This window comes from Helicobacter pylori (assembly GCF_030323545.1).
GTDB lineage: Bacteria > Campylobacterota > Campylobacteria > Campylobacterales > Helicobacteraceae > Helicobacter > Helicobacter pylori_CO.
Window position 1 is genome coordinate 1323060 of the sequence record NZ_CP122954.1, and the last position, 57671, is coordinate 1380730.

Here is a 57671-nt window from a genome sequence, read left to right on the forward strand (position 1 = left end):
TTAGCCTTATTAGAAGCCACCAAAAACACCCCTTTCATGGCGACTTGCGCTAAAGTCATTGATGAAGAGCGAGCCAAAAGCCCCAATTTAGTCAAAGTGGTTTTAGACAATCAAAATAACGCCTTGTATTTTTCGCGCTCCCTTATCCCTTTTTTACGAGATGCTAGTGCGAAACGCCAAACCCCCCTTTTAGGGCATATCGGTATTTATGGCTTCCACAATAAAGAAATATTAGAGGAATTGTGCGCTTTAAAACCTTGCGTTTTAGAGGAACTGGAAAAATTAGAGCAATTAAGGGCTTTGTATTATCAAAAAAAGATTGCAGTGAAAATCGTTCAAAGCCAAAGCGTAGGCATTGACACCAAAGAGGATTTAGAAAACGCTTTGAAAATTTTTAGCCCCAATCTCCTTGAGCGATAAATTTTAAAAAGCGCTCAAAGCATTTTCCACCATCAAAAACCTCTTTTTAAATCCAAAAAAAAGCAAAATTTCTTAATTTTTGCTCAATTTTATTAAAAATTCAATAAATTTATGGCACAATTTAAACGCATTGTAAATAAAGTTTCAATTTGATACGATTTTACAAATAAAACATTGCTTTAAGGAACATTTTATGAAAAAAACGATTTTACTTTCTCTTATGGCGTCATCGCTCCTTGCTGAAGATGACGGCGTTTTTATGAGCGTGGGCTATCAAATCGGCGAAGCCGCTCAAATGGTGAAAAACACCGGTGAAATCCAAAAAGTCTCCAACGCTTACGAAAATTTAAACAATCTTTTAACCCGCTATAACGAACTCAAACAAACGGCCTCTAGCACTGATTCAAGCACCACTCAAGCGATTGATAATCTAAAAGAGAGTGCTAGCCGATTAAAAACGACCCCTAATAGCGCTAATCAAGCCGTGTCCTCAGCGCTCAGCTCTGCGGTGGGTATGTGGCAAGTGATAGCCTCTAATTTAGCCAGTGGCACGCTACCCACTGATAAATACAACCAAATCAATGCGATTTCTCAATTGCTCCAAAACACCTTAAATAAAAACAATAAACTCACGATTGGAAATGACTACGAATATCTTTAACTCAAGCTAGCACCATTATTAGCACCCTTCAAAGCCAATGCCCAGGGATAGACGGAGGCAATGGCAAACCATGGGGCATTAATGCAAGCGGGAACGCATGCAATATTTTTGGCAACACCTTTAGCGCCATAAACAACATGATTGCTAGCGCTAAAGAAGCCGCCGCTCAATCCCGAAGAACTAATCCAGAAAATCCAAACCAGCAAAACGCATTCAACAACGCTGATTTCACTAAAAACCTTAATCAAGTATCAAGCGTTATTAATGACACTATCTCTTACCTCAAAGGGGACAATTTAGAAACCATCTATAACACCCTTCAAAAAACGCCCGGTTCTAAAGGGTTTCAAGGTTTGGTGAGCCGGTCTAGCTATAGTTATTCCCTCAACGAAACTAAATATTCCCAATTCCAAACCACCACCAAAGAGTTTGGCCATAACCCCTTTAGAAGCGTGGGTTTAATCAATTCTCAAAGCAATAACGGAGCGATGAATGGCGTGGGCGTGCAATTAGGCTATAAGCAATTCTTTGGGAAAAATAAATTTTTTGGGATCCGGTATTACGCCTTTTTTGATTACAACCATGCCTATATCAAATCCAACTTTTTCAACTCCGCTTCTAATGTTTTCACTTATGGTGCAGGCAGCGATCTTTTATTGAATTTCATCAATGGCGGATCCGATAAAAACCGCAAAATTTCTTTTGGCATTTTTGGAGGCATCGCTCTGGCAGGCACGACATGGCTTAATTCGCAATTTGTGAATTTAAAAACCACCACTAGCATCTACAACGCTAAAATCAACAACACCAATTTCCAATTCTTATTCAATACCGGTTTAAGGCTTCAAGGGATTCACCATGGCGTTGAATTAGGAGTGAAAATCCCCACCATCAACACGAATTACTATTCTTTCATGGGCGCTAAATTAGCATACCGAAGACTTTATAGCGTGTATTTCAATTATGTTTTGGCTTATTGATATTGAATCGGTTCTCATTACTGAGGACAAAGCCAATTTTTTGGCTCTCTTTTTGGCTTTCAATGAATAACGGCACCATTTTACTTGACTTTTTACAAAAAACACACTAAAATTTCTCTGTATTTTTTGAGCGAAATTCCAGATTAGCTCAGCGGTAGAGTAGGCGGCTGTTAACCGCTTGGTCGTAGGTTCGAATCCTACATCTGGAGCCATACTTTTAACTCATCTTTTTTTATAGCAAAATTCACGCAATCCCTTCAGATTTGATCCATAACACATTGACTAAAACCCCCACCACAACCCCTATCGCTAAATTATGCGTGTATAAAACCACCGCCACGACTAAGAGCATGTTGAGCGTGTCATAGAGCTTGATTTTTTTAATGTTAATAATGGATTGGAAATTAAAAGTGGTGAAAGAAATCATCACCATCACCGCCACAACCGCCACAATGGGGATCTTAACCACATATTCATTAAACACTAATATCAGCACCATTAAAGAAAAGCCGGCAAAAAAAGTAGAAAGCCTTGTTTTAGCCCCGGATTTTGCGTTGATGATAGACTGCCCCACCAAAGCGCACCCTGTCATTCCCCCCAAAAGCCCTGAGATGATATTCCCCAAGCCTTGCGCTTTAGTTTCTTTATTTTTATCGCTCACGCCGTCTTTTAAAATCACATCTAAAGTTTTAGCGGTCAATAAACTTTCTATCGCGCCTACTAGCGCTAAAGAAAGAGCGTAAGGCAACAACTCTATCAAAATTTTAAAATCCAAATTTTTTGGGATAATGATGAAATGAAAGCCTGAAACCCCTTGCTCAATGCTCCCCAAATTCGGCGCATGCATATCAAAAATTAAAGCGATCGCGCTCACTGCAAGGATACAAATCAGATTAGAGGGGATTTTTTTAGTGATTAAGGGGAAGAGGTAAATGATCAATATCCCAATAGCGAGTAAGACAAACACCCCTAAATTTTGGTTTTGAAGGAATTTGAATTGCTCCATTAAAAGCAAAATGCCTAGCGCGTTCACAAAGCCATACATCACTGATTGGGGGATAAACCTCAAAAGATTCCCTACTTTCAAATAACCTAAAAGAATTTGCAACACCCCTGCCATAAGAGTCGCCACGCCCGCGTATTCAAGCCCATAATTTTTAACCACACCCACTAAAATGAGCGCCACTGAGCCGGCCGCTGCGCTAATCATCGCCTTTCTAGCCCCAAAAAGAGACAACACAAAAGCCATGTAAAAGGTCGTATAAAACGCCACGCCCACATCTAAACCCACCATGATCGCAAAGCCGGCCGTCTCTGGGATCACAGAAAGCCCCACCACAAAACCAGACAACAAATCTTTTTGAATGTTGCTCAACCATTCTTTTTGTATCTTTTCAAACATGCCTTTCTTTCTCATTAGAATGGCTTGATTATAAGATTTAAAAACCAATTTCAAACCAGATAAAATCCCTTTTCTTAAATCAAGCTCTATGATATTTTATTGTAAAAAATACTTAAAATTGTTTTTTTTTTTTTCAAAATATAAATTTTAAGCTAAAAATAAGCATTTTATGGTAAAATGGCGAAATTTCATAAACATGGCTATCATGGGAATGTGAAACTAACAAAAATCTATCAAAAGGAGTAAAACATGAAAAAATCCCTCTTTCTCTCTCTTTCTCTCATGGCTTCACTATCAATGGCTGAAGATGACGGATTTTACATGAGCGTGGGCTATCAGATCGGTGAAGCGGTTCAAAAAGTGAAAAACACAGGAGCACTACAAAATCTTGCGGACAGATACGATAACTTAAACAACCTTTTAAACCAATACAATTACTTAAATTCCTTAGTCAATCTAGCCAGCACACCGAGTGCGATTACCGGTGCGATTGACAATCTAAGCTCAAGCGCAATCAATCTCACTAGCGCTACCACCACTTCTCCGGCCTATCAAGCTGTGGCTTTAGCGCTCAATGCCGCTGTGGGCATGTGGCAAGTCATAGCCCTTTTTATTGGCTGTGGCCCTGGCCCTACCAACAATCAAAGCTACCAATCGTTTGGTAACACACCAGCCCTTAAGGGGACAACCACCACTTGTAATCAAGCGTATGGGACAGGTCCCAATGGCATTCTATCCATTGACGAATACCAAAAACTCAACCAAGCTTATCAAATTATCCAAACCGCTTTAAACCAAAACCAAGGAGGCGGAATGCCTGCCTTGAATGACACCACCAAAACAGGGGTAGTCAACATACAACAAACCAATTATAGGACCACTACACAAAACAATATCATAGAGCATTATTATACAGAGAATGGGAAAGAGATCCCAACCTCTTATTCAGGCGGATCAGCATTCTCGCCTACGATACAATTGAAATACAACAATGACGCTGAAACCTTATTGCAACAAGCCGCTACTATCATGCAAGTCCTCACCACTCAAAACCCGCATGTGCAAACGAGCAATGGCGGTAAAGCATGGGGGTTGAGTTCTACGCCTGGGAATGTGATGGATATTTTTGGCCCTTCTTTTAACGCTATTAACGAGATGATTAAAAACGCTCAAGCCGTTTTAGAAAAAACCAAACAGCTTAACGCTAATGAAAATACCCAAATCACACAACCAGACAATTTCAACCCCTACACTTCCAAAGACAAAATCTTCGCTCAAGAAATGCTCAACAGAGCGAACGCTCAAGCAGAGATTTTAAATTTAGCCCAACAAGTTGCGAATAATTTCCACAGCATCCAAGGGCCTATCCAAGGGGATTTGGAAGAATGTAAAGCAGGATCGGCTGGTGTGATCACCAATAACACTTGGGGTTCAGGCTGCGCGTTTGTGAAGGAAACTTTAAACTCTTTGGAGCAACACACCGCTTATTATGGCAATCAGGTCAATCAAGAGAAAGCTTTGGCTCAAACCATTTTGAATTTTAAAGAAGCCCTTAACACCCTGAATAAAGACTCTACAGCGATTAATAATGGTATCTCTCACTTGCCTAATGCTAAGTCTCTTCAAAACATGACGCATTCCACTCAAAACCCTAATTCCCCAGAAGGTCTGCTCACTTATTCTTTGGATACCAACAAATACAACCAGCTCCAAACCATCACGCAAGAATTAGGCAAAAACCCCTTTAGGCGCATCGGCGTGATTGACTATCAAAACAATAACGGCGCAATGAACGGGATCGGCGTGCAAGTGGGCTATAAGCAATTCTTTGGCAAAAAAAGGAATTGGGGGTTAAGGTATTATGGTTTCTTTGATTATAACCATGCTTATATCAAATCTAATTTTTTTAACTCGGCTTCTGATGTGTGGACTTATGGGGTGGGTATGGACGCTCTTTATAACTTCATTAACGATAAAAACACCAACTTTTTAGGCAAAAATAACAAACTCTCTGTGGGGCTTTTTGGTGGCTTTGCGCTAGCCGGGACTTCGTGGCTTAATTCTGAATTCGTGAATTTGAACATGGTGGGCAATATCTATAGCGCTAAGATGAATGTGGCTAATTTCCAATTTTTATTCAATCTAGGCTTGAGAATGAACCTCGCTAGGCCTAAGAAAAAAGACAGCGATCATGCCGCTCAGCATGGCATTGAACTAGGTTTTAAAATCCCTACGATCAACACCAACTATTATTCTTTCATGGGCGCCAAACTAGAATACAGAAGGATGTATAGCCTTTTTCTCAATTATGTGTTTGCTTATTAAAAACCCTCTTTAAAAAAGGGGTTTGTTTAAAAACGCTTGAAAGCCTTTTTAAATTAAGCAGTAAAGAGCCTAGATAATCTCTTGCAACCGCTCTCAAGCGATAAAATTAAAGTAATCAAAACCCTATTTTTGCAATCATTAAAGAAAATTTTTTAAAGATTGTCACTCTTTTTTGATAAAGTAATCATTTAAAATTTAGGGAGTTTTTTATGGAAGAATCAACAGCGTTTATTTTGGCTCTTGTGGGGCTATTCACTGGCATTACCGCCGGGTTTTTTGGTATTGGTGGGGGGGAGATTGTCGTCCCTAGTGCGATTTTTGCCCATTTTAGCTATAGCCAAGCGGTGGGTATTTCGCTCATGCAAATGCTTTTTTCTTCAGTGGTCGGCTCTATCATCAATTACAAAAAGGGCTTATTGGATTTGAGAGAAGGCTCATTTGCCGCGCTTGGAGGGCTAATGGGGGCGATTTTAGGGAGCTTTATTTTAAAGATCATTAACGATAAAATTTTAATGACTATATTTGTGGTGGTGGTGTGCTACACCTTTATCAAATACGCTTTTTCTAGCAACAAGAAACCAGAGCATTTTGAAGAAATGCATTTTGATTTGCATGCGAATAACAAAACGCCCGAAAAAAAGCGCCCAATCCCCTTTGTGTCTATGGATAGAACGCATGGGGTTTTGATGCTCGCCGGTTTTGTTACCGGCATTTTTTCTATCCCGCTAGGCATGGGTGGAGGGATTTTAATGGTGCCGTTTTTGGGCTATTTTTTGAAATACGATTCTAAAAAAATCGTGCCTTTGGGGCTATTTTTTGTGGTGTTCGCTTCTTTATCCGGGGTCATTTCTCTTTATAACGGGAAGGTTCTTGATGATATAAGCGTTCAAGCGGGGGTGATTACCGGTATTGGAGCGTTTTTAGGGGTGGGCATTGGCATCAAGCTCATTGCTTTGGCTAATGAAAAGGTGCATAAAATCCTGTTGCTCCTCATTTATGCTTTAAGCATTTTAGCGACTTTACACAAGCTCATTATGGGTTAAAAATTTAAAAATAAATCAAGGGCATTTTTAAAATTAATATCAAAAAGCTTTCTAAGAGCAAGCGATAACCTCTAAAAAAGCGCTTCTTTAGGGTTAGGGGGGTTTAGTTTGGGGGTTGTAATGGGATAACCCCCTACCCCCTTAAAAAATAAGTTTGAAACAAAAAATAAAATTAAAAATCCCATTTTTAAAAAAATAAAAAGTTTTAGTTATCTTTATTTGATGAGAACAGAGTCAAAAAATACATTTTTTAAATGACTTCTTTTAAGAAATAAAATATTTTATAGGGGTTGTTTTTTTTGAATAAGAATAGTTAAAAAACAATCAGTTAAGGTGATTTTTAGCGTTTTTAAGATAACCCATAAGAACAACCCAAACGCTTAAACCCCCTATTTTAACCCCCCCTTAAGAGAGCTTAGTCATTACCCCTTAATGCGTTTTTTTATCCTGGATGTATTTTTTCAATTCACCCCTTTTGATATAAGGGATAAACTCGCCATAACCCTCTTTTTCCATGTCTTTTAAGGGGATAAACCTTAAAGCCGCGCTGTTGATGCAATACCTTAAGCCCCCTAATTCTTTGGGCCCATCGTTAAACACATGCCCTAAATGCGCCTTACCAATACGGCTCAACACTTCAATGCGTTTCCTATTAAGGCTCTCATCGTCTTCGTATTTCACCACATCTTTATTGATAGGCTTAGAAAAGCTTGGCCACCCGCAACCAGAGTCGTATTTATCCGCTGAAGAAAATAACGGCTCGCCTGTGGTAATATCCACATAAATGCCCTCTTCTTCTTTGTTGTAATACTCATTTTCAAAGGGTTTCTCAGTGTGTTTGTTTTGAGTCACCTCATACTGGAGTTTGGTGAGTTTTTTCTTTAAAACTTCATCGCTTGGTTTGGTGTATTTATCATCATCCACAATCACTTCATCCGCCTTTTTCAAATCAATATGGCAATAACCACCGGGGTGTTTTTTCAAATAATCCTGGTGGTATTCTTCAGCCCTCACATAATTTTTTAAAGGCTCCACCTCAATAGCGATTTTGCCTTTCACTTCTTTTTGTAACGCTTTTAAGGCGTGGTCTATCACTTCTTTATCCGCACTATTGACATAATAAATCCCTGTGCGATACTGCCTGCCCACATCATTACCTTGCTTATTCACGCTCACCGGATCAATCACCTTAAAATAGTAACGCAACAATTTGTCCAAACTGATTTTTTTAGGATCATAAACCACTTTCACGCTTTCAGCATGATCGCTCTCATGCAACTTTTCATAATTCGTGCTTGAAGTCTTGCCGTTAGCGTAACCAGAGCTTGCATCTATGACGCCATAAATCCTCTCCATATACGCCTCTAGCCCCCAAAAGCACCCCCCAGCCAAGTAAATCACTCTTTCATCGGTTTTTTGGTGTTTAGCCCCCATGTTTTCATTCGCTTGCATAAACGCTCCTATTAGTAGAAAAAGATAAAAATGTTTCAAGTAAGATAATACTTTCATTGAATAACCTTTGTTTTAATTTTAATGGTGTCTGCCATTATAACTAAAAAAGATGGTAATTGCTCTTTAAATTGAGTTTAAATTTCAATAAGGCTTTGTTCTACTAGGTAACAAAAGTTCATCACATCCATTCAACAATCTTACCCACCACATTGGCTTCATAGCATTTGATAGAGGTTTTTTGATTGGGTTTTTTGGGCAAAATGGCTTTTAAAAAGCCGTAATTTTCCATTTCTTTCAATCTAGCGTTCAAATTAGGGGCTTCTAAAATCCTGCCATTCAAACTCACTTCGCCCAAAAACGCCGTTTTATTGTCAATTTTTCTGTTTTTAAAGCTTGAAAGGATACTGGCAATGACCGCTAAATCGCAAGCCGGCTCGCTAATCTTAATGCCTCCGCTCACATTAATGAACACATCATGGCGGTTTAAGGGGATTTCTAGCTTTTTTTCCAATAAAGCAATAAGCATGTTAAGGCGGTTAGTGTCAAACCCGTTCGCTAATCGTTTGGGCGCTCCAAAACTGCACTCGCTCACCAACGCCTGAATCTCTAAAATCAACGCCCTTGAGCCTTCTAAAGTGATGGTAATCGCGCTCCCCTCCATAGGCTCTTCTTTAGAAAAAAACAAGCTTGAAGCTTCTTTAGCGCCCACCAAACCCTGCTCTTTCATCTCAAACAAGCCGATTTCACTCGTAGGGCCAAAGCGGTTTTTAAAACTCCTTAAAATCCTTAATTCCCTACTGGGATCGCCCTCAAAATACAGCACGCTATCTACCATATGCTCTAGCACTCTAGGCCCTGCGATGCTCCCTTCTTTAGTGATATGGCCGATGATAAAAATAGCAATATCTCTTGTTTTGGCTAAACGCATGAGTTCAAAAGTGATCTCTCGCACTTGCGAAATAGAGCCGGGTGCTGAAGAAATCTCTGGCGAATAAAGCGTTTGGATAGAATCAATCACGCAAGCAAAATAATTTTCGCTCTCCATATTAGCCTTAATCACAGGCCAATTGATTTCATTGAGCAGATACAATTCTTTTTCTATGCAATCTAATCTAGTGGCGCGCATTTTAATCTGGCTCAAGCTCTCTTCTCCGCTCACATACAAAACCTTTTGCTGGTTTTTGGCTAAGCCAGAAGCCACTTTTAAAAGCAGAGTGGATTTCCCCACCCCAGGACTCCCCCCCACTAAATACAACCCTCCTTTAGCGATCCCCCCACCCAAAACAATATCCAATTCGCTTTGAGTAGAAGAAAACTTAATGACTTCTTCATGCTCAATTGCAGCGATAGAAACGCTTTTTTGCGCTTTTGAGATCGGGTTTTTAAGCGTGTTTAAAACTTCCTTTTGGGTTTGATTCAATTCTATAAAACTCTCCCATGCGTTGCATTGAACGCACTTGCCCAGCCACTTAAGGCTTGTAAAACCGCAATGCTGACATTCAAATAAAGAAGTTTTTTTAGCCAAAATACCACTCTTTTTTAAAATCACACAGCTAAAGACCAGATAAAAACGGAGTTTTGGTTTTGTTTTCTAGCAAAACTCGTAAAGCTACACTAAAAACAAGTTAAAAAATTATCAAGCGCCATTTTGCTCTATTTTTCTTAAAGCCTTCAAAATATAGCGTTTGATATAAGATCCCACGCTTTCTTCTTCTTCGTTAGCCATTTTCTCTAGTTTTTGGTATTGCTCATCAGAAAAATACAAGCTTACAGCACGAGTTTTTTTATTAGCGTCTGCTTTTGGTTTGCGCCCTAGTTTATTTTTAGTGCCCCTTAAGCGAGTTTCATCTGTGTTTTCTGTCTTTTCCATCAAGTTCCTTCAATCATCATCGCAAATCGCTTCAAAATAGCATGCTAGCATAAAAGTAGCGTATAATGAATAATGTTGCAAGCGCTAATCATTCCTTATCTTAAGTTTATTAGCACTCGCTCAAAAAAGGCCTTCACCCCCTAAAAATATCAAATCAAATCGGTAACACCCTAATACTGCGATCCAATAATTCCTGTAAGGCGTTTTCAATGGCAAATAAAGTCCCGGTAGTCGCGCTCATGCACCCATCGCATGCCCCCATGTAGCGGATATACACATCAATGTAATCATCGCTTTCTTTAATGTCTAAAATCTCTAAATCCCCCCCATCCATCATAAGCATCGGGCGGATATTTTCTTCAATGACTTTATCCACGGCTTTAATCTTTTGAACCATCGTCATTTCCCTGAAAGCCAATTCCCCATTTTGAGATTTATTAGCGGCGGCTTTAAGTTTTTCAGCTTCCATTTCTTCGCGCACTTCTTTAAGAATATCCACCAGGTAATAATCCCTTTTTTCATGCCCTCCAGGCCTCACACAGCTTTTACAAAAAGCGCCGGCTTTGGTGTAGTTAGTGATTTCTTCAACGCTTTTTAAATCATTAAGCCTAATCACTTCTTTAATCGTGCCTAAACTCACCCTAGCGCACTCGCACACGATGATTTCTTCTTCAAAATCTTCAGCGTTTTTCCCTAAATACATGCCGGCAGCTTTTTTGATCACATCATACGCCATCACCGAGCAGTGCATTTTTTGCCCAGGGACAGCCGGCGTGTCCGGATCGTCTCTTAAGCCTCTTTCCACATCTAAATTCGTGATTTTTACCGCATCTTGGACTCTTTTATTCAAACACAATTCCACCATCATGTCTGAGCTTGCGATCGCTGTTCCGCAACCAAAGCTTTTAAACTTCGCATCAACAATCTTATCCGTGCTTTCATCTACAAGCCAATACAATCTCACCGCATCACCGCATGCTTCTGCACCATAATCCGCTACAATGAGCTTAGCGTTTTTAGCTTTAGCCTGCTCTTCGGTGATGACCCCTAAATGCGTAGGGTTATCCATGCGCCTTTGAACTTCTTTAGAATACGCATCCCAGAGAACCGAACCCACTAAATCATGTTTTGCCATTTTGATTCCTTTATATTCTTTTTAATAAGAGCTTGAAATATTTCTCAATCTTACAGCCGCTTGAGAGAAAACTTCAATCGTTTTATCAATTTCAGCTTCCGTGTTAAAACGGCTCAATGAAAGCCTGATAGCGGTATGAGCTAATTCCTTACTCGCTCCAATCGCTACCATGACAGGATTAGCCTCTAAATCCTCACTCGCGCACGCGCTCCCTGTGGAAGCGGCGATATTGGAGCGATTCAAATCCCACAGCATGGCCTCTCCTTCAATCCCTCTCACGCTGACTAAAGTCGTGTTAGGCACACGATGGATTCGATCCCCTACCACCATCACATCAGGGATTTTCAAAAGCGCTTCTTCTAATTTGTCGCGCAATTTCCCCACCACTTCTTTTTCATAGTCTAAATGCTCTACGGCTAATCTCATCGCTTCGCCCATACCCACAATATAAGGCACATTCAAAGTCCCGCTGCGCCTACCATTCATATGCTCCCCTCCATGAAAAAGAGGGGTCAATCCCACCCCACTTCTAATATACAACCCCCCAATGCCTTTAGGCCCATGAAACTTGTGTGCGCTAAAAGAAAGAAAATCCGCATTCGCTTTCAACACATCTACAGGGATTTTACCAATCGCTTGCACCGCATCGGTATGGAACAACACGCCCTTTTCTTTACAGATAGCCCCAATTTCTTCAATAGGGAAAATGAGACCGGTTTCATTATTCGCCCACATCACGCTCACTAAAGCGGTTTTTTCTGTGATCGCTTCTTTGACTTGCTCTGCGGTGATACTCCCATGCTCATTAATGGGCAAGTAAGTAACCTCCACCCCCAAGCTTTCTAAAAAATTACAAGTGGATCGCACCGCCGGATGCTCTGCAACCGTGGTTATAATATGGTTTTTGCCTTTTTTCAAGCATTCATCAAAATACACGCCCTTTAAAACCCAATTATTGCTTTCTGTCGCGCAAGAAGTGATGATCACATCATCTATATCCCTAGCGTTAATGCCCTTATAAAGCTTGTCTAGCGCTTCTGCAATGGCTGGGTGGGTTTCTGTGCCAAACTGGTGCAACGAGCTAGGATTCCCATAATGATCCCTTAAAAAAGGATCCATGATCTCTTTGACTTTAGGGTCAATTCTCGTTGTAGCGTTATTGTCTAAATAAATTCGTTGTAACAAGGTTAATATTCTCCTTAAAATTTTACATAGATTTTCTTATCTAAGTCTAAATTATGATTAAATACAAGATATTTTCTTAATTTTAACTTAAAATAAGATGAATTTTTGAAAACATTTTGAGAAATGCGAACATCCTCCTATCAAAAACCAACAACAGCTGCTACCAAGTCGCTTAAGGTTTTTTAGGGGGTCTCCCACGCCTGTCTTTTAAAGCGTCTATCCCCCCTTGTTGGTAACGCTTCTCCCACACATAGAGTTTTTGCAATTGTTTCGCTACTTCTTTTTTAGTGGGCTTAATGCCCCTAAGGTTATAAAGAGCGGTAACTATAATGGGTTTTGGGACATTAAACCTTTGGATAAATTCCAAACAATCTTTTTTGATCTGGGAGTCTTGTTTGTTTTTGGTAATATCCACATGGCTTAAATATTGCAACACGTAAAGGCGTTTTTCTTCAGCTTCTTGCACGATTTCTGGGGCTAACTCCATCCCTTGACTAACGCCTTTAAAAAACTTATTTGAAGCCTCTTGGGCGGGATAAACGCTCAAATAAGTTTCTAGTAAAGAAATCACTCTTTTTTGCTGTTCCAATAGTGCGTCTATCTTGGTGCTCAAACGATTTATTTTACTTTCCATGCGTTCAATACTAACCACCAAAAATAAATAACTATTTAATCATTAAAAATGATTATTCTAATACCATGCTCCAAATTAAGATGTATTTTTAGGATCATGCTACAATAAAAAACGCAAAACGATTTCAAAGAAAAAGGGCTTAAAATGAAAACTTTTGAAGTAATGATTCAAACCGATTCAGAAGGGTATTTGGACGCTAAATTTGGCGGTAACGCTCCTAAAGCGTTTCTCAATCCAAACGGCTTACCCACTTATTCGCCTAAAATCTCATGGCAAAAAGTGGAAGGCGCTCAAAGCTATGCGTTAGAACTCATCGATCATGACGCTCAAAAAGTGTGCGGCATGCCGTTTGTCCATTGGGTCGTAGGCAATATCTCTCATAATGTTTTAGAAGAAAACGCTTCCATGATGGATAAAAGGATTACTCAAGGGGTCAATTCGCTCACTCAAGGCTTTATCCGTTCTTCTCTTAATGAAAGCGAAAAACAACGCTCCAATCTCAATAACAGCGTTTATATCGGCCCCATGCCCCCTAATAGCGATCACCATTACTTAATCCAAGTGTATGCCCTAGACATTCCTAAACTCGCCTTAAAAGCCCCTTTTTTCTTAGGCGATTTGCATGACAAAATGCGTGGGCATATCATCGCCATAGGGAGAAAGGAATTTCTATACAAGCGGTTTGTGAGGAAATAGGCTATAAGCTTGTAGGTTTAGCTCAATGAACTTGTTTAACCTTAATATTCTTTCATTTTTTTAAAAAGTGGGGTTTTATGCAACCCTAACGAGATGGATTATAACGCTAGAAATTAGAGCTAAAAGCACCAAAAGCTGATTTAAACACGCATCAACTCCTTATCAAACTATTCATTCAACGCTACCTATAATTTTTAAAACGCTCCCTAACTTCCCTATCTAACGCCAGCACTTCATCTAAACTAGAGAGCTTGAAAGGCATTTTAGCGTATGATTCTAAGGCTTGAGAAATGGTTTTAATCAGGCCACCAAAAGCGATTTCTTGATTTAAAAACTTCTCCATCGCCACTTCATTGCTCGCATTCAGCACCACGCCAAGCTTTGGATTTTCCAACAACAAGTCTTTATAACGCCACAAAGTGTAGCGCTCCATGCTAATGGGTTCAAATTTAATCGTGCTTAAAGCGTATAGATCTAGTGGCTTGATAGACGCATTTAAAGAGGCTAACTTCGGATCGATCGCATAGCTTATGGGTAATTGCATGTCCGCGCTCGCTAAATGTGCGATGACAGAGTTGTCTTCAAACTCCACCAAAGCATGCACGATAGAGCTTCTTTCAATCAGCGCATCAATCTTTAAAGACGCGCCAAAAAGCCAATAAGTTTCTAGGATTTCAAAAAGCTTATTGACCATGCTCGCTGAATCAATGGTGATTTTAGATCCCATGCTCCAATTAGGGTGTTTGAGCGCGTTTTGCGCGTTTTGCATAGGAATAAATTCTAAAGGCGTGTCCCTGAAAGCCCCCCCACTCGCGCTAATGATTAAAGACTTAGGCTTTAAAGCCTTGTTTTGCAACAACGCCCACAAACCAAAATGCTCGCTATCAATGGGCGTGATTTGTGAAATGTCTAATAAATGCCCCGCACTCACTAAACTCTCTTTATTCGCTAGGGCTAGTTTTTTGTTAGTTTGCAAGCTTTTAAAGCTCGCCTTTAATCCTGCCACGCCCACAATGGCGTTAATGACTAAATGTGAAACGCACTCTTCTATCATCGCATCAATGCCGTCTAGCCCTACAAACACTTCCGCGCCCAAAGGCTCTAAAGCATTCAAATCATTAGGATCTAAAACCGCCACTTTCTTGGGTTTGAAAACTTTGATTTGCTCATTGATTAAAGCGATATTTTTCCCACAGCTCAAGGCTTCTATTTCTACCTTGAATTTTTTGGCGATTTTTAGGGCGTTTTTCCCAATAGAGCCAGTGCTTCCTAAAACAACCATTCAATCCCCCAAAAACACCGCCGTCTCTTTCCAAATTTCTAAAAAATACAACAACGCATGCAAGCCTAAAGCCCCAAAAAGCATGGAATCCAATCGGTCTAAAACGCCCCCATGCCCGGGTAAAATCTTACCGCTATCTTTGATCCCGACCTTTCTTTTCAAATAACTTTCATACAAATCCCCAAACACCGCCACAAGAGCGATTAAAAAGCTGAATAAAAGCGCCATAAAAAAGCCCCCGCTCAATTTCCCCATGCCCACAAACGATCCTAAAACGCTCGCCAAAGCCACGCCAATCAATGCGCCCTCTAAGGTTTTATTTGGTGAAGTGGGCGTGAAAGGGGTTTTGCCTAAAAGCTTGCCTCCAAAAAACGCCCCCACATCGCTTGCAACCACCACGACTAAAAGCCAAATGATCGCTACTGCACCAAAATCCTTATAAACCCCAAAAAGTGCAAAAAACCCAACGCCCGGGTATAAAAAGGGTAAAATGGCTTCGCTATGGTGCGCTTTTCGATAAGCGATAATACTAGCCATGACCATCGCGCTAATAAGAGCGCATTCTATAGGGTGCCCGTTAAAATACGCCGCTACCCATGACAACACTAAAATGAGATACAAACTAAAGCTCGCTTTAACTTGAAATAGTCTTAACGCTTCAGAAAACCCTACCACATAAACCCCCCCTAAAACCGCCCAAAACAACAACAAATTGTCCGCATACAAAATCAAGCCTGCCACAATGATTAAAACAAACCCTGTAATGTAACGAGATTTTTCTTTAAATAACTCTTCTTTCACTTTTTTCCTTAATCAATTAAATACCAGCGGAACTAAAAAATAGCTGAACGCGCTAATCAAAACAACTCCCACTAAATTAAGCCACAAACCGGCTTTAATCATATCCGTTATTTTAACATACCCAGAGCCATAAGCTATCGCATTGGGTGGGGTGGCTACAGGGAGCATGAACGCGCAAGTCGCGCTCAAGGCTACAGGAATGGTCAATAACAAGCTTTCGCTATTCCCATAACCCATGCCTACTGCAACCCCTCCAATCACCGGTAAAAACGCCGCAGCAGTGGCGGTGTTAGAAGTGATTTCGGTTAAGAAAATGACCATTAAAGTTACCATGACAATGATGAATAAAATCGGTAAATGCGAAAATCCAGAGACTAAATGCCCGATCCACAAACTCAACCCGGTTTTAGAAAATTGCACGCTCAAGGCTAACCCACCGCCAAACAAAAGCAACACATCCCAAGGGAGTTTTTTGGTGGTGTCCCAATCAATGAGCCTATCGCCCTGATGGTTAGCGGGCAAAATGAATAAAAGTGCAGAAACCCCTATTGCGATCACCGAATCAATCCTGTCTATTTTAACGCCCCAAGCTTTTAACATCACGCCTAAAAAAATCCACCCTAAAGATGCCAGGATAAAAATAATCCCCACAGAGATTTCCGCCTGACTCAAACGGCCTAGTTTGTTTAACTCTAACCTAACGACTTCCTTACCCCCTGGGATTTCTTTAATCTTTAAAGGGAAAATCACATAAGTGAGCAAGAGCCACGCTAAAATGAGCATGATAAAGGCTAACGGCGTCCCAAACACCATCCACTGAGCGAAATCAATTTCAATATTGAAAGCGGTTTTCATATAGCCGGCCAATAAAGCGTTAGGCGGCGTGCCAATAAGAGTGCCTAAAGAGCCAATAGAAGCCGCATAAGCGATGCCAAGCATCAAGCAAATACTGAAATTCGTGCGATAGATAGTAGTCTTTTCTTGAATGACTTGGGTAATGTCTTTGCCCTTATGCACGATATTACTCATAATACCCCCATGCGCTTTGGTGATTTCTTCTTTTTGATACCATGAATTAGAGGCGTTTTCTTTGCCAACCAGTTTAGCGACTAATTGCAAAACGCTCATGCCAACAGGGAGCATCATCACCGCCGTTGCGGTATTGCTCACCCACATAGACAGAAAGCCCGTAGCTATCATGAAACCTAAAATCAACCTCCTAGGGCTTGTGCCTACTAATAAAATAATGCTTAAAGCGATGCGCGTGTGCAAGTTCCATTTTTGCATGCTTAAAGCTAAAATAAACCCTCCCATAAAAAGAAAGATAATCGGCGATGCGTAAGAAGAGCTGACGCTAGAGAATTGATCCACGCTAAAGACGCTAAAAAGCACCAAAGGTAAAAGCGCGGTTGCGGGCAAGTCAATGGCTTCAGTCATCCACCATATCCCCATTAAAACAGCCACCCCAGCCACAACAGGCATCGCCTTATAATTTAAGGAACTGAGCTTGGGGATTTCTTCTGCAATATGAGGCAGTTGAGAATTGAGTGCATAATAGATAATAAGCGCGATTAACGCTCCCCCTATGAGACCCAACAAGCGCACGATCTTAGTGCTTTTATCATCGGCGCGCGTATCGGTATGCGTATTGGCATGCGAATGATTTTCCATTTTATTTTACCCTTTAAAATTACTAACCTACATGCTACAATAAAACTTTTTCAAAACTAAGATTTTAGAAAAATCATATCAAAATAGGAAAAAGAGTGGTAAAAGAAAGTGATATTTTAGTGGTTGGTGGGGGGCATGCAGGCATTGAAGCAAGCTTGATTGCAGCCAAAATGGGGGCTAGAGTGCATTTAATCACCATGCTCATAGACACGATCGGTTTAGCGAGCTGTAATCCGGCGATTGGAGGCTTGGGTAAAGGGCATTTGACTAAAGAAGTGGATGTTTTAGGGGGGGCTATGGGGATTATTACGGATAATAGCGGTTTGCAATATCGTGTGTTAAACGCTTCTAAAGGGCCGGCAGTTAGAGGGACTAGAGCGCAAATTGATATGGATACTTACCGCATTTTTGCAAGAAATCTTGTTTTAAACACCCCTAATTTGAGCGTCTCTCAAGAAATGACCGAAAGTTTAATCCTTGAAAACGATGAGGTAGTGGGCGTAACCACGAACATTAATAACACTTATAAAGCTAAAAAAGTGATCATCACCACAGGCACTTTTTTAAAAGGGGTGGTGCATATTGGCGAGCACCAAAACCAAAACGGGCGCTTTGGGGAAAACGCTTCCAATTCTTTAGCCTTGAATTTAAGGGAGCTTGGCTTTAAGGTGGAGAGGTTAAAAACCGGCACTTGCCCAAGAGTGGCGGGCAATAGCATTGATTTTGAAGGATTAGAAGAGCATTTTGGGGATACAAACCCTCCCTATTTCAGCTATAAAACCAAAGATTTTAACCCCACCCAACTCTCATGCTTTATCACTTACACTAACCCCATTACCCACCAAATCATTAGGGATAATTTCCACCGAGCCCCCCTTTTTAGCGGTCAAATTGAAGGCATAGGCCCAAGGTATTGCCCTAGCATTGAAGATAAAATCAACCGCTTTAGCGAGAAAGAACGCCACCAGCTGTTTTTAGAGCCTCAAACCATTCACAAAAGCGAATATTATATCAACGGCTTAAGCACCTCTTTACCCCTAGATGTGCAAGAAAAGGTCATTCATTCTATCAAAGGTTTAGAAAACGCCCTCATCACGCGCTATGGCTATGCGATAGAGTATGATTTTATCCAACCCACAGAATTGACCCACACTTTAGAAACCAAAAAAATCAAAGGGCTTTATTTGGCCGGGCAAATCAATGGGACTACCGGCTATGAAGAAGCGGCGGCTCAAGGGCTTATGGCTGGGATTAATGCGGTATTAGCCTTAAAGAATCAAGCCCCCTTTATTTTAAAGCGCAATGAAGCCTATATCGGCGTTTTGATTGATGATTTGGTCACTAAAGGCACGAATGAGCCTTACAGGATGTTTACTAGCCGAGCCGAATACCGCTTGCTTTTAAGAGAAGACAACACGCTTTTTAGGTTGGGCGAACATGCCTATCGTTTAGGGCTTATGGAAGAGGATTTTTATAAGGAATTGAAAAAAGACCAACAAGCAATACAAGAAAACTTGAAACGCCTTAAAGAATGCGTCCTTACCCCTAGCAAAGAAGTGTTAAAACGCCTAAACGAATTAGATGAAAACCCTATCAATGACAAGGTTGATGGCGTTAGTTTGTTAGCGCGCGATAGTTTTAATATAGAAAAAATGCGCTCCTTTTTCAGCTTTTTAACGCCCTTGAACGATCGGGTTTTAGAGCAGATTAAAATTGAATGCAAATATAATATTTATATTGAAAAGCAACACGAAAATATCGCTAAAATGGATAGCATGCTCAAAGTTTCTATCCCTAAAAATTTTGTGTTTAAAGGCATTCCAGGCTTAAGCTTAGAAGCGGTAGAAAAATTAGAAAAATTCCGCCCCAAAAGCCTTTTTGAAGCCTCAGAAATCAGCGGGATCACCCCAGCGAATTTAGACGTTTTGCATTTATACATCCATTTGCGGAAAAACTCTTAAAGGATTTTTAATGAACGCTTTAGAAATCACCCAAAAGCTCATCAGCTACCCCACCATTACGCCTAAAGAATGCGGTATTTTTGAATACATTAAATCGCTTTTTCCTGCTTTTAAAACACTAGAGTGTGGAGAAAATGGCGTGAAAAACCTTTTTTTATACCGCATTTTTAACCCCCCCAAAGAGCATGCAAAAAAAGAACATGCAAAAGAAAAGCATATAAAAGAAAATGTTAAGCCCTTGCATTTTTCTTTTGCAGGGCATATTGATGTCGTACCTCCTGGAGATAATTGGCAAAGCGATCCCTTTAAACCCGTTATTAAAGAGGGGTTTTTATACGGCCGTGGGGCGCAAGACATGAAAGGGGGCGTGGGGGCGTTTTTGAGCGCGAGTTTAAATTTTAACCCTAAAACCCCTTTTTTGCTTTCTATTTTACTCACGAGCGATGAAGAAGGGCCAGGGATTTTTGGCACAAAACTCATGCTAGAAAAACTCAAAGAAAAAGATTTATTGCCCCATATGGCGATTGTGGCTGAACCCACTTGCGAAAAAGTCTTAGGCGATAGCATCAAAATTGGCCGAAGAGGTTCCATTAATGGCAAACTCATTTTAAAAGGCGTTCAAGGGCATGTGGCTTACCCGCAAAAATGCCAAAACCCTATTGATGCGCTCGCTTCTGTTTTGCCCTTGATTTCAGGAGTCCATTTAGACAATGGCGATGAATATTTTGACCCTTCAAAATTGGTTGTCACCAACTTGCATGCAGGGTTAGGGGCGAATAATGTTACCCCAGCAAGCGTAGAAATGATCTTTAATGCGCGCCATTCTTTAAAAACCACCAAAGAGAGCTTGAAAGAATATTTAGAAAAAGTTTTAAAAGATTTGTCTCACACTTTAGAATTAGAGTCAAGCAGTTCGCCTTTCATCACGGCTTCTCATTCAAAGCTTACCAGCGTTTTAAAAGAAAATATTTTAAAGACATGCCGCACCACCCCCCTTTTAAACACCAAAGGTGGCACGAGCGATGCGCGATTTTTTAGCACTTATGGTATAGAAGTGGTGGAGTTTGGCGTTATTAATGACAGGATCCATGCCATTGATGAAAGGGTGAGCTTGAAAGAATTAGAGCTTTTAGAAAAAGTGTTTTTAGGGGTTTTAGAGGATTTGAGCGAGGCATAAAATAAACAAACATTAAGTAAGGCTTATCAATATTTGATTACAATTATAAAGGATTACATTTTTTTATAGGAGGTATATCATGCTAGGAAGCGTTAAAAAAACCCTTTTTGGGGTCTTGTGTTTGGGTGCGTTGTGTTTGAGAGGGTTAATGGCAGAACCAGACGCTAAAGAGCTTGTTCATTTAGGTATAGAGAGCGCAAATAAGCAAGATTTCGCTCAAGCTAAAACGCATTTTGAAAAAGCTTGTGAGTTAAAAAATGGCTTTGGGTGTGTTTTTTTAGGGGCGTTCTATGAAGAAGGGAAAGGAGTGGGAAAAGACTTGAAAAAAGCCATCCAATTTTACACTAAAGGTTGCGAATTGAATGATGGTTATGGGTGCCGCCTGCTAGGCAATTTATACTATAACGGACAAGGCGTGTCTAAAGACGTTAAAAAAGCCTCACAATACTACTCTAAAGCTTGCGATCTAAACCATGCTGAAGGGTGTATGGTATTAGGAAGCTTACACCATCATGGCGTAGGCACGCCTAAGGACTTAAGAAAGGCTCTTGATTTGTATGAAAAAGCTTGCGATTTAAAAGATAGCCCAGGGTGTATTAATGCAGGATACATATATAGTATAACAAAGAATTTTAAGGAAACTATCGCTCGTTATTCTAAAGCATGCGAGTTGAACGATGGTAGGGGGTGTTATAATTTAGGGGTTATGCAATATAATGGACAAGGCACAGCAAAGGACGAGAAGCAAGCGGTAGAAAACTTTAAAAAAGGTTGCAAATCAGGCGTTAAAGAAGCATGCGACGCTCTTAAGGAATTGAAAATAGAACCTTAATGAAGTTAGGCTAAACACAGCGTTTAGCTGGCTTTTACGCTTTTTAATATCTTAATGAAAGCATAAACCATGCAAACTAATCTCTTAATCACAATATAAGGCTTTTATCGCACCCATTCATTGCCGTTTTTAGATTGGCGTTTGAAGGGTTTAAAGCAAATTTATTCAAACCCTTAAAAAGGGTTTTACCCCCTTACAGTGCTTTCAACAGCACGCTATTTAAGCGCTCATTAAAGCTTTTAGCGTCTTTTAAAGCCCCTTTTTCTAAAAGCTTCGCCCCATCATAAAGCAACCAGATAAAAGCGCTCAACTGCTCTTTATCTTCGCATTTTAAGAGTTTTTGCAAAATCGCATGGTTAGGGTTTAATTCTAAAGTTTTCTTGCTTTCAGGCACGCTTTGACCCATTTGACGCATCCAATTAGCCATCATCGCATTTTGTTCATCGCCTATTAAAGCCACCGCTGAAGTGAGATGACTGGAAAGCTCTACGCCTTTAATCTCATCTTTAAGATTTTCTTCAAACGCTTTCATCAAATCTTTAAACTGATCTTTTACCTCATCATGGATTTCTTCCAAACCAAGCTCTTTCAAACTCTCGCTATGGCTAGCGTCTCTAAAGGGCGTTTTATCGTATTCATTCACGCCTGGCATCACAAACGCATCAATTTCATCGCTCAATAACAAAACATCATAGCCTTTTTGAGCGTATTTTTCCAAAATGGGGGACGCTTTTAATAAGTCTAAATTTTCGCCTAAAAGGTAATAAATGCTTTTTTGATTTTCTTTTAAATTTTCTTTGTATTCTTTTAAAGAAATCAATTTTTCTTTGTCTTTAGAATAGAATCTTAACAATTCTAAAAGTTTTTCTTTGTTTTCAAAATCCCCATACAAGCCTTCTTTTAACACTTTCCCGAAAGGCTCATAGAATTTATGGTAATTTTTTTCATCCTTGCTCAAGCGTTCAATCTCGCTTAAAATCTTTTTCACTGAAGCCGAACGGATATTGGCTAAAATCTTATTCTGCTGTAAGATTTCACGGCTCACGTTCAAGGGTAAATCTTCGCTGTCAATCACGCCTTTAACAAACCTCAAATAAGACGGCAACAATTCTTTGTCATCATCAGTGATAAACACTCTTTTAACATAAAGTTTAACCCCGCTTTTATAATCCACCCTAAACATGTCAAAGGGCGCTTTGCTAGGAATATAAAAAAGCGTGGTGTATTCTAAAGAGCCTTCCACTTTATTATGGATATAGCTCAAAGGCTCGCTGTTATCATGCGCAAACGATTGGTAAAAGTCTTTGTAATCCTTTTCTTTCAATTCGCTCTTATTCATTTTCCATAAAGCACTCGCTTGATTGATTTGCTCGCATTTTTCTTCTTTAACTTCTTTTTTATTATCCCCTTCGCCCTCAAATTTCGTATCGGTGTAAGTTAGAAAAATAGGGAAAGGGATATGCTCAGAATACTTTTTAACAACGCTATCAATCTCCCAACGGCTCGCAAAATGAGAATCTTCATCTTTTAAAAAGAGGGTGATTTCTGTGCCTTGCTCCTCTTTAACGCATTCACTGATTTCAAACTTGCCCTTACCATCGCTCACCCATGCATAAGCTTGATGATTAGTAACCTTCTTGGTTTGAACGACAATTTTACTCGCTACCATAAACGCTGAATAAAAGCCCACGCCAAATTGGCCAATCAAGGCGCTGTCTTTTTTCTTATCCCCACTCAAAGCGCTTAAAAAACTCTTCGTGCCTGATTTAGCGATCGTGCCTAGATGCTCAATGAGATCGTTTTTATCCATGCCTATACCATTATCTTTAATCGTTAAGGTTTTTTTCTGGCTATCAAAACTCAAATGAACGCTAGGCGTAATATTCAGCCCTTTTAATTTTTCATCGGTCAGCATTAAATAATTCAGCTTATCCAAAGCGTCGCTCGCATTAGAAACCAACTCTCTTAAAAAAATCTCTTTATTGGAATACAAAGAGTGGATCATCAAATCCAAAAGCTGGTTGATTTCAGTTTGAAAGGTGTATTCTTGATTAGACATTGATCTTTTCCTTTAATAAAATTTTTAAGATTATACAATAAAAGCGCGCTTAAAAGGGGTATGCTACGGCTTAAAAAATAACATGAAAGAATGTTTAATTTTTTAAAAACGATAACTCATAGAACTCATCAAATAGCTTCTGTTTTGAATGGTTTGAGCGAAATTGGGGTTGTAACCGCTTGTAAAAAACCCTACCTTATAACCTTTATGCATCGTGATTTGATAGCCATTAACCATTAGCATGAAATAGATATGTTTTTTAAAGTTATATTTAAAAGTAACCCCTAAGCTTTGCGCATCAGCCCTTGGGGAATAGGTCAATTTCCCATACAATTGCACCAAAAGATTCTTAATGCTCTTCCCTACAAAAGCGTTAATCGTTATGGAATTAGCGTTGTAAAAATTGGAATAAGCGTCTTCATAAGGGGTGTTATCTTTCGTGTCATAAAAAGGATCAATGGGTGAGCCGTTCCAGCCTAATTGAACGCTCGCGTTCCCAAAATTCTTATACACGCTCCAGCCAAAACGATAAGAGCGGAAATTGATTCTTTGAAACACAAACAAACTCGCTGCTTTTTTACCCACTAAAGCGGCTCTGTAATAATCTTTAGACAAATAATCGCTATAAAGGGGGAACCATGCGTAAAAAGTCGTTTGGATGCGCCAACCAGATTTCCAATAAGACTTTGTGTCATGGGTGATTTCAAATCCAGGAGCGTTAAAATTCTTAGGGTAAAACCAAATAAAAGGCGCGACCCTAATGTATTTATTTTCGTAAATGAGATTGAAATTGTGCATGCCGTAGTTGATTTTTTGCTTATAATTGACAGGAGCGTAAAAATCTCTAATGTATTGCTCATTGGCTAAAGCCCTTCCAAAGGTGCTAAACCACACTATCTTAAACTTTTTCCACCGGTAAAAAAGCTCAAACCCTTGATTAAACCCGCTCAAAAACAAAGCTTTAGAAGGGTAACGCCCTAATTTAATCCCAAAAATATCCTTATATTGATAATCTAAATACAAATTATATAACACATAAGGCCTGGCGTTTTGAGCCTTTTGCTCTCTGGTCCAATTTTGGCTGTGTTGCATCAAATAGCCCTCCCATCGCCCCATGTAATACCAGTTCGCTGGCTGAAACCCTGCCTTAGGGTTGGCTTCATCAATCAAAAACTTCGTGGAATCATACGCTAACGCTCCTATTTCGCCCCCCACCCCAAAACCCAGTTTGTGATCTTCAATCCCTTTAGGGAGCAAACTAGAATCAACTTGTAAAGCCCCGGTAGTGGTTACATAACTCCCTGTAGGGTAAATCCCTTTTTTGGAATTGATAACTGACTGATTGAAAGCGATGCGCGAAAACGATCCCACTCTCGCACTGATTTGATACTCAAAAGCGTTGAGGAAAACCCCATTCAAAGCTAAAAGCCCTAGCCAAACTTTTTGATTAAGCACCCTTTTATCAAACACCTTTTTATTGAAGTCTGATATTATGCCATAAAACAAACTCGCAAGTTGCTCGCTCATTGTAGAAAAAAAAAAAAACGATAAAATCACAAATCTCCCCCTTTTTTTACAAAAAGCGGGTTCAATTTAAAGATTTAAGGATTGTGCATGCAAGAGATTGTCCCTATTGTTGTGGCTTTTGATAACAATTATTGTATCCCTTTACTATAGGGGCATTAGAGAATATGACAATACAAAAGGTTATTTGAAAGACACCATTTTGCAAAGTCAAGATAATTTCAATGAAATGGTTAGCTATTTCTTTTCTGAGTGAAACCGCTTTTTTGCTTGTGCACTTTCGTATTTTGCGTTTTGAGCGTTTTTTAGCGTTTAGGTGTATCAATGGTCGGTTTTTTTCTTTGCGTTGTTGGAAAATACCACTAGTTTAGCATCTAATTTTTCTTCAAACAAATTTTTTGAAATTTTCAAAAAATCACAAATTTTCAAAAAATTTTTTACAGGCTTCTAGACTCTGCTTTGATTTAACCCTATAAGCGTGGATAGATAATGTAAAACGATACTCAAATACCCTAACGGTTAAGCGCTTACATCTCCGCCCTAAAGGACGGATTTTTTCGTGCTAGTGGGATAATAACAGCGTGCTAATAGTTTCACAAGTGCGGTATTTCCTATGTGCGACAAAATTTGGAGTAACTAGCTTGACTTTGTTTGGTTAGTGGGTTGGAGGATAGAGAGGGCGACACCTCGTTAGGAGGTATCAATTATGAAAGTATTTGTCGTATTAGTGCTAGTATTAGTAATTCTCGCACAATTGCTATATTAGGCTTATTCGTGGTCTAATCCCTTGTCTAGGGGGTTAGACCCTTATAAACATACTAATACGAGCACTTATTATACACCAAAAGTAAGGAGTATATAGTGGAATTTGATCAATTAGATTTACAAAAAGCGTTAAAAATATTAGATGCACTCCCACAAACAATTAAAGAATTACTATCAAAGCATGAAATCAAAAAAGAAGAACTAAAACCCACTCTAAAAGAAGAACCCACACCAACAAAAGAGCCACAAACCACCCCCACACCATGCAAAGATTTAGTGGTTACAACCCCTAAAGATAAAACCTATATCACCTACCACAACAACGCTAATAAGGTTAATCTAGGGAAATTGAGCGAAAGGGAAGCCAATCTTTTATTCGCTATTTTTCAAAGACTCAAAGATCAAGGGAATACTCTCATTCGTTTTGAACCGCAAGATTTGAAACACATGCTAAACATAGATATTTCTAATGAGCGCTTATCAGAAGTGGTCATCAAGCTGTGGGATAGAATCAAAACCGCTGATTTTTGGAAAATTAGCGAAACCGAAACTTCAATCATTCAAGAAAATTACTTGCTTTTTAGTCGGTGTAAGGTGTAAAATTGAATTGAACAAACCCAGTAAATACAAGGCGACAAGTCCCCTTGTATTAAGGGGCAAGCCCCTTAAACCCCAATAAAACACGCTATAATAAAAAATAATTCTCATTAAAGGATAAAATAATGCCAAATACCACCACGCAAAAAGATTATTCTCAATTGAGCGAGAGGCAGATCTTCAATTTGATGTTAAGCACCAAAGAAAAGATCAAAAAGATACAAAAAGAAAAAATATCTTTCCAAGAAAAACTCACTAAAGAACTAGACAAGAAACTAGAAAAGAACAATAAGAGTTTTAATTCTAAATTAGAAAAATTGAATAAAGTCTTGCAAGAACTTAACCTTGTTTTTGATCAAAAGAGGGCTAATGATTGCTGTTTTGGGCATGAGACCCCAAACCTTGAAACGCAACAAGCCATGAGAGATGCGTTAAGTGGCAAAAACTTAGAAGCTATTGAAGACTTTTCTGCATGGGCAAATGAAATCAAAAAGGAAGTGAATGCTGAAAATTAAGCACTATATCCTTTACAAAAAAGATTTTAAAAAACTTGTTAAAAACGGGTTTGACGATGTTAAAATCCACTAGCTTTAGACACCAGGAACAAAGTAATGGACTATAAAGAATTGTTAGAATTTGATGATTACGCTATGGACCTGACCATTCGCATGGCACACCACAACTCCGCTATGGAGGGCAACAACCTGACTTTGGGCGATACAATGAGTATCTTAATAGACAGAAAGACCCCTATCAAGTCGGTGAGCTTGGATGAAGTGCATGAGATAGAAAATTATCGCAATTTTGTTCCCCTTATTTTAGAGTTTTTAGAGAGAGATAAGATCATAGATGAACATTTGATTGGCCATTTCCATTCTGTTTTGATGCGTAATATCCTGCCTGATTTTGGAAAATTCAAAACCACTTACAATGAGATCATAGGGACTAAAAAACCGACTGCAAGTCCAATAATGGTGCAACCTAGAATCAATGATCTGTGTTTGAAAATACAAGATGAAACGCTATTGAATTTGAGCGGTGAAGAAAAAATAAAAAAGATAGCAGAACTCCACATAGAATTTGAAGAGATCCACCCTTTTAGTGATAGCAATGGCCGCACAGGAAGAGCCTTGATGTTCTACCAAACCATAAAAGCTAATTTAACGCCCTTTGTGATTGAAGTAAGCGCTAGAAGCGAATACATGCATGCTATGAGGGAACAAGACGCTAACGCTCTAGTTGGCATCATTAAGAACTGCCAAAAAATAGAACTAGAAAAGATTGAGCGATACGCTGCCATTTTGAAAGAAAGGCGAGCGGCAAATAATAAGGTGCGCTAATTCATTGTAGAAGCACAAGTCATCTATGATAACATACAGCCCTTACAGGACTTGAAGCTATTGAATCATTTGTCTTTCTTATTCCAATGGCGCAACAAACTCATGAGAAAAAAAGACAAATTAGAAAAAAGATGATCTCCAAAACAAATAAGCTAATAGAAAAAGAATTTTTTCTAAAAAACTTCTCAAAGGAAAATGACTTCCAAGAAAAACTTCCCCTTTCTTACAGAAAGATGGTAGAAAATTTTTATAGCATTTTTATCTTATTGATTCTATTAGCGACCTGCTGTAAGAATATGATGACCGCATCATTAAGCATGTCTTGGATCTGATCTTTGATGAGTTCCCCAAAAGATTCAAACAAGACTCTACCCGCAAGAGAATAAGCTTGACAAGGAGGACTGCCAAGATTATAATAATACAAGGTAATGCGAGCGAGATAGAATTAAAGTTAAGGAGTGTTTATGCCATTTGTTAATGTTCGTATCACAAAAGAACAAGGTTGCCCTACCACTGAACAGAAGAAAGAACTTATTGCGGGAATTACAGAGCTTTTATCAAAAGTGCTTAATAAAAACAAGGCTTCTACAGTTGTTATTATTGATGAAATAGACACTGATAACTATGGGTTAGGTGGGAAGAGCATTACTGAAGTGAGAAAACAGACAGAGAGTTAAAAATCCGTTGTTAGAAATTGAATGCCATGTTTTGACAAGGAATTGGGGTTATCACGCCCTACAATTGATAAATGGTGGGATTGCCAAAAAAACTAATCTCTTGCTTTTTTGGCATCTGTTTGAATTTTAATAGGAGAAAGAACTACAAAACTTAAAATCAAACAAACACCACAGATAGCAAAAACCAAAAAATAGCCCAAGTACCCTAAGAACACGGCAAGACATACGAAAAAAGTAAAAATACCAAAAGAAAATGTAAGCCAAGAAGAAGCTCTAGCCAAATGTTGTGCGCCGACAATATTTAAAGCCATCATGTTAGTTAGATTGACATTGGCGGTTGTGGTTGCTCCCATCATAAATTTTAAGAGTTTCATTATTCCAAGAGCCATTTATCAATTCATCAGTTTTTTGAATATCAAATGCGATAACTCTTTTTTTTGTTTCTTTTTCACTAATCTTGAAGCGTTTGATTAAAGCGTTTCTCAGTGTAGTAGCCATAGGTTTTTCCCACTCAATGTGGGCTAAAATATTAAATCTATTTGTATCCGCAAAACCCAACGACAAACCGCCAGCCCCACTAAATAAATCCATGCAATTACATTGGTTCATTCAAGTTCTTAATACCATTGGTAGCGTTGTAAAGCCTGTTTGATCATTTATCCCTTGTTTCATTTTACCCACAAGCCATCTTCTGCTTTAAAAGTGATTGCAACTAAAAAAGCTCACGATAAATCAAGCGTATTTTTTCGTATCCCTTTCAATAAAACTTGGTGCAAGTTCTTCTTATACCTAAACTCACGCTCTTTCAAATGGGGTAAAACTCTCTCTTTTATCCCCCTAACCCATAAAAACTGCTTTTTAAGAGATTATTTGCTTGGTTAAATCAAGATCTTATATTTAATCTTAAACAATGCCTTTGAATATTTTTATTAACACTCAATGAAAAAAGTCAATCCATTCTAAATAATTTTTAACCACAGATTTCACACGCATTTTAGAAAAAGCTCAAATAAGGGGGCTGATAATACCCCTTATGACAAAAAGGCTGTGTCTAAAGCACTAGATCAATAAAAATAATCTCATTTCACCTTTTCAAGATACTCTTCTGTTTCCGTATTGACCTTAATCACCTCACCCTCTAAAACATGGAAAGGCACTTGCACGACCGCACCGGTTTCTAAAGTCGCTGGTTTTTTGCTCGCGCTGGAAGTATCGCCCTTAAAATTAGGGGCTGTTTCTACAATCTTTAAAGCCACAACTTGCGGCACATCCACTGAAATCGCCTTGTCATTATGCAATAAAACCTGCACTTGCATGCCGTCTAGCATCCATTTAGAAGCCTCACCCACTTGAGAGTCGTTCAAAGCGATTTGCTCATAGCTCTCTATATCCATGAATTGGTATGTATCGCCATCGTGATAAAGGTATTGCATCGTTTTTTCAACCAGATTAGGCTCTTCGCACTTATCTCCCGCATGGAAAGTCTTCTCAATCACCTTACCATCTAAAAACGACTTGATTTTCGCGCGCACAAAAGCCGCACCCTTACCGGGCTTGACATGCTGGTATTCCACAATCCTATAAGGCACACCACCCAATTCAATTTTCAAGCCCTTTTTGAGCTCGCTCATCCCAATTGCCATGTTACACTCTTTCCTTGCTGGTTAAATTTTATTAGCACTGCCCAAAAGTTTCATGCGTTCTTTGACCACATTTTTAAGCGCTAATTGGGCCGGAGAAAAAAACTTCCTCAAATCAAATTGGCTCTTATCTTCGTTAGCCACCTTGCGCACTTCCGCGATGAAAGCGATCCTTAAATCCGTGTCGGTATTGACCTTATTGATCCCCCCTTTCACGGATTCTTGTAAAAATTCAAAAGGCACGCCCTTAGATCCTTTCAAATCGCCTCCAGCGTCCAAATAAGACTTCCTCACATCATCTGGTATCGCGCTCGCTCCATGCAAGACTAAAGGGATATTAGTGAGCCTTTTGACTTCTTGCAAGCGTTCAAAATCCAATTTGGGCTCGCCCTTAAACTTAAACGCTCCATGGCTTGTCCCAATGGCTGGGGCTAAGTAATCCACTTGAGATTCTTTGACAAACTGCTCCGCTTCTTTAGGATTCACCAACACCGCATCTTTTTCATCCACTGAAATATTGTCTTCAATCCCCATTAAACGCCCCAACTCCGCTTCCACGCTCACTCCAGCGTTATGCGCCATTTTGACCACTTTAGAAGTCAATTCCAAATTTTCTTCAAAAGCATGATGAGACGCATCAATCATCACAGAAGTGAAACCCGCTTTCACGGCTTTTTCGCAACTTTCAAAAGTCGTGCCATGATCTAGGTGTAAGGCTACAGGAATGTGCGGGTAGCGTTCGCACATGGTTTTCACCATGCCCACCGCCATATCAATCCCCATGTATTTGATCGCTCCTTCACTCGCTTGAATGAAAAGCGGGGAATTTTCCTCATTTCCTGCTTCAAAGATAGCGTTTAGCATTTCAAAATTCACGAAATTAAACGCCCCTACCCCATAACCTTCTTTATGGGCTTTCAACAAAATTTCATTGCCTTTAACTAACATGATAACACCTCATCAATTACTTGTTGATAACAATTTTAGCGTGCTTTCTTAGTTCCTCAATGCGTTGATTCATGCGTTCTTGGAAAAGCTTTTCTTGTAACATCCCCTTAATGGTAGGTTTAGCTTGCTCATAAGTATAAGTTACAGGGCTATCTTTAGAAATCAAATAGATAATATGATAACCAAACTCTGTTTTAACAGGGGTTTTAGTGTAATTCCCAGGAGTTAAAGCGAAAGCGGCTTTAGAAAAATCCGGAGCCATTTGGTTTTTTTGGAATTTCCCTAAATCACCGCCATTTTGCGCGTTCTTGCTGTTAGGATCAATCGTATCACGATTGGCCAACTCAATGAATTTGGCTTCTTTTTTAGTCTTTGGCTGTTTGTCAATCTCAGAAATAATCCGTTTAGCTTCATCTTCAGTTTTCACTAAAATATGCCTAGCATGGGCTTCTTGCTTGACAAAAAGCTGATCTTTATTAGCGTCGTAAAAATCTTGCATTTCTTTTTCTGGGATTTGGACTTTTTTCACTTCTTCAGCCTGTTTTTTAGCCCAAAATTCCACTAAAGCCTGTTTTTTAACCGCTTCCATCATCGCTTTAAATTCTGGAGTGCTGTCCAATTTCTCGGTTTTAGCTTCATTTTCTACAAGGGCGGTGCGGATAGCTTGATCAATCAAGGCTTCTTTTTCTTTCTCTTTAAGCTTGTCAAAATCAAAATTAGGGTTGCGCTGTTTGATCATGTCAAAATCGCTTTTAGTGATAGGTCTGCCATCCACTGTAGCTAACACGCCTGCTGAAGAATCAGTCGTTTTTTTCGTGTTATGCGTAGCGTTATTTGCGTTATGAGCCGGCTTGGCCATCAAAAACGATGCGCTCAACGCGCCCACTAACGCTAAATTTAAGATATTTTTTTTCATTGTGTGTTCTCCACTCTAAACTAATTTTCATCATTAAATTTACATTATAGCAAAATTAAAACAAAATCAGCTACCATGATTTAGAAAATTCACATTAAAAAGTAAGAAACGCTTAAAGTTATTCATTACCATTAAATAAAAGCGGGTAAAAATGTTCGTCGCAGATATTGTAATAATATTTATTGTATTTATTGGTGTTAGTTATATTTTTTTGGAAAGAAAAAGGATGTTAAAGAAGATCCAAAATTTCATAAGACAATAATGAATATTGTATTTGCCATTGTTGTTATAATCGTTTTGTGTCCTTGGATACTGATAATATTGTTTTACCCCATAATGTATTTACTATTGCATGTTATTCCATCTTAAATAACTTCTATACTCTACTCTTTTAGTCAATCTCATCTTTATACGCTTACTATGTAAGATTAAGGGACTTTGCGCTTAAATACCCCAACAAAGTGAGTCAAGAAGGATTGCAAATTATGGTTTTGTCTTTATCTATCCTTAAAAAAAGCTTTAATGATTTTTTAAGCGCTAGAATGCTTTTAATCAATCTTGGCCCTATCCTTTTGAGTCTGGCGTTTTTTGGAGCTGTTTTTTACTACAATGGCGAAAGTATTGTGGGTTATTGCCAAACTTTATTACCGCAATCTTTAAGCGATTACTCTCATTCTCAAGGCTTTTTTGCTAGCATGTTCGCATGGGTTTTTAAAGCGTTAGTGTATTTTCTTATTGTTTGGATCGTGATTCTTTTGAGTTTAGTCATCAATATTTTTGCGTCTGTTTTTTACACCCCTTTAGTAGTCTCTTATTTACACCAAAAGTATTATCCCCATGTCGTTTTAGAAGAATTTGGCTCTATCCTTTTTTCTATTAAATATTTTTTAAAATCGCTCATTCTTATGCTTTTATTACTAGCGGTTTTAACGCCCTTTTATTTCATTCCCTTTATGGGGGTCTTTGGGGTCTTTTTTTCTATAATTCCTCATTTTCTTTTTTTCAAAAACACCATGAGTTTGGATATAGCCAGCATGATTTTTAATCACCAAAGCTATCAAAATTTACTCAAACAGCACCGGTTAAAACATTATCGTTTTTCGTTTTTTTGCTATCTTTTTTCCTTAATCCCTTTTTTTAATTTTTTTGCCACCTTATTGCAAACCCTAATGCTAGCGCACTACTTTTTTATCCTTAAAGAAAAAGAATGCTAGATTTTATTCAAGAGCTTAGCACCCCCCATGTTAGGGATTTTTTCTTGTTGTTTTTAAGGGTTAGCGGCGTGCTGTCTTTTTTCCCTTTTTTTGAAAACCATTTAGTGCCTTTATCGGTGCGTGGGGCTTTAAGCTTGTATGTGAGCGCGATTTTTTACCCCACTTTAGAGTTTTCAAACGCCGCTTACACGCCAGAGGGTTTTATTATTGCATGTTTATGCGAGCTGTTTTTAGGGGTGTGTGCATCTATCTTTTTACAAATCGTCTTTGCAAGCTTAGTGTTTGCAACCGATAGCATCAGCTTTTCTATGGGGCTTACGATGGCGAGTGCGTATGATCCCATTTCAGGATCGCAAAAACCCATTGTGGGGCAAGCCCTTTTATTGTTAGCGATTTTAATTTTATTGGATTTATCATTCCACCATCAAATCATTTTGTTTGTGGATCACAGCTTAAAAGCCGTCCCTTTAGGGCAATTTGTCTTTGAGCCAGCGTTAGCTAAAAACATTGTCAAAGCCTTTTCGCATTTGTTTGTCATAGGGTTTTCTATGGCGTTCCCTATTTTATGCTTGGTGTTATTGAGCGATATTATTTTTGGCATGATCATGAAAACCCACCCTCAATTCAACCTGCTCGCTATCGGGTTTCCGGTTAAAATTGCGATCGGGTTTGTGGGCATTATTTTAATCGCTTCGGCTATCATGGGGCGTTTTAAAGAAGAAATCAGCCTGGCCTTTAGCGCCATTAGTAAAATCTTTTAAAGGATAAACATGATTAGTTTTAAAGAAGCTCTAAAAATCCATTCTAGCATTCCCTTAAAACCCTTAGAAATAGAGGTTGTCTCTTTGTTTGAAAGCATAGGGCGTATTCTAGCAGAGAATATTGTTTGCATTCACGCCTTGCCTAAATTCAATCAAAGCGCAATGGATGGCTATGGGTTTAAAATGTAAGATTTAGGCCAAAAAACTCAAGTCATCCAACACATTTTTGCCGGAGATGATGTGAGCGCTTTAGAAGTTAGAGAAAATGAATGCGTTAAAATCATGACTGGAGCGATGGTACCAAAAGGAATAGAAACGATTGTCCCTATAGAGTGCATGCTAGAAAGCCATAAAAATTCCGCCCTAGCTCCCAAAGATTTTAAAATAAACGCCAATATCCGTCAAAAGGGCGAAAACGCTTCTTTAAACAGCGTGTTAGTCCCTAAAAATACCCGTTTGAATTACGGACATATCGCGCTCATTGCCTCTCAAGGGTTAAAAGAAATCAAAGCGTTTAGGAAATTAAAAATCGCTCTCTTTAGCAGCGGCGATGAATTAGTGCCTTTAGGGCAGAACGCCCTAGAATGCCAGGTTTATGATGTGAATTCAGTGGGTGTTTTTAACATGCTTAAAAACTACAACACGCATTTTCTAGGGTTTTAAAAGATGATAAAAATTTACAGCTTAAAATATTTGAATTGCAAGACTATGATGTCATCCTTTCAAGTGCGGGGGTGAGCGTGGGGGATAAAGACTTTTTTAAAGACGCCTTGAAAGAAAAAAACGCCCTTTTTTATTATGAAAAAGTCAATCTCAAACCTGGAAAACCGGTAACTTTAGCCCAACTCGATCAAAGTATTATTATAGGTTTGCCGGGTAATCCTTTAAGTTGCTTAGTCGTTTTACGGGTTTTGATTCTACCCTTATTGGAGCACTTATCTTTAAATAAAGATTTTAAACTAAAGCCCTTTAAGGCTCAAATCAATGCCCCTTTAAAGCTTAAAGGCGAACGAACGCATTTAATTTTAGGCAACTATTTAAACAACCAATTCATTCCTTACAACAACAACCGCTATGACTCAGGAGCGATTCAAGCCCTTGCGCGAGTGGATTCTATCGCTTTAATTGATGAAGGAGTGGGATTGGTTCAGGGCGAAATTGAAATTTTAAGGTTTGAAAATTAAAATGGCTTTTAACAATGCTATAATGACAAGTTTAAAACCCCACTCATAAAGGTTCTGTTTGTGGATAACTACACCTATAGCGAATTGTTAAAAAGCTTGCAAAACAAATGCGATAATATCGCTTTAATCATCAAGCCTGAAAAGATCAAGCAAGAATTAGAACGCATTGAAAAAGAGCAAGAAGACCCTAATTTTTGGCAAGATGTCTTAAAAGCTAGAGACACCAATAAAGAAAAAGTGCGCCTGAACCGCTTGCTAGAAACCTATCAAAAAACCAAAAATTCTTTAGATGAAAGCGTGGAATTGTTTGAACTCGCTCAAAACGATAACGATGAGACTACTTTATCCTTGCTCTATGAAGAGGCCCCTGTTTTAGAGTACAGCGTACAAAAAGTGGAAATTGAAATCATGTTAAGCGGTGAAAATGACGCCTCAAACGCTATTATTACCATTCAGCCTGGAGCGGGGGGGACTGAAAGCCAGGATTGGGCGAGTATTTTGTATCGCATGTATTTGAGGTGGGCGGAAAGAAGAGGCTTTAAAAGCGAGATTTTAGACTATCAAGATGGCGAAGAAGCGGGTATTAAAGGAGTCGCCTTTATCATTAAGGGCGAAAACGCTTATGGCTATTTGAAAAATGAAAACGGGGTGCATAGGCTTGTAAGGATTTCGCCCTTTGATGCGAACGCCAAACGGCACACGAGTTTTGCGAGCGTGCAAATTAGCCCTGAATTAGACGATGATATTGATATAGAAATTGATGAAAAAGATGTCCGTTATGATTATTACAGAGCCAGTGGGGCAGGCGGTCAGCATGTCAATAAAACAGAAAGCGCGGTTAGAATCACGCATTTCCCTACCGGTATTGTGGTGCAATGCCAAAACGACAGGAGCCAGCATAAAAACAAAGCGAGTGCGTTAAAAATGCTTAAATCCAAGCTTTATGAATTGGAATTAGAAAAGCAACAAAGCAACACCAAAAATGAAGAAAAAAGCGAGATCGGTTGGGGGCATCAAATAAGAAGCTATGTCCTAGCCCCCTACCAGCAAGTCAAAGACGCGCGCTCCAATATTGCTTATAGCAATGTGGAAGCGATACTAGACGGCGATATTGATGCGATTTTAGAGGGCGTTTTGATTGCTAAAGCTTAAGTGCGCTAAAATGACAGCTAGGAATTATGGTTAAAAACGCTTTTTAAAACCAATTGGCAAGGAACAACAATGACACAAGAAGAATTAGACGCTTTGATGAATGGTGGCGATTTAGAAAATTTGGAAGCCTTAGAGGCTAAAGAAGAGACTAAAGAAGAGGCTAAAGAGGAAGCTAAAGAGAAAGAAGAGTTTAAAGAATCCAAAGAAAGCTCTAGCCAAAAAATGACCGTCAAAAAAGAAGACGCTGAAAAATACGGCAAGATTAGCCCTAATGAATGGCCTCCCCCTCCCCCCACTGAAGAGCATAAGGTCGTGCATCAATTAGACGATGTTACAAGAGATTCTGAAGTGAAAGCCACGCAAATTTTTGATCAATTGGATTTGATCGGAGCTAGCGCTGAAAAAATCGCTAAAATGGTTAAAAAGATCCAAGAACCTTTGCAAAAACACCAAGAAATTTTTGACAATTTGCATGCACATTTCCCCCATGTGGAATCTTTTAAAACCGCACTCAATGAGCAACAAGAAATCCTAAACGCCCTTAAAAGCATTGAAGAAGAAGCCGCTAATTGCTCTGATAGCTCCATGCAAGCGATGGATATTATGCAGTTTCAAGATATTCACCGCCAAAAAATTGAACGAGTGGTCAATGTCATGCGAGCGCTCAGCCAATACATGAATTCACTTTTTGAAGGCAAAATTGATGATTCTAAGCGCGTGAGTTCAGCGACTTTTATCACCGGCGATGACGATAAAGATTTAGCCAGTGCTGATGATATTGAAGCCTTGATCGCTTCTTTTGGAGCCAAGTAGTTTTGAACCAAGTTGAATTACTCTCTCCAGCTGGTAATTTAAAAAAACTTAAAATCGCTCTCAACTATGGGGCTGATGCGGTTTATGGGGGGGTGAGCCATTTTTCTTTACGCAATCGTGCAAGTAAGGAATTCACTCTAGAGACCTTTAAAGAAGGGATTGACTACGCCCATGCCTTGAATAAAAAAGTCTATGCCACGATCAATGGTTTCCCTTTCAATTCACAGCTCAAACTTTTAGAAGAACATATTGATAAAATGGCAGAGCTAAAACCAGACGCTTTCATTATCGCTGCGCCTGGTGTGGTGAAACTCGCTTTAAAAATCGCCCCACATGTTCCTGTCCATTTATCCACGCAAGCGAATGTCTTAAATTTGCTCGATGCGCAAGTGTTTTATGATTTAGGGGTTAAACGCATTGTGTGCGCTAGGGAATTGAGCCTGAATGATGCGATTGAGATTAAAAAAGCCTTGCCCGATTTAGAATTAGAAATCTTTGTGCATGGGAGCATGTGCTTTGCCTTTTCAGGGCGTTGCTTGATTTCGGCTTTACAAAAGGGGCGTGTGCCTAATAGAGGGAGTTGCGCGAATGATTGCCGGTTTGATTATGAATATTACGTGAAAAACCCTGATAACGGCGTGATGATGAGGTTGGTTGAAGAAGAGGGCGTAGGCACGCACATTTTTAACGCTAAAGATTTGAATCTCTCTAGTCATATCGCTGAAATTTTAAGTTCCAACGCCATTAGCGCGCTTAAGATTGAAGGGCGCACCAAGTCCAGTTACTACGCCGCGCAAACCACGCGCATCTATCGTTTAGCGGTTGATGATTTTTACCATAACACCTTAAAGCCGAGTTTTTATGCTAGCGAATTGAACACGCTTAAAAACAGGGGTTTTACGGACGGTTATTTGATGCGAAGGCCTTTTGAAAGGCTAGACACTCAAAACCACCAGACAGCCATTAGCGAAGGGGATTTTCAAGTCAATGGTGAAATAACAGAAGACGGGCGTTTTTTTGCATGCAAATTCACCACCACCACTAACATAGCTTATGAAATCATCGCTCCCAAAAATGCGGCTATCACGCCCATAGTTAATGAAATTGGCAAAATTTATACCTTTGAAAAACGCTCTTATTTAGTGCTGTATAAAATCCTTTTAGAAAATAACACCGAGTTAGAAACTATCCATAGCGGGAATGTGAATTTAGTGCGACTGCCCGCACCTTTACCGGCTTTTAGTTTTTTGCGCACCCAAGTCAGAGTCTAAAAATGGCGTTTAGAGATTAGGTATTACAAATGATTAAGAGAAACGCATGCCCTTAGAAACTATCACGCTCGCTCATATTTACGAAGAACAAGGGTTTTTTGAAGAAGCGTTGCAAATTTATACTAATATTTTAAAAAAAACCCCTGACCATGCAGAGGCGTTAAAGCAAATGAAGCGTTTGGAAAAAATCCAAAAAAATCTCGCTCCTTTCAAGCACGATGCATTGTTAGAGCGGCACTATTTAAATTTTATCAAAGGGGATTATTTGAGCGTTGAGAATTTAGAAAAATGGCTGGTAGAATGGAATTGAAAAATATTATTTCAGAAACCCTTAATGAAATTGAAAAAATGGCTAAAACCATTGATGATGGTTTTAATACGGCGCAAAAAACGCCCTCTTTTTTCAAAACGCCCCCCAATTTGCAAAACACCCCAAACCCTAAAAATGCTAACACCCCTTTAGAGTCAAAAAACGCTGCTAAAATAGAAACGCAAGAAAAAATCACAGAAGAAAATACAGAAGAAAAAGAAGAAGAGACAAAAGAAATCATTACAGAAGAAATCACGCCAAAAACCCCCACGCAAGTGTTAATTTCAAACGAGCGGGTTTTTTTAAAAAATTTACTAGAGAGAACCTTAGTGTTATTTAAAGGCATGCAGGCTTTAGAAGAAAAAGAAGCCATGAAGCGTTTGGATTTAGTGGCGCGTTTCTTGCAATACCAATTGAGCGTGCTTGAAAAACGATTAGAATCTTTGGAGCGAGAAAACACAGAGTGAAAAATGAGCAAAGGAATTTTTTAAAAACATTAAAAAATAAGACTTTCATTTTCAATATTTTATGAAAACAAAGCCTTAATTCCATTAATAACTATGATAATGTTTTGAATTTTTATTTTTAAGACATCTTCAAGGTATCTTTAATAATAAAATGCTAGAATTAGTTCCCTAAAACATTAACAAAGTTAATCGTTTTTAAAGTTGTAGAAATCATTGAAGGAGTTAATTGAAGTATGATAGAAGTTTTAATGATAGAAGATGATATAGAATTAGCCGAGTTTTTGAGCGAGTTTTTGCTCCAACATGGCATTCATGTAACCAATTACGATGAGCCATATACCGGCATTAGTGCGGCTAACACACAAAATTATGATTTGTTGTTGTTGGATTTAACTTTGCCTAATTTAGACGGGCTTGAAGTGTGTAGGCGCATCTCCAAACAAAAACATATCCCTATTATTATTTCTTCAGCAAGAAGCGATGTGGAAGATAAGATTAAAGCGCTAGATTATGGGGCTGATGATTACCTCCCTAAACCCTATGATCCTAAGGAATTGTTAGCTCGTATCCAATCCTTGCTCAGGCGTTCTCATAAAAAAGAAGAAGTGAGTGAGCCAAGCGATGCGAATATCTTTAGGGTGGATAAGGATAGCCGAGAAGTGTATATGCATGAAAAAAAGCTAGACTTAACTAGGGCTGAATATGAAATCCTTTCGCTTCTCATTAGCAAAAAAGGTTATGTGTTTAGCCGTGAAAGCATTGCGATTGAGAGCGAGAGCATCAACCCTGAAAGCTCTAATAAAAGCATTGATGTGATTATTGGCCGTTTGCGATCTAAGATTGAAAAAAATCCTAAACAACCGCAATACATCATCTCTGTTAGAGGGATTGGTTACAAATTAGAATACTGATTCTAATAAGGAGTTAAGGGGTTTTGCGTTTCTCTATCTTTTTTAAAGTTGTCGCTTTGTTTATGATAACGCTCTTTAGTTTTGGAGCGTTCGCTTACTATTTCGTGTCTTCTCAAATCAATCACGAAAACTATCAAAACGAAATGCGCCATTATCAGTTTGTTACCACTATCAATGAAATTTTAAATAACTACTCTGATTATAGAGCCATAGAAGATTACCTCTATAAAATTGGTTTTAGAGAAACCACAATAGAAAATTTAGAAAAGGTTTTAGCCAAAAGACGCCACCAGTTGCACCACAGAAATATTGGGTATGCTGAAGTGTTTAAATTCAGCGATATGGTTTTTATCCTTTTAAAAAAGGATGAGCATTTTGTGCTTTATAAAGATTTGCATTCGGTTTCTTACAGGAATTATTTCTTAGCCATTACGGTGGGTTTATTGTTGATTTTATTCCTCTTTTTGTTTGTTTTACAGAGTTTATTGCCCTTAAGAGAGTTGAGATCTCAAGTGAAGTGCTTCGCTCAAGGGGATAAAAGCGTGAGTTGTAAAAGCAAGCAAAAAGATGAAATAGGGGATCTGGCTAACGAATTTGACAATTGCATTCTTAAAATCAATGCGATGAATGAATCTCGGGTTTTATTTTTGCGCTCCATCATGCATGAATTACGCACCCCTATCACTAAGGGCAAGATACTAATCTCTATGCTCAAAGAAGAGCTGTCTTACAAACGCTTTACATCTATATTTGATCACTTGAACACGCTGATTGAGCAATTTGCCCGCATTGAGCAACTCGCTTCCAAAAATTACGGGAGCAATAAAGAAAAATTTTTAATGAGCGATTTGATAGATAAGATTGAAAAAATGCTTTTAATTGATGAGGATAAAAAAAGCCCTATCCATGTATCCTCTTCAAATTACATTATTGAAGCGGATTTTGAATTGTTTTCCATAGCGTTAAAAAACATGGTAGATAATGCGATTAAATACAGCGATGACAAACAGGTGTTTTTGGATTTCATAGGAAATAATTTAGTGGTGTCCAATAAAAGCAAACCTTTAAAAGAAGATTTTGAAAAATATTTGCAACCCTACTTTAAATCTTCTAACCCCAGCCAAGCCCATGGTTTTGGGTTAGGCATGTATATCATTAAAAACGCTTTAGAGGCTATGGGATTTAATTTGAGCTATCATTATATCAACGGGAGAATTTGTTTCACTATCCATGATTGCGTTTTTAATAGTTTTTACGATTTAGAAGAGGATAATGAAGAGCTACCCCCCCCCCCCCGAAAATTTGAGAGAGATGAGCGGGATGAAGGGAATAAAAAAAGCCAATTGTGGGGTTAAAGAAAAACAATAAAGAGAGAACATGTTCAAACGATTGAGAAGATTACGAAGCAGCGAAAACTTAAGAGCGATGCTAAAAGAAACGCATCTAAACATTGATGATTTCATCGCTCCCTTATTTGTCATAGAAAGCGGTAGTTATATTAAAAATGAAATCAGTTCCATGCCTGGCGTGTATCAAATGAGTATCGAGTCTCTTTTAAAAGAATGCGAAGAATTAGTGGGTTTAGGCATCAAAGCCGTTTTATTGTTTGGCATTCCTAAACATAAGGATGCTACAGGAAGCCATGCGCTAAATAAGGGTCATATTGTTGCAAAAGCCACCAAAGAGGTTAAAAAACGATTTAAGAATTTAATCGTTATAGCGGATTTGTGTTTTTGTGAATACACCGACCATGGGCATTGCGGGATTTTAGAAAACGCTTCTGTGTCTAACGATAAAACGCTAGAGATTTTAAATCTTCAAGGGCTTATTTTGGCTGAAAGCGGTGTGGATATTCTAGCCCCAAGCAACATGATGGATGGGAATGTTTTGAGCTTGAGAAAAACGCTAGATAACGCCGGCTATACCCACACGCCCATCATGAGCTATTCCACTAAATTTGCGAGCAGTTACTATGGGCCTTTTAGAGATGCGGCAAACTCTGTGCCGAGTTTTGGCGATCGCAAAAGCTATCAAATGGATTACGCTAATAAAAAAGAAGCGCTTTTAGAAAGTTTAGAAGATGAAAAACAGGGCGCGGATATTTTAATGGTGAAACCGGCTTTGGCGTATTTGGATATTGTTAAAGAAATTAGAGATCACACTTTGCTCCCTTTAGCGCTCTATAACGTGAGTGGGGAATACGCCATGCTCAAACTCGCACAACAACACAACCTGATCAACTATGAAAGCGTTTTATTAGAAACGATGACTTGTTTTAAAAGAGCGGGAGCGGATATGATTATTAGCTATCATGCTAAAGAAGTGGCTAACTTATTACAAAGGAATTGAATGGGACGAGCGTTTGAATACAGAAGAGCGGCTAAAGAAAAACGATGGGATAAGATGAGTAAGGTTTTCCCCAAGCTCGCCAAAGCGATCACTCTAGCGGCAAAAGATGGCGGGAGCGAGCCGGACACGAACGCCAAACTACGAACAGCGATTTTAAACGCTAAAGCGCAAAACATGCCTAAAGACAATATTGACGCAGCGATTAAAAGAGCGAGCAGTAAAGAGGGGAATTTGAGTGAAATCACTTATGAGGGTAAGGCGAATTTTGGCGTGCTAATCGTTATGGAATGCATGACGGATAACCCCACTAGAACCATTGCCAACCTTAAAAGCTATTTCAATAAAACGCCAGGAGCGAGCATCGTGCCTAATGGCTCTTTAGAGTTTATGTTTAATAGAAAAAGCGTGTTTGAATGCTTGAAAAATGAAGTGGAAAATTTAAAACTCAGCCTAGAAGATTTGGAATTCGCCCTCATTGATTATGGTTTGGAAGAATTAGAAGAAGTGGGAGACAAGATTATTATTAAGGGGGATTATAACAGCTTCAAGCTCTTAAATGAGGGGTTTGAAAGCTTGAGATTGCCCATTTTAAAAGCAAGTTTGCAACGCATCGCCACAACGCCCATTGAATTGAATGACGAACAAATGGAGCTTACCGAAAAATTACTGGACAGGATTGAAGACGATGATGATGTGGTCGCGCTTTATACCAATATTGAGTGAAATGCAAAAGGGTTCAAAGTATTTTTTTAAACCACTCAAGCAGAAACCCTAAACATCTTTAGCGTTTGGGGTAAATGCCGCTAATTTGTTATAATACCCCCATACATTTGTATCTAGCGTGGGAAGCACACAAAGTTACGCCTTTATAAGATATGATGCGCGAGAGCTGTAGGGAATGCGTTGGAGATCAAACTCTGTAAAATCCATTAGGGACACAGAACAAGAACCAAACTCTCCCCCAACATCAGGAAACTCAATCGTCTTTAGCGTTTGAGCGCTTCACCAATGAAAACCAACAAAAAGTTTTGTTGCTATAAGCTTGTAAAATCCTATAAAAAGTTATAAAACTCCTTTTTTATTGGATTTTAACCTTATTTTGATTGAATAAAGGTTTTTGTTTTGTTCAAACATGAAAGCTTTATTCAATATTCTTTTTTAAAAAACTTGTTTTTAAGCTTTCTTATAGTTAATTTTTATTTTGTGGTATTTTTTAAAGCGGATAGGGGATTTTGAAATAACACCCCCTTTAACCCCATTAAATCCCCTAAGAGCGCTTTAAAAAATTATCGCTTGTGTCTTGTAAACTCTTTTATATTTATTTTAAAACGCCTTTGAGTGTTTTTATTATCAATATGAGATCGAATCCAAACCCTAGATTTTTAATCTCAATACCTACCAATAGAGACGCTTAATCCCTATTTGATAGCAAGAAAGGTGAAAGATTTCTATAAGATGAGTTTTAATCATTAGCCCCTAAGCTTTAACTTATTGCGTATCATCTTGCGTGTCGTTTTGTGCGTCATCTTGCAAATCATCAGACTTCTTGCCAATCACTTCTTCTAACACTTTACAACTACCACTAAAGCCTAGAGTGCAACCTTTCTTATAATACGAAATGGCTTTATCTAAATCCTTTGAAGTGCCCTTACCCGTGTAATACATCACCGCCACATTATGGCAACCGCTCCCTTCTTTTAAATGACAACCCTTTTTATAAAGATTCAAGGCTTGCTCTCCATTTTGTTTGACATACATGCCAACTTCATACATGTATCCCAAGCTCACACAGCTCGCTCCGTCTTTTAAATAGCACCCTCTTTTAAAATTCGTAAGGGCTTTTTTCAAATCCTTCTGTACGCCTTTGGCGTTCCTATACATATACCCCGCAAAGTTACAACTAATGCCATGATTCAAACTGCAAGCGTATTTAGAAAGAGAAAGGGCTTTGGCATAATTTTGCTTAACGCCCGTGCCATTAAAATACATAAAGCCTAAACTCCCGCAGCTCACCCCACCCTTTAAGTGGCACCCTCTCCTGTAATAATAGAGAGCCTTTGGAAGGTTTTTTTGAACGCCATCGCCATCTTCATACATAGATCCTAGACTCGTGCAGGCGAGATGGTTCCTTAAATTGCACCCTCTCCTGTAATAATAGAGAGCCTTTGGAAGGTTTTTTTGAACGCCATCGCCATCTTCATACATAGAGCCCAAACTCGTGCAACCAGCCCCCACCCTTAAATTACAGCTCCTCTTATAAAAAGCCACCGCTTTATGGTAATCCCCTCTCTTAAAGGCTTGAGCAGCCATTTTAAAATATTTCTCACCGGTTGTAGCCACCAAATAACTGAAACAACTTGCCATTAAAAATAAAATCAAAAACCACTTTTTAGTCCAACTCTTTATCATCTCATTCCTTACAAAACTAAGCCAAAACTCACACAAAGAAAATCAGTAAAACCCCAATCTAATTGGTTATTATAGTATAATATTCAAAAAAATAAATTCAACTTTGGATTAAATTCAATTAAAAACCTATTTTATTTTAGGAAAACCACTTAAAATGAGTATCATTATTCCTATTGTCATCGCTTTTGACAATCATTATGCCATTCCAGCTGGCGTGAGCTTGTATTCCATGCTGGCTTGCACTAAATTAAAAAATCCCCGATCGCAAAATGATAGTGAAAAACTTTTTTATAAAATCCACTGCCTGGTGGATAACTTAAGCCTTGAAAACCAGCGCAAACTAAAAGAGACTCTAGCCCCCTTTAGCACTTGTGCGAGCCTAGAATTTTTAGACATTTCAACCCCTAATCTTTACACCACTTCAATAGAACCCTCTGCGGTTGATAAGATCAATGAAGCTTTTTTGCAACTCAATATTTACGCTAAGACTCGCTTTTCTAAAATGGTCATGTGCCGCTTGTTTTTGGCTTCTTTATTCCCGCAATACGACAAAATCATCATGTTTGATGCGGACACTTTGTTTTTAAATGATGTGAGCGAGAGTTTTTTTATCCCGCTAGATGGTTATTATTTTGGAGTGGCTAAAGATTTTTCTTCTCCTAAAAGCCCTGAACATTTTCAAATAGTGCGAGAAAAAGACCCTCGTCAAGCCTTTTCCCTTTATGAGCATTACCTTAATGAAAGCGATATGCAAATCATCTATGAAAGCAATTATAACGCCGGGTTTTTAATCGTGAATTTAAAGCTATGGCGTGCTGATCATTTAGAAGAGCGCTTACTCAATTTAACCCGTCAAAAAGGCCAGTGCGTGTTTTACCCTGAACAGGATCTTTTAACGCTCGCATGCTATCAAAAAGTTTTAATCTTGCCTTATATTTATAACACCCACCCTTTCATGGTCAATCAAAAACGCTTCATTCCTGACAAAAAAGAAATCGTCATGCTGCATTTTTATTTTATAGGGAAACCTTGGGTTTTACCTACTTTTTCGTATTCTAAAGAATGGCATGAGACTCTTTTAAAGACCCCTTTTTATGCCGAATATTCCGTGAAATTCCTTAAACAAATGACAGAATTTTTAAGCCTTAAAGACAAACAAAAAACCTTTGAATTTCTTGCCCCCCTACTCAACCCAAAGACCCTTTTAGAATATGTCTTTTTCAGATTGAATAGGATTTTCAAACGCTTAAAAGAAAAACTTTTTAACTCTTAGCGTTCTCGTTTGGGTAACACGCTATAGGCGAATTTGACATAAATCGCTAAACTGATTAAAAGCACCGCCACACCAATAGCCAAATACACCGCATAAGTGATTTTATCCGGTTCGCTCACGCTGAATTTAAACACTAACATTAACGCTTCAATGGCCAATGCGATAATGATAGAGCCTAAAAACCTGATCATCGTGCGGTGGATCGCATGGTGGTTGTCCCCGCTATTTTTACCCAAAACTTCCTCTTCAAAAATCGCCTTGACTAGATCAAAGGTGGCTAAGGCTAGGGTTAAAAGCACAATGGGGTGGAACACTTCTTTAATGTCAAAACTGCTAAAATTGACAATCGCTGTCCAAAAGCTAGAAATGCATTTCACAAATAAAAGCAACGACACTAAAGTGAGCATGATAGAAATCATAAAATACATGACCATGCTCCCTTCGCTAAAGGTTCTGAAATACTTTGAAGGCGAGCTGATTTCAATCGCCACCCTCAAAGGGATTTGCAAGCACACCACAAACGCTAGATCATTATTTTGATCATACACCGGGTAAGACGCGCTCACCACTAAATGGTTTCCTTTTTTAGAAGGATAGGGATCGGTTAAAATGCAACGCTTTTCACTCACGGCTTGATAAAAATAATATTTATCGCTAAAGCTGGCATGCGATTCTAATTCAATCCCTTCTGTTAGATCATGCTCTAATATCCCTTCCTTATGCCCCTGCTCTTTAAGCTGGCTTGGCTTAAGAATTAGCATGCCTTTAGCGTCTAACACAAAAAAATTTTTTGCCATTTTGATTTCAGCATGCATTTTTCTGATCTGCTTGTTTAAATAATCCAAAGTGATTTCAGGGAGATGGTTGCGGATATTGTGCGAAAACAAATAGGTAAGATAAGCGTATAGCTCGGTGCGGATCTTGGAATACTGGACAATGTCTCTACTTAACATCAAAAGGCCTTTAAAAAAAATTTATGCGATGAATTGTAGCACTTGTTTTAAAGAATTATTTAAACCACCCCTTGCATCAATGATAAAGGAGGCATTTTTTTCATAGAGGGCTTGGCGTTTTTCAAAAAGTTCTTTGGCTTGAGTGAGATTATTTAAAAGGGGGCGTTTTTCCCTTTCTTTTTGATTCAAACGCTTAATCAAGGTTTCAAAATCAATCTTGAGATAAAAAGTTGTGCCTAAACCCTTAAGATTTTCATGCATCACAATGCCCCCACCGGTAGAAATAACATGGGGGGTTTTGAGTGTTTTTAATTCATCAATCAAATTTTTTTCAAACATCCTGAAATTGTCTTCGCCAAGCTCTTCAAAAATCTCCCTCACGCTCAAGCCCACCCTCTCGCTAATGATCATATCCGTATCCAACACTTCTAATTTCAAAGCAAGCCCCAATTCTTGCGCTAAAGAGCTTTTACCGCTCCCCATAAAACCGATTAAGACTAAATGCTGCATGCTTTTATTTCAATTTTAATTCATACGCCCCGTTTTTTTCTTCCAAAAGATAGCGGTATTTCCCATCTAAAACGAGCGTGATGCGGTAATAATCTTTGTGCGTGCCAACTTTAATTTGAGAAAAAAACTTCTGGTTTAAATCCCTATTTTGATAAATATCCAAAGGGCCTTTTTGCGTGTCTAACACGATTCTATAAGGATTGACTAGCACAAAAGAGCGCAAAATCTTATAAGGGGATCGCAAAATCATCGTGTTGTTTGCCATGGAAAAATCAAAATCTTGGATCTGGTAGCGTTTTTCAAAGGCGGCTGGATCAAGGGGGTGTTGGGAGAGCTTTAAGGGGTAATGCCAATCAATGCTTTTATCAATGCCCACGACTTTAGAATGGATAGAGCCATCAATATCCTGGTAAGTGAGCGTGATTTGTTTTAAAATTCTAGCACTCGTGGGCAAATCCACATGAATTTCTTTAAAATAGCTATCATAGATCCCGTTAAAGCCCCCTTGCAAATTCTTGGAATTGATTTCAGGCTCAAAAGGGTTGTCTCTAGCCAATAAAACGCTTAAAACCACCACCAAACCTATCATCTTTTTTAACACAATCATTCCTTAAATCTAATCTCTAGGCCGTAATTCCTTCAACTCAAACAAACGCTTTTGCAAGCGCACATTCTTGCTTTGCAATTCGGTGATTTCTTGTTGCAATCGTTCATGCTTGTCTCTTAAATCCAAATAAACCTCCAAAGAAGAACCCCCAAAAAGCAACTTCCCTAAATAATACCCAAACCCAAGCAGTAAAAGGAAAAAGACAATAAGGGAGCTATGGCTATAGAAAAAATCTCGCGCTTTGTTGTCTTTGATTCCATCGTTTTCAAAAAGGCCATTAGCCATGCTTAAACAACTCTTTACCGATATAAATCCCCCCTTTTAATTCATGTTCAATCTCTAAAAGGCGGTTGTATTTAGCGATCCTTTCGCTCCTTGCGGTGGATCCGGTTTTGATTTCTCCCGTATTGAGCGCGACTGCAAAATCAGCGATAAAGCTGTCTTCACTCTCCCCGCTTCTATGGCTCATCACGCATTGATAGGCATGGTGTTTGGCTAATCTTATGGTCTCTAAAGTCTCACTAATGGTGCCGATTTGATTGGGTTTGATTAAAATAGCGTTCGCAATGTTTTTTTCAATGCCTTTTTGCAAGAGACTGGCATTTGTTACAAACAAATCATCGCCCACTAACTGGATTTGACGCCCTAATTCCTTGCTTAAAAACGCCCAACCCTCCCAATCGTCTTCACTCAAACCATCTTCAATGGACACAATCGGATATTTTGCCACCAACTCTTTATAATAAGCCACCAATTCATGCGAATCTAAAATCTTATTTTCACCCTTTAAATGGTAATTGAAATTTTCATCCACCAATTCGCTGCTCGCTACATCTAAAGCGAGCGCGATTTCTTCGCCTAATTTATAGCCGGCTTTTTCAATGGCTTGAGAAATGACTTCAAGAGGTTCTACATTGTTGTTAAAATTAGGCGCAAAGCCCCCCTCATCACCCACGCTTGTGAGCTGATTCTTTCCATCTAAAAGTTTTTTAAGCGTGTGATAGACTTCCGCGCTCGCTCTTAAGGCTTCTCTAAAACTCTCAAACCCTAAAGGCATGATCATGTATTCTTGAAAGTCTATGGAATTGTTCGCATGCGTTCCGCCGTTGATGATATTGAGCATCGGCACCGGCAAAGTCAAAGCGTTAGCCCCCCCTAAATAGCGGTATAATGGCAGATTTAAGGCTTTCGCACTAGCCCTTGCTAACGCCATAGAAACGCCCAAAACAGCGTTCGCCCCTAAATTAGCGTAATTAGGCGTGCCGTCTAAAGCCCTTAACCTCTCATCCACAAAAGCTTGATTGATCGCTTCAAGCCCTATTAAATGGTGTTTGATCACGCTATTGACATTTTCGCATGCCCTTAAAACCCCTTTACCCAAAAAACGGGTTTTGTCGTTATCCCTTAATTCTAACGCTTCTCTTTTACCGGTGCTCGCCCCGCTAGGCACAATCGCACTCGCCTTAGTGTTATCGCTTAAAATCACGCTGGCTTGAATGGTAGGATTGCCCCTACTATCCATCACTTCTAAAGCATGAATATCTTTAATGGTTAGCATCAAAATCCTTTTTATTCCATTTCTTCTAAAGGCTCATCCGGTAAGGGCATGATCTCTTCATTAGAGCCAATACTCTCTTTAATCTTAAGAGTGATTTCATTCGCTAAGGCTTTATCTTCTTTGAGTAAGGCTTTAGCGTTTTCTCTGCCTTGCCCTAGCTTTTTATCCTGGTAGCTAAGCCATGCCCCGCTCTTATCCACAATGTCTAATTTCACGCCATAGTCAATGATTTCGCCCTCTTTAGAAATCCCCTCCCCAAACATGATGTCAAATTCCGCTTCTCTAAAGGGCGGAGCGACTTTATTTTTAACCACTTTGGCTTTAGCCCTGTTGCCAATATGCTGTTCGTTTTGTTTTAAAGCAGCGATTCTTCTAATATCAATCCTAACGCTCGCATAGAATTTTAAAGCGTTACCTCCGGTTGTGGTCTCTGGACTCCCATAACCCATCATGCCAATCTTCATCCTGATTTGATTAATAAAAACGAGAGTAGTGTTCATTTTGTGCAAAACACCGGTGATTTTTCTTAGCGCATGGCTCATAAGCCTTGCTTGCAAGCCCACATGCTGATCGCCCATATCCCCATCAATCTCTGCTTTAGGCGTAAGGGCCGCCACCGAATCCACCACCACTAAATCAATCCCTCCGCTTCTTGTGATCGTTTCTAAAATCTCTAAAGCTTGCTCGCCTGTATCAGGTTGGGAAACGAGTAAGTTTTCTGTATCCACGCCCAATCTCTTAGCGTAATGCACATCTAGGGCATGCTCAGCGTCAATGAATGCGCACACGCCGCCATTTTTTTGGCATTCTGCGATAATGTGCAAGCTTAGAGTGGTCTTCCCGCTTGACTCTGGCCCATAAATTTCAATAATCCTACCCTTTGGAACGCCCCCAATCCCTAAAGCCAGATCCAACCCTAACGAGCCTGTAGAAATAGCGTCAATCTTTTCTACTTGCTTATCCCCAAGGCGCACCAACGCCCCCTTACCAAAAACCTTATCAATTTGTTTGATCGCTAAAGAAATCGCTTTTTGTTTGTCTTCATCTATTGCCATAAATCACCTTATTGAATTTGATTTGTTTATTCTATCAAATCCTAGCCTAAAATCTATTATAATAAAAGGACTTACCCTATCACAAAAGGATTTTACTTTGATTAGTGTCGCTCATAGCCCTGATGCTGATGATATTTTCATGTATTATGCGATTAAGTTTGGCTGGATAGATTGCCCCATTAAAAATAAAACATTCCACAATATCGCCCTTGATATTGAAACCCTAAACCAAGAAGCCCTAAAAAACACTTATGATGTGAGTGCAATCAGCTTTGGGCTATACCCTAAAATTGCGAACGATTACGCCCTGCTCCCCACAGCGACGAGCTTTGGGAATGGCTATGGGCCTAAATTAGTGAAAAAAAAGGGCGTGAAATTGAAAAAAGATTTTAGAGTCGCATTAAGCGGGGAGCACACCACAAACGCCCTCTTGTTTAAGATCTATTACAAACATGCGCGCATCGCTTACATGAATTTTTTAGACATTGAAAAAGCGGTTTTGGAAGAAAAAGTGCATGCGGGCGTGCTCATCCATGAAAGTATCTTGGATTTCCATAATGAATTAGAAGTGGAAAAAGAATTGTGGGATGTTTGGAAAGAACTCATTAAAGTTGATTTGCCCCTGCCTTTAGGGGGCATGGCGATTAGGCGCTCTATCCCCTTGTATCGTGCGATTTTGATTAAAAAGGCTTTGATTAAGGCGGTTGAAGTCGCTTTAAAACACCAAAATTTGCTCTCTGGCATGTTGTTAGAGCGCTCGCTCATTCGTGTCAATAGAGAGCAGCTACAAACTTATTTAAGCTTGTATGCGAACGAAACTTCAACGCGCTTAAGCGAGATTCAAATTCTCGCCATAGACAAGCTTTTTGAATTAGGCTATCAGCATGGGTTTTACGCTAATTTGTTAAAGACTAAAGATTGCTTGCTCACTGATGAATATTTGCAATACCGCTTTTCTTAATCTAGTTCTAATTTATGCGTGAGCAAGTAACGGATCGTCCCATACAATAAAAGGATTTTTAAAAAATCCACTCCCCATAAAAGGTAGTATTTATTTTCTTGCAATTCTTGTTGTTGCAAGAAATAATAAAATCCCTCATTGATGCTTAAACTGGAACTCATTAAGGGCAGTAACGAATTAAACGCTAATTCCAAAACAACCCCCACCAAAATGAATAACAGCCCCCCTAGTAAAAAACGCGCTTTTTTGATCCTAGCAGCGTTTAAAACGCTCAAAACAAATAAGAATTTCATTAAAACAAGCCCTAAAAATAGAGCAACGCCTATGGTTTTAGTAGGTTTTAACACAAAGGTTTTTAAAGCGGTGTGCAAGATAAACAGCACGCTAGATTGCGCGTTAAAAAGATAATAGCCCAAACGCACGCTCACCACAAACCAGAACAAACTAAAGATAAAAAACACCATAGGGAGCAAGATTTTAGGGAGCAATAAAGACTCTAAACTAACGGGTAAAGAAAAGCTTAAAACCCCCCTTTTAGAAAAAAGCGCGTTGAGATTTTTGATCGCTCCCACACTGATTGCGATCAGTAAAAACGCCCCCAAGACAAAAAAGAGCGTGTAGCTTAGGGTGAGCATGGTCGTTTCTTCAGCGCTTTGAGAGGAAAAACAAACCGCTAAAATAGTGAGCGTTATTAAAAAATTCCCCACAACAACATTCCCTACTTGCCCCAAGGCGTCATGTTTAAAAACTTTTAAAAAACCCATAGTCTTATTATACCCGTTTGGATAGAAAATTCAGGCTTTTTAATGATTGAGCGTTAATAAAAAACGCTAAAGGCATTTTTTAAACGCGCTACTTGAAAAAAGCCAATTGCTCTAAAATCAATTCTTCTTTATTTTTAAAAACAAATTTAAAAAGGATCTTATAGCGTCCTATTTTATCGCTCTCTGACAAATCAAATTTTAAAGGCTCGCATGCGATCTTACAATCAAGCGTTCCTAACAATCTGGGCTGTGATGGGCTGGGATAAAACGCTAAATACACTTGAATATTTGGCGCATCTAAAGCGGGTTTGAGCGGTTGCAATTGTGCATAAAGCGTGTTGGATTTTTCCAGAATCAAAGCGTTTTTTAAAAGGTTTTCTTGGAGTTTTTTATCCCCATGCGTGCCTTTAGAAAAATAGGGCAAAATGGGGGTTTTAGGGCTTTCGGCAAGAGGCTTTAAACCCACTAAAAAACGATAATTAGACTTAAAGTTTTCATAAGTTTTAAGCATAGCGTTAAAGTTTAAATCCACTTCGTTATGACCCTTAAAATACACTAAATCGTTTTTAGGCGAATTTTTTAGGGCAAACACCACCAAAAACACCACGATCCCAAGCCCAAGAATGAGCACGCTCATGATCCCTAAAGGCCAAAAGTTTTTTTCTTTCATTAATTTTCCCTCTTAAGATTTTTTAAAAAAATAAAGCCCCAAAAACGCGCCCAAAAGCGTCAATAACAAAATATAAATGATCACCTTTACAAAAGTTACTCCCTTAGGAGCGTTAAAATTCTGCGCGATATTCACATGATATTTTTCCGCTAAAGCATCTACTGCGACCGAATAGCCGTTAATGAGCATGGCTGAAATCCTTTGGGGCGTGTATTCTTTAGCGTTTGTGGGGAGTAAGGGAGCGATTTTTTCAAAAAAGATTTTATCAGTGTCTAGCAAATCTTTAGGGTTAGCCACTAATTCTATTTTTTGAGCGTCATGGTAGAAAAAGAATACCACAAAAGGGGGTTTGAGCTGTTTTAAAAAGCCCTCTTGATACTTTTGGCGTTCCTTTTTGAGTGCCAAAGCGATAGGATTTTTTTCAAAATCCGTCATATCAATCACAAAACGCACGCCTGTTTTAAGATAAAGCTCTTTAGAAACGCCCTCTACAAACGCAACGCTTTTTTCTACCAAACGCCCCTTAGAATTATTCAAAACATAATCATTAGCCCCCAAACAACAAACAAAGGCTATTACAAGCCATAAGATCCTCATGTGCTAAACAAAAACAAGTTAGGCACAAAAGAAATAACAATCGTCATTAAAATGGTCGCTACTACCATTAAGGCTAAAATTTTTTCTAAAGTGGTGAATTTCATTTTTTACTCCCTTGATTGATCAATTCATAATTAGCCCGGTTTTGGGTGCTTTTTGTCTCTAAAGCGTTAATATCCTTATAGCGGTAATAATTGGTGGCTTGCTCTTTTTGGATATGGATCGCTTTGAATGTAAAAAAAACGGCCACACACAACAAGATAACCACAATCAGTAAATTCCCTGCTAATCCGTTTAAAAATTTCATCTCTTTTCCTTTAATCTTCTAAGGGTTTTAGCGATTGGATAAATTCGGCTAACGCTTTAACTTGCAAATCGCTAAAGTTTTTATACTTGAATGATGGCATATGCCCTATATTGCCCTTTTTGCCATGCGTTAAGATATTTCTCAAAAAATTCTCTGTGCCGTAAGCGGTCAAATCGGCCGCAAACACTTGATTTTCTTGCAATCCCTTACCATCATTGCCATGACAGCCTGTGCAACCCATGCTTTCAAACAGCTCCTTACCTTTATCAATGAGTTGAGGGTTTTTGGTTTTTTTAACACTAGAAATTTCTGCCATCACATAGCTCGCAATCGCTTTAGCGTCTTTTTCGTCCAATTCCATAGCGGGCATTTCCCCAGCGAGATAATCCATGCCTTTAGAGCCATGCTTAATGGTGTCCATAATGCCCTCTTCTTTACCCCAGTGCACCAGATTTTGAGCGCTCCCATGCAAGCCCTCAGCGGTGATGCCATGGCATTGCGAACAATGGACTAAAAAGATGCCTTGACCCATATCCACCAATTCCTTTTGACCCAAATGCTTCCATTTGGCTTCAAATTTTTGGTTGTGCGCTTTAACCTCTTCGTTGTATTGCCCGATTTGAGAAAAGCTATTCAGCGGATACCCAAAGAAAAAATACCAAAAAGCCCACACAATCGTGCACATAAAGCTTGCGATCCAACCTACAGGCACATTATTGGCAAACTCCCCTATCCCATCAATCAAATGCCCATTTTCCATGAGCTCACCTTGAGATTTGCTGTCGCGCATTTCTTTAATGAGCGAACTGGATTCATAGATGGTTAAAACTAAAATCACAAGCGCTGCAATCAAGCCAAAAACATTTATATGGTCGTTTAAAAAATCCATTTCAACTTTCCTTTATGCCCTTATCATGAACTTCTTTATGGCGTGGTTCAATCAACTCATCTTCTAAAGCATCATTTAACGCTAAATACCCGTATCGCTCATAATCCACGACACCCTTTTTTTGCTTTCTATACATGCTAAAAATATAAGCGTACAAAAAGAGCGTAAAAAGAATGGTGAAAAACGCATACGCAAAACCTCTCAAACTTTCTAAATCCATCATTCACCCCTTATTTAGCGTTTTGATTGGCGTTGATCCTGGAATTACCCAAGCTATTCAAATAAGCGATCAAAGCCACAATTTCTAACACTTCACCTCTCTCAATCGCTTCTAGCACCCTCTTGTCTTTCATATCAGCTGTGATTTTTTTAGCTTCTTCTAAATAGGCTTTTTTCGCTTCTTCTACGCTCCCTAATTTCACGCCGTTTTCGGTGTCATAAGGCACGCCAAAAACCTTTTTTTGCGTCAAAGCTTCTGCATAAGCGGTGTCAAAGTCGCTCTTTTTGATGAATAAATGCTTATAAGCGGGCATGATGCTGTGCGGCACAACGCTTTTAGGATCAAACATGTGCTTTTCATGCCAATCGGTTGTGCGGTAATCCCCCACCCTGTGCAAATCAGGGCCAATCCTTTTAGAACCCCACAAAAATGGCCTGTCATACGCATATTCCCCGCTCAAACTATATGCGCCGTATCGATCCACCTCAGCTTGGAAAGGGCGGATGAGTTGGGAATGGCAATGATAGCAACCTTCTTGGATATAAATTTGCCTCCCCGCTGTCTCTAAAACCGTATAAGGCCGTAAGCCTTCAATCGGGCGAGCGGATTTAAAGAAGTTGGGCAAAATCTCCACCAAGCCCGCAATCGCAAACACAAAAATAAACGCAAGAGTGAAAAAGAACGGGTTTTTCTCTAAAAAACTAAACATTTCCAACCTCCCCTATCTGGCCATAGGCGTGGCGTAATTGGGCTCACGCTCTAATTTTTTGCCTGCTGTGATTGTCATAAAAATATTGTAGGCAAAAATAATAAATCCGGTAAAATACATAAGACCCCCAACGCCTCTAATATTGTAATAAGGGATTAGCACCTTAACCGTGTCAATGAACTGGTAAGTGAGATTCCCATACTGATCCACATCCCTCCACATCATCCCTTGCGTGATCCCTGCAATCCACATGGACGAAAAGTAAAGCACAATCCCTAAAGTCATGATCCAAAATTGGAAATCCACAAGCCTGCCTGAATAAATCTCTCTTTTGAAAAGCCTAGGCGTCATGTGATACATGCTCGCAATCAAAGTGAAGCCTACCCACCCAAGCACGCCGTCATGCACATGCCCTATAATCCAATCGGTAAAATGCGCTAATGCGTTCACGCTCTTAATGGCTTGAATAGAGCCTTCTAAAGTGGAAAGCATGTAGAAAGTTGAAGCTAAAACCAAGAATTTAATCAAAGGGCTTTCTTTGAGCTGGTGCCACTGGCCTCGCATCGTTAAAAGCATGTTAATGGCTGTCCCCCACGAAGGCAAGATCAACACCACTGAAAACACGCTAGAAAGGGTTTGCACCCAATCAGGCACGGTGGAATAAATCAAATGGTGCCCGCCCGCCCAAATATAAACAAACATCAAGCTCCAGAAAGAAAACAAAGTGAGTTTGTAAGAAAAGATAGGCTGGCCGCTCTCTTTAGGCAAGAAATAATAAATCGTGCCAATCACCCCACTCGTAAAGACAAAAGCGACCGCATTATGCCCCCACCACCATTGAATGAGTGCATCATTACTGCCTGAATACATAGAAATAGAATGCCAAACACTCCCCATATTAGCGACAAAATAGGTGGGGACAGAAAGGTTATTGAAGATATACATCACCGCTATACCCACATAAGTAGCGATGTAATACCATAAAGACACATAAATGGTATTCTCTCTCCTAACGCTCATGCTCCCAAACATATTAACCCCCCATAGCACCCATGCCACAACCACAACAATATCTAAAGGCCACATCAATTCAGCGTATTCTTTAGATTGAGTAAGACCAGCAAACAAGCTAATAACCCCTAGAATTAAAAGAAGAATCCAGAGCCAAAAATGCAATAACCCTACAACTTTCAAAAAGGGGTGTTGGTGGTAAGTGATTTTAAGCACCCTTTGACCGATATAATACCAACTTGCCCAAATCCCCCCAAGAGTGAATCCATAAATCACTGCATTGGTGTGTAAGGGGCGTAAGCGGCCAAAAATACCATACTCCCCTGCAATGTAATTCAAGTTAGGGAAAGACAATTCAAAGGCTAACACAATCCCTATTAACATGCCTATTATCCCAAAGCCAACCATCGCATAAAGAAACAATTTGCTAATGGAATAATCATAACTCAAAGGCACATTTTCTTGCATGCAATACTCCTATCTGTAGTAAATTCAACAAAGATAAACACAATTATAAAATTTTATCTTTTTCAAAAAGCTTAATTTTTAATCTTTTTCTGTAACATTGTAATAACCTAATCCAATTTGAATAACATTTTTAAGCCAAACCACTACTATCTTTGGCTAAAGGCTAAACATGATTAAACCAATTTTTTCAATCCTTGCCCCTTTTTTTATCGCAACGCTGTTGTATTTTTTAGGCGCACCGGATGGGTTAAACCCTAACGCATGGCTTTATTTTTGTATTTTCAT

The 57671-nt window shown here is 39.1% G+C and carries 55 protein-coding genes, 1 tRNA gene and 7 pseudogenes (2 of these 63 cut by a window edge); 31 read left to right on the plus strand and 32 right to left on the minus strand.

Annotated elements, in window-relative coordinates:
- The 3 genes and pseudogenes from kdsB to QAP06_RS06325 form a co-directional block, all read left to right on the plus strand.
- Positions 1 to 420 carry the 3' portion of a 3-deoxy-manno-octulosonate cytidylyltransferase gene (kdsB, locus tag QAP06_RS06315; protein ID WP_286465493.1) on the plus strand. The gene continues 312 nt to the left of window position 1, outside the view, so 420 of the gene's 732 nt are visible here — the last part of the coding sequence; its start codon lies beyond the left edge, outside the window; it ends in the stop codon at positions 418 to 420.
- A gap of 193 nt (positions 421 to 613) precedes the next feature.
- A pseudogene (gene hopA, locus QAP06_RS06320) lies at positions 614 to 2061 on the plus strand (porin HopA).
- 137 nt (positions 2062 to 2198) lie between these two features.
- Positions 2199 to 2273, plus strand: a tRNA-Asn gene (locus tag QAP06_RS06325).
- A 32-nt stretch (positions 2274 to 2305) separates the two neighbouring features.
- Here the strand turns inward: QAP06_RS06325 and QAP06_RS06330 are convergent.
- Positions 2306 to 3463 (minus strand): SulP family inorganic anion transporter, encoded by a 1158-nt coding sequence (locus QAP06_RS06330; protein ID WP_286465494.1) that lies wholly within the window; start codon positions 3461 to 3463, stop codon positions 2306 to 2308.
- 249 nt (positions 3464 to 3712) lie between these two features.
- On the opposite strand from QAP06_RS06330, the gene hopM reads away from it, so the two are divergent.
- Positions 3713 to 5788: a Hop family outer membrane protein HopM/HopN gene (gene hopM, locus QAP06_RS06335; RefSeq protein WP_286465496.1), complete on the plus strand. Its 2076-nt coding sequence runs from the start codon at positions 3713 to 3715 to the stop codon at positions 5786 to 5788.
- 209 nt (positions 5789 to 5997) lie between these two features.
- Positions 5998 to 6831, plus strand: a complete 834-nt coding sequence (locus QAP06_RS06340; protein ID WP_286465497.1) for a sulfite exporter TauE/SafE family protein — start codon at positions 5998 to 6000, stop codon at positions 6829 to 6831.
- Between the two features lie 429 nt (positions 6832 to 7260).
- Here the strand turns inward: QAP06_RS06340 and msrB are convergent, their stop codons facing one another.
- The 6 genes from msrB to QAP06_RS06370 all read right to left on the minus strand — a co-directional run bounded on the left by msrB (position 7261) and on the right by QAP06_RS06370 (position 13107).
- The gene (gene msrB / locus QAP06_RS06345) at positions 7261 to 8340 is read right to left on the minus strand and encodes a peptide-methionine (R)-S-oxide reductase MsrB (RefSeq protein ID WP_286465498.1); all 1080 of its coding nucleotides are present in this window, start codon (positions 8338 to 8340) and stop codon (positions 7261 to 7263) included.
- Positions 8341 to 8461: 121 nt separating this feature from the next.
- Positions 8462 to 9808, minus strand: a complete 1347-nt coding sequence (radA, locus tag QAP06_RS06350) for a DNA repair protein RadA (protein WP_286465499.1) — start codon at positions 9806 to 9808, stop codon at positions 8462 to 8464.
- A 111-nt stretch (positions 9809 to 9919) separates the two neighbouring features.
- Positions 9920 to 10153, minus strand: coding sequence for a ribbon-helix-helix domain-containing protein (locus QAP06_RS06355; protein ID WP_000415833.1), 234 nt, complete (start codon positions 10151 to 10153; stop codon positions 9920 to 9922).
- Positions 10154 to 10307: 154 nt separating this feature from the next.
- The gene (locus QAP06_RS06360) at positions 10308 to 11288 is read right to left on the minus strand and encodes an iron-sulfur cluster assembly scaffold protein (RefSeq protein ID WP_286465500.1); all 981 of its coding nucleotides are present in this window, start codon (positions 11286 to 11288) and stop codon (positions 10308 to 10310) included.
- A 21-nt stretch (positions 11289 to 11309) separates the two neighbouring features.
- Entirely contained in the window at positions 11310 to 12473 is a 1164-nt protein-coding gene (locus tag QAP06_RS06365; RefSeq protein WP_000941671.1) for a NifS family cysteine desulfurase, read from the minus strand.
- Positions 12474 to 12645: 172 nt separating this feature from the next.
- Entirely contained in the window at positions 12646 to 13107 is a 462-nt protein-coding gene (locus QAP06_RS06370) for a helix-turn-helix domain-containing protein (protein WP_286465501.1), read from the minus strand.
- Between the two features lie 144 nt (positions 13108 to 13251).
- On the opposite strand from QAP06_RS06370, the gene QAP06_RS06375 reads away from it, so the two are divergent.
- Positions 13252 to 13803 carry a YbhB/YbcL family Raf kinase inhibitor-like protein gene (locus QAP06_RS06375; protein WP_286465502.1) on the plus strand — a complete coding sequence of 184 codons (552 nt, stop codon included), beginning with the start codon at positions 13252 to 13254 and terminating at the stop codon, positions 13801 to 13803.
- A gap of 181 nt (positions 13804 to 13984) precedes the next feature.
- On the opposite strand, the gene dxr is transcribed toward QAP06_RS06375, so the two are convergent.
- From dxr to QAP06_RS06390, 3 genes are read right to left on the minus strand one after another with little or no spacing between them, the layout of a single operon-like run.
- Positions 13985 to 15085, minus strand: a complete 1101-nt coding sequence (dxr, locus tag QAP06_RS06380) for a 1-deoxy-D-xylulose-5-phosphate reductoisomerase (RefSeq protein WP_286465503.1) — start codon at positions 15083 to 15085, stop codon at positions 13985 to 13987.
- Positions 15086 to 15886, minus strand: a complete 801-nt coding sequence (locus tag QAP06_RS06385) for a phosphatidate cytidylyltransferase (protein ID WP_286465505.1) — start codon at positions 15884 to 15886, stop codon at positions 15086 to 15088.
- A 12-nt stretch (positions 15887 to 15898) separates the two neighbouring features.
- Complete coding sequence (locus tag QAP06_RS06390; protein WP_286465506.1) at positions 15899 to 17557, minus strand: SLC13 family permease; 1659 nt, start codon at positions 17555 to 17557, stop codon at positions 15899 to 15901.
- A 95-nt stretch (positions 17558 to 17652) separates the two neighbouring features.
- Between QAP06_RS06390 and mnmG the strand changes: the two genes are divergently transcribed.
- From mnmG to hcpA, 3 genes are all read left to right on the plus strand, one after another.
- A complete protein-coding gene (gene mnmG / locus QAP06_RS06395) occupies positions 17653 to 19518 on the plus strand; it encodes a tRNA uridine-5-carboxymethylaminomethyl(34) synthesis enzyme MnmG (protein WP_286465507.1) in 1866 nt (621 codons plus the stop codon).
- Between the two features lie 10 nt (positions 19519 to 19528).
- Complete coding sequence (dapE, locus tag QAP06_RS06400) at positions 19529 to 20695, plus strand: succinyl-diaminopimelate desuccinylase (protein WP_286465508.1); 1167 nt, start codon at positions 19529 to 19531, stop codon at positions 20693 to 20695.
- 79 nt (positions 20696 to 20774) lie between these two features.
- Entirely contained in the window at positions 20775 to 21527 is a 753-nt protein-coding gene (gene hcpA, locus QAP06_RS06405) for a Sel1-like repeat protein HcpA (protein ID WP_286465509.1), read from the plus strand.
- Between the two features lie 193 nt (positions 21528 to 21720).
- Here hcpA and htpG read toward each other — a convergent pair whose 3' ends face one another.
- Positions 21721 to 23586, minus strand: coding sequence for a molecular chaperone HtpG (htpG, locus tag QAP06_RS06410; protein ID WP_286465511.1), 1866 nt, complete (start codon positions 23584 to 23586; stop codon positions 21721 to 21723).
- A 102-nt stretch (positions 23587 to 23688) separates the two neighbouring features.
- Positions 23689 to 25041, minus strand: a complete 1353-nt coding sequence (locus tag QAP06_RS06415; protein ID WP_286467610.1) for an outer membrane family protein — start codon at positions 25039 to 25041, stop codon at positions 23689 to 23691.
- A gap of 211 nt (positions 25042 to 25252) precedes the next feature.
- Between QAP06_RS06415 and QAP06_RS07805 the strand changes: the two are divergent.
- The 6 genes and pseudogenes from QAP06_RS07805 to QAP06_RS06440 form a co-directional block, all read left to right on the plus strand.
- Positions 25253 to 25366: pseudogene (locus QAP06_RS07805) on the plus strand (Fic family protein); the annotation flags it as partial.
- A gap of 605 nt (positions 25367 to 25971) precedes the next feature.
- A pseudogene (locus QAP06_RS06425) lies at positions 25972 to 26500 on the plus strand (RepB family plasmid replication initiator protein); the annotation flags it as partial.
- Positions 26501 to 26597: 97 nt separating this feature from the next.
- Positions 26598 to 26987: a hypothetical protein gene (locus tag QAP06_RS06430; RefSeq protein ID WP_286465513.1), complete on the plus strand. Its 390-nt coding sequence runs from the start codon at positions 26598 to 26600 to the stop codon at positions 26985 to 26987.
- Positions 26974 to 27045: pseudogene (locus QAP06_RS07760) on the plus strand (type II toxin-antitoxin system mRNA interferase toxin, RelE/StbE family); the annotation flags it as partial. The gene QAP06_RS06430 and the pseudogene QAP06_RS07760, both read left to right, overlap by 14 nt.
- 38 nt (positions 27046 to 27083) lie before the next feature.
- Positions 27084 to 27812: a Fic family protein gene (locus tag QAP06_RS06435; RefSeq protein ID WP_286465514.1), complete on the plus strand. Its 729-nt coding sequence runs from the start codon at positions 27084 to 27086 to the stop codon at positions 27810 to 27812.
- 464 nt (positions 27813 to 28276) lie between these two features.
- Entirely contained in the window at positions 28277 to 28489 is a 213-nt protein-coding gene (locus QAP06_RS06440) for a 2-hydroxymuconate tautomerase family protein (protein WP_024751587.1), read from the plus strand.
- Positions 28490 to 28581: 92 nt separating this feature from the next.
- On the opposite strand, the pseudogene QAP06_RS06445 reads toward QAP06_RS06440, so the two are convergent.
- From QAP06_RS06445 to cbf2, 5 genes and pseudogenes are all read right to left on the minus strand, one after another.
- A pseudogene (locus QAP06_RS06445) lies at positions 28582 to 28851 on the minus strand (YbfB/YjiJ family MFS transporter); the annotation flags it as partial.
- Complete coding sequence (locus QAP06_RS06450) at positions 28805 to 29098, minus strand: DNA cytosine methyltransferase (RefSeq protein WP_286465517.1); 294 nt, start codon at positions 29096 to 29098, stop codon at positions 28805 to 28807. The pseudogene QAP06_RS06445 and the gene QAP06_RS06450, both read right to left, overlap by 47 nt.
- 470 nt (positions 29099 to 29568) lie before the next feature.
- The gene (gene efp / locus QAP06_RS06455; protein ID WP_000974267.1) at positions 29569 to 30132 is read right to left on the minus strand and encodes an elongation factor P; all 564 of its coding nucleotides are present in this window, start codon (positions 30130 to 30132) and stop codon (positions 29569 to 29571) included.
- A gap of 21 nt (positions 30133 to 30153) precedes the next feature.
- Complete coding sequence (locus tag QAP06_RS06460; RefSeq protein ID WP_000960467.1) at positions 30154 to 31077, minus strand: class II fructose-bisphosphate aldolase; 924 nt, start codon at positions 31075 to 31077, stop codon at positions 30154 to 30156.
- Between the two features lie 16 nt (positions 31078 to 31093).
- Complete coding sequence (gene cbf2, locus QAP06_RS06465; RefSeq protein ID WP_021310715.1) at positions 31094 to 31993, minus strand: peptidylprolyl isomerase CBF2; 900 nt, start codon at positions 31991 to 31993, stop codon at positions 31094 to 31096.
- 151 nt (positions 31994 to 32144) lie between these two features.
- On the opposite strand from cbf2, the pseudogene QAP06_RS06470 reads away from it, so the two are divergent.
- From QAP06_RS06470 to QAP06_RS06530, 13 genes and pseudogenes are all read left to right on the plus strand, one after another.
- Positions 32145 to 32362 (plus strand): annotated as a pseudogene (locus tag QAP06_RS06470) (hypothetical protein).
- 116 nt (positions 32363 to 32478) lie between these two features.
- Complete coding sequence (locus QAP06_RS06475; RefSeq protein ID WP_286465518.1) at positions 32479 to 33207, plus strand: EI24 domain-containing protein; 729 nt, start codon at positions 32479 to 32481, stop codon at positions 33205 to 33207.
- Positions 33201 to 33968: a flagellar biosynthetic protein FliR gene (gene fliR, locus QAP06_RS06480; RefSeq protein ID WP_000883706.1), complete on the plus strand. Its 768-nt coding sequence runs from the start codon at positions 33201 to 33203 to the stop codon at positions 33966 to 33968. The genes QAP06_RS06475 and fliR overlap by 7 nt, the downstream gene beginning before the upstream one ends.
- A gap of 9 nt (positions 33969 to 33977) precedes the next feature.
- Positions 33978 to 35152 (plus strand): annotated as a pseudogene (locus tag QAP06_RS06485) (molybdopterin molybdotransferase MoeA).
- 60 nt (positions 35153 to 35212) lie between these two features.
- Positions 35213 to 36304, plus strand: coding sequence for a peptide chain release factor 2 (prfB, locus tag QAP06_RS06490; protein ID WP_180494967.1), 1092 nt, complete (start codon positions 35213 to 35215; stop codon positions 36302 to 36304).
- 69 nt (positions 36305 to 36373) lie between these two features.
- A complete protein-coding gene (cheZ, locus tag QAP06_RS06495; RefSeq protein ID WP_286465519.1) occupies positions 36374 to 37117 on the plus strand; it encodes a protein phosphatase CheZ in 744 nt (247 codons plus the stop codon).
- 2 nt (positions 37118 to 37119) lie between these two features.
- Complete coding sequence (locus tag QAP06_RS06500) at positions 37120 to 38388, plus strand: peptidase U32 family protein (protein WP_286465520.1); 1269 nt, start codon at positions 37120 to 37122, stop codon at positions 38386 to 38388.
- 46 nt (positions 38389 to 38434) lie between these two features.
- The gene (locus tag QAP06_RS06505) at positions 38435 to 38698 is read left to right on the plus strand and encodes a tetratricopeptide repeat protein (RefSeq protein ID WP_286465521.1); all 264 of its coding nucleotides are present in this window, start codon (positions 38435 to 38437) and stop codon (positions 38696 to 38698) included.
- Positions 38689 to 39165: a CiaD-like domain-containing protein gene (locus QAP06_RS06510; RefSeq protein WP_286465522.1), complete on the plus strand. Its 477-nt coding sequence runs from the start codon at positions 38689 to 38691 to the stop codon at positions 39163 to 39165. Before QAP06_RS06505 ends, QAP06_RS06510 begins: the two co-directional genes overlap by 10 nt.
- 233 nt (positions 39166 to 39398) lie before the next feature.
- Positions 39399 to 40076, plus strand: a complete 678-nt coding sequence (gene arsR, locus QAP06_RS06515; RefSeq protein ID WP_000573717.1) for an acid response regulator transcription factor ArsR — start codon at positions 39399 to 39401, stop codon at positions 40074 to 40076.
- Positions 40077 to 40099: 23 nt separating this feature from the next.
- Complete coding sequence (gene arsS, locus QAP06_RS06520; protein WP_286465523.1) at positions 40100 to 41431, plus strand: acid-sensing histidine kinase ArsS; 1332 nt, start codon at positions 40100 to 40102, stop codon at positions 41429 to 41431.
- A gap of 22 nt (positions 41432 to 41453) precedes the next feature.
- On the plus strand, positions 41454 to 42425 hold the full coding sequence (gene hemB, locus QAP06_RS06525) for a porphobilinogen synthase (protein ID WP_286465524.1): 972 nt from the start codon (positions 41454 to 41456) through the stop codon (positions 42423 to 42425).
- Positions 42426 to 43148 (plus strand): YebC/PmpR family DNA-binding transcriptional regulator, encoded by a 723-nt coding sequence (locus QAP06_RS06530; protein ID WP_286465525.1) that lies wholly within the window; start codon positions 42426 to 42428, stop codon positions 43146 to 43148.
- Positions 43149 to 43913: 765 nt separating this feature from the next.
- On the opposite strand, the gene QAP06_RS06535 is transcribed toward QAP06_RS06530, so the two are convergent.
- Positions 43914 to 44834, minus strand: a complete 921-nt coding sequence (locus QAP06_RS06535) for a tetratricopeptide repeat protein (protein WP_286465526.1) — start codon at positions 44832 to 44834, stop codon at positions 43914 to 43916.
- A 154-nt stretch (positions 44835 to 44988) separates the two neighbouring features.
- Between QAP06_RS06535 and rfaJ the strand changes: the two genes are divergently transcribed.
- Positions 44989 to 46107, plus strand: a complete 1119-nt coding sequence (gene rfaJ, locus QAP06_RS06540) for an HP0159 family lipopolysaccharide 1,6-glucosyltransferase (protein ID WP_286465527.1) — start codon at positions 44989 to 44991, stop codon at positions 46105 to 46107.
- On the opposite strand, the gene QAP06_RS06545 is transcribed toward rfaJ, so the two are convergent.
- Genes QAP06_RS06545 through recA form a run of 6 tightly spaced genes read right to left on the minus strand, consistent with a single transcriptional unit; the run spans position 46104 to position 50790 of the window.
- Positions 46104 to 47060 carry a PDC sensor domain-containing protein gene (locus QAP06_RS06545; protein WP_000952263.1) on the minus strand — a complete coding sequence of 319 codons (957 nt, stop codon included), beginning with the start codon at positions 47058 to 47060 and terminating at the stop codon, positions 46104 to 46106. The two genes, rfaJ and QAP06_RS06545, sit on opposite strands and share 4 nt — an antisense overlap.
- Positions 47061 to 47081: 21 nt before the next feature.
- Positions 47082 to 47570, minus strand: a complete 489-nt coding sequence (locus tag QAP06_RS06550; RefSeq protein WP_100960620.1) for a shikimate kinase — start codon at positions 47568 to 47570, stop codon at positions 47082 to 47084.
- Positions 47571 to 47574: 4 nt separating this feature from the next.
- Positions 47575 to 48171, minus strand: a complete 597-nt coding sequence (locus QAP06_RS06555) for an AMIN domain-containing protein (protein WP_162969550.1) — start codon at positions 48169 to 48171, stop codon at positions 47575 to 47577.
- A gap of 15 nt (positions 48172 to 48186) precedes the next feature.
- On the minus strand, positions 48187 to 48462 hold the full coding sequence (locus QAP06_RS06560; protein WP_001273469.1) for a hypothetical protein: 276 nt from the start codon (positions 48460 to 48462) through the stop codon (positions 48187 to 48189).
- A complete protein-coding gene (gene eno, locus QAP06_RS06565) occupies positions 48455 to 49735 on the minus strand; it encodes a phosphopyruvate hydratase (RefSeq protein ID WP_220830421.1) in 1281 nt (426 codons plus the stop codon). The genes QAP06_RS06560 and eno overlap by 8 nt, the downstream gene beginning before the upstream one ends.
- Positions 49736 to 49746: 11 nt before the next feature.
- On the minus strand, positions 49747 to 50790 hold the full coding sequence (recA, locus tag QAP06_RS06570) for a recombinase RecA (protein WP_000952103.1): 1044 nt from the start codon (positions 50788 to 50790) through the stop codon (positions 49747 to 49749).
- 97 nt (positions 50791 to 50887) lie between these two features.
- Between recA and QAP06_RS06575 the strand changes: the two genes are divergently transcribed.
- A complete protein-coding gene (locus QAP06_RS06575; RefSeq protein WP_286465530.1) occupies positions 50888 to 51751 on the plus strand; it encodes a menaquinone biosynthesis family protein in 864 nt (287 codons plus the stop codon).
- Here QAP06_RS06575 and QAP06_RS06580 read toward each other — a convergent pair.
- From QAP06_RS06580 to ccoN, 8 genes are all read right to left on the minus strand, one after another.
- A complete protein-coding gene (locus QAP06_RS06580) occupies positions 51748 to 52515 on the minus strand; it encodes a hypothetical protein (protein ID WP_286465531.1) in 768 nt (255 codons plus the stop codon). The genes QAP06_RS06575 and QAP06_RS06580 overlap by 4 nt on opposite strands.
- An 88-nt stretch (positions 52516 to 52603) precedes the next feature.
- The gene (locus tag QAP06_RS06585) at positions 52604 to 53185 is read right to left on the minus strand and encodes a hypothetical protein (RefSeq protein WP_286465532.1); all 582 of its coding nucleotides are present in this window, start codon (positions 53183 to 53185) and stop codon (positions 52604 to 52606) included.
- A gap of 12 nt (positions 53186 to 53197) precedes the next feature.
- Positions 53198 to 53782, minus strand: a complete 585-nt coding sequence (locus QAP06_RS06590) for a hypothetical protein (RefSeq protein WP_286465533.1) — start codon at positions 53780 to 53782, stop codon at positions 53198 to 53200.
- 100 nt (positions 53783 to 53882) lie between these two features.
- A complete protein-coding gene (locus QAP06_RS06595) occupies positions 53883 to 54089 on the minus strand; it encodes a DUF4006 family protein (RefSeq protein WP_000670501.1) in 207 nt (68 codons plus the stop codon).
- Between the two features lie 10 nt (positions 54090 to 54099).
- Positions 54100 to 54978: a cytochrome-c oxidase, cbb3-type subunit III gene (gene ccoP / locus QAP06_RS06600; protein ID WP_078249833.1), complete on the minus strand. Its 879-nt coding sequence runs from the start codon at positions 54976 to 54978 to the stop codon at positions 54100 to 54102.
- Position 54979: 1 nt separating this feature from the next.
- Positions 54980 to 55198: a cytochrome c oxidase, cbb3-type, CcoQ subunit gene (locus tag QAP06_RS06605; RefSeq protein ID WP_001847091.1), complete on the minus strand. Its 219-nt coding sequence runs from the start codon at positions 55196 to 55198 to the stop codon at positions 54980 to 54982.
- 10 nt (positions 55199 to 55208) lie between these two features.
- Positions 55209 to 55907: a cytochrome-c oxidase, cbb3-type subunit II gene (gene ccoO / locus QAP06_RS06610; protein ID WP_000490782.1), complete on the minus strand. Its 699-nt coding sequence runs from the start codon at positions 55905 to 55907 to the stop codon at positions 55209 to 55211.
- Positions 55908 to 55919: 12 nt separating this feature from the next.
- Positions 55920 to 57386 carry a cytochrome-c oxidase, cbb3-type subunit I gene (gene ccoN / locus QAP06_RS06615; protein WP_286465535.1) on the minus strand — a complete coding sequence of 489 codons (1467 nt, stop codon included), beginning with the start codon at positions 57384 to 57386 and terminating at the stop codon, positions 55920 to 55922.
- Between the two features lie 169 nt (positions 57387 to 57555).
- Here ccoN and QAP06_RS06620 point away from each other — a divergent pair, with 169 nt between their 5' ends.
- Positions 57556 to 57671: the start of a DASS family sodium-coupled anion symporter gene (locus QAP06_RS06620; RefSeq protein ID WP_286465536.1), read on the plus strand. Its footprint extends 1333 nt past the window's final position; only the first 116 of its 1449 coding nucleotides appear in the window; the start codon lies at positions 57556 to 57558; its stop codon lies off the right edge, out of view.

Excerpts from the sequence above, each read along its gene's own strand:
- QAP06_RS06330 (WP_286465494.1), bottom strand. The coding sequence starts at position 3,463 with ATGTTTGAAAAGATACAAAAAGAATGGTTGAGCAACATTCAAAAAGAT.
- hopM (WP_286465496.1), top strand. The coding sequence starts at position 3,713 with ATGAAAAAATCCCTCTTTCTCTCTCTTTCTCTCATGGCTTCACTATCA.
- QAP06_RS06340 (WP_286465497.1), top strand. The coding sequence starts at position 5,998 with ATGGAAGAATCAACAGCGTTTATTTTGGCTCTTGTGGGGCTATTCACT.
- msrB (WP_286465498.1), bottom strand. The coding sequence starts at position 8,340 with ATGAAAGTATTATCTTACTTGAAACATTTTTATCTTTTTCTACTAATA.
- QAP06_RS06355 (WP_000415833.1), bottom strand. The coding sequence starts at position 10,153 with ATGGAAAAGACAGAAAACACAGATGAAACTCGCTTAAGGGGCACTAAA.
- QAP06_RS06360 (WP_286465500.1), bottom strand. The coding sequence starts at position 11,288 with ATGGCAAAACATGATTTAGTGGGTTCGGTTCTCTGGGATGCGTATTCT.
- QAP06_RS06370 (WP_286465501.1), bottom strand. The coding sequence starts at position 13,107 with ATGGAAAGTAAAATAAATCGTTTGAGCACCAAGATAGACGCACTATTG.
- QAP06_RS06375 (WP_286465502.1), top strand. The coding sequence starts at position 13,252 with ATGAAAACTTTTGAAGTAATGATTCAAACCGATTCAGAAGGGTATTTG.
- dxr (WP_286465503.1), bottom strand. The coding sequence starts at position 15,085 with ATGGTTGTTTTAGGAAGCACTGGCTCTATTGGGAAAAACGCCCTAAAA.
- QAP06_RS06390 (WP_286465506.1), bottom strand. The coding sequence starts at position 17,557 with ATGGAAAATCATTCGCATGCCAATACGCATACCGATACGCGCGCCGAT.
- dapE (WP_286465508.1), top strand. The coding sequence starts at position 19,529 with ATGAACGCTTTAGAAATCACCCAAAAGCTCATCAGCTACCCCACCATT.
- hcpA (WP_286465509.1), top strand. The coding sequence starts at position 20,775 with ATGCTAGGAAGCGTTAAAAAAACCCTTTTTGGGGTCTTGTGTTTGGGT.
- htpG (WP_286465511.1), bottom strand. The coding sequence starts at position 23,586 with ATGTCTAATCAAGAATACACCTTTCAAACTGAAATCAACCAGCTTTTG.
- QAP06_RS06430 (WP_286465513.1), top strand. The coding sequence starts at position 26,598 with ATGCCAAATACCACCACGCAAAAAGATTATTCTCAATTGAGCGAGAGG.
- QAP06_RS06435 (WP_286465514.1), top strand. The coding sequence starts at position 27,084 with ATGGACTATAAAGAATTGTTAGAATTTGATGATTACGCTATGGACCTG.
- QAP06_RS06440 (WP_024751587.1), top strand. The coding sequence starts at position 28,277 with ATGCCATTTGTTAATGTTCGTATCACAAAAGAACAAGGTTGCCCTACC.
- QAP06_RS06450 (WP_286465517.1), bottom strand. The coding sequence starts at position 29,098 with ATGAACCAATGTAATTGCATGGATTTATTTAGTGGGGCTGGCGGTTTG.
- efp (WP_000974267.1), bottom strand. The coding sequence starts at position 30,132 with ATGGCAATTGGGATGAGCGAGCTCAAAAAGGGCTTGAAAATTGAATTG.
- QAP06_RS06460 (WP_000960467.1), bottom strand. The coding sequence starts at position 31,077 with ATGTTAGTTAAAGGCAATGAAATTTTGTTGAAAGCCCATAAAGAAGGT.
- cbf2 (WP_021310715.1), bottom strand. The coding sequence starts at position 31,993 with ATGAAAAAAAATATCTTAAATTTAGCGTTAGTGGGCGCGTTGAGCGCA.
- QAP06_RS06475 (WP_286465518.1), top strand. The coding sequence starts at position 32,479 with ATGGTTTTGTCTTTATCTATCCTTAAAAAAAGCTTTAATGATTTTTTA.
- fliR (WP_000883706.1), top strand. The coding sequence starts at position 33,201 with ATGCTAGATTTTATTCAAGAGCTTAGCACCCCCCATGTTAGGGATTTT.
- cheZ (WP_286465519.1), top strand. The coding sequence starts at position 36,374 with ATGACACAAGAAGAATTAGACGCTTTGATGAATGGTGGCGATTTAGAA.
- QAP06_RS06505 (WP_286465521.1), top strand. The coding sequence starts at position 38,435 with ATGCCCTTAGAAACTATCACGCTCGCTCATATTTACGAAGAACAAGGG.
- QAP06_RS06510 (WP_286465522.1), top strand. The coding sequence starts at position 38,689 with ATGGAATTGAAAAATATTATTTCAGAAACCCTTAATGAAATTGAAAAA.
- arsR (WP_000573717.1), top strand. The coding sequence starts at position 39,399 with ATGATAGAAGTTTTAATGATAGAAGATGATATAGAATTAGCCGAGTTT.
- hemB (WP_286465524.1), top strand. The coding sequence starts at position 41,454 with ATGTTCAAACGATTGAGAAGATTACGAAGCAGCGAAAACTTAAGAGCG.
- QAP06_RS06530 (WP_286465525.1), top strand. The coding sequence starts at position 42,426 with ATGGGACGAGCGTTTGAATACAGAAGAGCGGCTAAAGAAAAACGATGG.
- QAP06_RS06535 (WP_286465526.1), bottom strand. The coding sequence starts at position 44,834 with ATGATAAAGAGTTGGACTAAAAAGTGGTTTTTGATTTTATTTTTAATG.
- rfaJ (WP_286465527.1), top strand. The coding sequence starts at position 44,989 with ATGAGTATCATTATTCCTATTGTCATCGCTTTTGACAATCATTATGCC.
- QAP06_RS06545 (WP_000952263.1), bottom strand. The coding sequence starts at position 47,060 with ATGTTAAGTAGAGACATTGTCCAGTATTCCAAGATCCGCACCGAGCTA.
- QAP06_RS06550 (WP_100960620.1), bottom strand. The coding sequence starts at position 47,570 with ATGCAGCATTTAGTCTTAATCGGTTTTATGGGGAGCGGTAAAAGCTCT.
- QAP06_RS06560 (WP_001273469.1), bottom strand. The coding sequence starts at position 48,462 with ATGGCTAATGGCCTTTTTGAAAACGATGGAATCAAAGACAACAAAGCG.
- eno (WP_220830421.1), bottom strand. The coding sequence starts at position 49,735 with ATGCTAACCATTAAAGATATTCATGCTTTAGAAGTGATGGATAGTAGG.
- recA (WP_000952103.1), bottom strand. The coding sequence starts at position 50,790 with ATGGCAATAGATGAAGACAAACAAAAAGCGATTTCTTTAGCGATCAAA.
- QAP06_RS06580 (WP_286465531.1), bottom strand. The coding sequence starts at position 52,515 with ATGGGTTTTTTAAAAGTTTTTAAACATGACGCCTTGGGGCAAGTAGGG.
- QAP06_RS06585 (WP_286465532.1), bottom strand. The coding sequence starts at position 53,185 with ATGAAAGAAAAAAACTTTTGGCCTTTAGGGATCATGAGCGTGCTCATT.
- QAP06_RS06590 (WP_286465533.1), bottom strand. The coding sequence starts at position 53,782 with ATGAGGATCTTATGGCTTGTAATAGCCTTTGTTTGTTGTTTGGGGGCT.
- QAP06_RS06595 (WP_000670501.1), bottom strand. The coding sequence starts at position 54,089 with ATGAAATTTTTAAACGGATTAGCAGGGAATTTACTGATTGTGGTTATC.
- ccoP (WP_078249833.1), bottom strand. The coding sequence starts at position 54,978 with ATGGATTTTTTAAACGACCATATAAATGTTTTTGGCTTGATTGCAGCG.
- QAP06_RS06605 (WP_001847091.1), bottom strand. The coding sequence starts at position 55,198 with ATGGATTTAGAAAGTTTGAGAGGTTTTGCGTATGCGTTTTTCACCATT.
- ccoO (WP_000490782.1), bottom strand. The coding sequence starts at position 55,907 with ATGTTTAGTTTTTTAGAGAAAAACCCGTTCTTTTTCACTCTTGCGTTT.
- ccoN (WP_286465535.1), bottom strand. The coding sequence starts at position 57,386 with ATGCAAGAAAATGTGCCTTTGAGTTATGATTATTCCATTAGCAAATTG.